The organism is Carnobacterium divergens (assembly GCF_900258435.1).
GTDB classification, from domain to species: Bacteria; Bacillota; Bacilli; order Lactobacillales; family Carnobacteriaceae; genus Carnobacterium; species Carnobacterium divergens_A.
The window spans coordinates 679,382-737,052 of sequence record NZ_LT992558.1; the positions used below are offsets into that span (position 1 = coordinate 679,382).

A 57,671-nucleotide genomic window follows, 5' to 3' on the forward strand; every position below is an offset into this window, starting at 1 on the left:
GACACAACCATTGCTTTAACCCTATTACGTAGCGTCGGAGAGCTTGGAGATTGGGGATATTTTCCAACGCCAGAAGCGCAATGCCTAGGAGAACAGGTTGTCGAGTATGCCCTATCTTTCCACGGCTCAGCGAATGCCGTTCAGACATATCATGAAGCAATGACGTTCCAAGTTCCGTTTAGTACGTATCAAACGGATCGTCATCAAGGGTCATTGCCGCTAACCCATTGTTTTGCGGATTTAGAAGGCGAAAAAGTTGCCTTAACGGCCTTTAAACGAAATGAAGCTACTTCTGAAATCGTTACACGAGTGTATAATTTAACAAATGAGCAAACAACGTTTAACTTAACGATTCCTAATCAAATTCCTCATGTTTGTAATTTAATTGAAGAAATATCTGATGCTAAGCCGACAAAAGTAGTAGCTCCTTATGAAATTATTAGCTATCGTTGGCAAAAAGGCAATTAAACACGAGTGAAAAAACACTATTTTCTATAGTGTTTTTTCGCTATAAATTGCGAATTTAATAGAATCATGTAAAATAAAAGAAACGAATTCTTTAGGAGGAACGTAGATGGCAATTTTAGCTTTTGACTTAGGCGGAACGGCAGTGAAATACGGAATTTGGGAAAACAATCAGTTGCAAGAAATCAGCAGTTTTAGTACCCCAACTTCTTTTGATGAATTAGAAGAAAAAATGAAAGCGGTTTTAAAAGAGCTTGAATTAAAATATGAAATAGCGGGTATTGGGATTAGTGCACCAGGCACAGTAGACACTCAAAAAGGTGAAATTGGGGGAATCAGCGCCATTCCTTATATTCATCGTTTTCCCATCAAAGCCCATTTTGAGCACAGCTTTAAGCGACCTGTGACAATTGAAAATGACGCCAACTGCGCTGCCCTAGCTGAAATGTGGCAAGGCGCTGGTAAGGGAAAGAAAAATGTATTGTTTGTTGTCATTGGTACAGGAATTGGCGGAGCAGTAATCATGGAAGGGAAGTTGCAAAAGGGGAAACATCTTTATGGCGGTGAATTTGGTTTAATGATTTTGGATCGTGGAGAAAGCTTTAGCGAGCTAGGAACAGCAGCCAATATGGCGAAACGTTATTCAGAAAAAAAAGGAACACTCTATACAGGGGAAGAGGTTTTTGAAAGAGCCAATCAAGGAGAAGAAGATGCCTTGGAAGCTGTTCATGAATTTTATCACTATTTAACAGTCGGGCTGTATAATTTACAATTCACAGTAGATCCAGAATTGATTATTATTGGTGGCGGAATTTCAAAAAAAGAAGAGCTTTATCCTGAAATCAACCAGCGAATGGAAGTCTTATTAGCTAAAAATGAGCTGAAAGACTTTGTCCCTCAAGTGGTCCCTTGTGTGTATCGAAATGATGCGAATTTGGTAGGGGCAGTTGCGGTATTTAGTGAGCGTTATCCGAGTTTAAACTAAAAAAACATTGAGCTAATTCAATTAGCTCAATGTTTTTTTAGTTGGATTCAGAAATTGAGAAAGGAACTTCTTTAGTTGAATAGTCATGGTAAGTTGGCGCTAGTCCTAATGTAAAATGAAGGCTTGCTCCCTCTAGTAAGGTTTGATGAGTTAAAAATAGAGGGCGATGGTCTTGTTGATTCACTTTCAAATTGGCAACAAAATTTGCTTGGGGAACGTTATTGTCTGTTTCAATCGTCAAAGCCTTTCCATTTGGCAAGTGTATCTTAACTGAATCAAACAATGGAATGCCAAGGACATATTCCCCACTACCTGGCGTTACTGGATAAAAGCCAAGAGCACTAAAGACAAACCAACCAGACATGCTCCCATTATCTTCATCCCCTGGAAAGCCATCAAAACCGCTATTAAACAAGCGTGTCATGAGTTGTTTCACTACAACTTGAGTGGAAGCAGGTTGCCCTACATAATTAAACAAGTAAGGCAAATGGAAGCTAGGTTGATTTGAAAGAGCCAACTGACCATAATCAACAGCGGCCATTTCACTCATTTCATGAATTTCAAAACCATAGCCAAGCACATCAAATTCAGGCGGTTGGTTGCACAAATCAGTTATTTTTTTGAAGAAGGCTTCTTTTGAGCCATAAAGCTTGATTAAACCTGCAAAATCCTGGTAGACAGCAAAACTATTTTGCCATGCGCTGCCTTCTGCGTAATCAAGACCCCAGTTCAGATCGTTAAAATGTGGTCTGAATTCCCCTTTTGTATTTTTCGCCCGCATCAAGCCAGAAGCAGGATCAAATAAATTTTGATAATTTAAAGCATTTGAGCGGTACGTTTTAGCCAACTCGGTTTTTCCTAATAAATCAGCTACTTGGCTAATACAAAAATCACTATACGCATAATCCAAGGTGTGGTTCACACTTTCATGATGATCCAGTGGAACGTAGCCATATTTCAGGTAATCGGTTGTCCCTCTTCGACCATAATTTGGATCGTTACTTTGAGTCGTAGCAGCATGGAGCATGGCAGATAAAAATTCTTCTAGTTGAACTTGATTAACGAGACCTTTCACTGCAGCGTCAGCAATAACAGCATCTACCAAGGTTCCTGGCATCAGTCCGCGTTCATCAGGTGAAAGCCATTTAGGTAAGTAGCCTGTTTCGCGATAGGAAGTGAGCAAACCCTCCAAAATTTCTTGATATTCAGTAGGAGCAATCAAAGAATAGAGAGGGTAGACGGTTTTGTAAGTATCCCAAAAACCATTATTTGTGTACAAAATACCATTAGCGACTTTTTTAGTAGTTGTATTGTAGTGAATCGGTTGATTATCTAATGTAAGCTCGTAGAATTTTTGTGGAAATAAAAACATTCGGTACAAGCAAGTGTAAAAAGTTTTCACCTGTTCTTGATTGGAGCTTTGAACCTCAATTTTAGATAGATAATGAGTCCAACGATCTGCTGCAAGGGTCTTTAAAGCTGCAAATGAATGTTCAGCTAGTTCACGTTGGTAATTTAATTGAGCCTGCTCAATACTGATATAAGAAGTGGCTAATTTAATAGATACCTGTTGATTCGACAATGTCAAAAAGCGAAGAATAAAAGCTTGATCTTGCCCGTTTAATTCAGTAGCTGAGATAAAGTCATCGCCATTAAAGTAGCCCGTTTTAGCTAAGTCAATAGAAGCATCAAAAGTCATTGTGAAGTAGAGTTTAAAATGTTCATCTAAACAACCTGAGAAATTTGAAATAAAACCGGTTAACGTCGAAGTTTCAACATCAAGTTGATAAGAGGATTTGCCAGGTGCTTGTAAAATAAAGCCAGGATCATCTTTTTGTGGATAGGTTAGTTTTAAACTGGCGCCGCGTTCAGTAGGGGTCAATTCAGTTGTAATTTGATAGCGCTGTTGCTTTATTTTTAAATAGTGAGGTTGAAAAATAGCTTCTTCAGGTCGATAGGAGCTTTGATAGCTAAACACATCTCCTTTTAAATAGGTTCCTGTAACCGGTGTCATTAAGATATGTGCAAAATCGCCCATCCAAGGACTTGGTTGATGGCTAATTCGAATTCCTTGAAAGGTGCGGTGAAGTGGATTGAAAAACCAACTAGATTCATGATTGGTTTGCGGAACATAATGATTCATTCCAAAAGGCAAACTTGTGTAAGGTAAGGTATTTCCATTTGAAAAACTGTGACTGTTATGAGTACCTTGTCGTGTGTCAATAGACTCTAGCATAATAAAACCTCTCTTTTTGTTTTATTTGATATATCAATACAACTATTTTAACATATCTATAAAAGGTTTGTAAGGTGTTTGTTAAATGTTGTATTTCTTTTTAATGATATATCATTAAAAAGGGCTGAACTAAAATTTTTTTTAATAATTTTTCGGTAAAAATAAAGTTGAAAAGATGATTGTTATTATTTTTATATTTGGTATAATCAAGCTTAGATTTCAGGAATGCTATTATCAATAAAACAAATCGAAATGGTTTCAAGGAAAGTTTCAAATTCACAAAGCAAGTCAAAATTCAATTAAAAGAGGATCAGAAAAATGGAAGTAAATCATGACAGAAGAAGTCATATGAACAAAGTAACACTAGGTGGAATTTTAGTTGCGTTAGGTGTTGTTTATGGCGATATCGGAACGTCACCACTTTATGTAATGAAAGCTATTGTAAAAGGAAATGGTGGTTTAGCTAATATTTCCGAAAACTTTATTTTAGGTTCAGTTTCACTCGTATTTTGGACGATTACCATTTTAACAACCATTAAATACGTCTTAATTACGTTACGGGCAGATAACCATGGTGAAGGTGGGATTTTCTCCTTATATACTTTAGTTCGAAAGCAAGCCAAATGGCTCATCGTTCCAGCTATGATTGGGGGCGCCACGCTCTTAGCAGACGGAATGCTCACCCCGGCGGTAACAGTAACGTCAGCCATTGAAGGATTAAAAGAGATACCGGTCTTTAGTTCGTTCTTTGGTGAAAACCAACATATAATTATCGTAATTGTAATTACGATTATCAGTGCCTTATTTTTAATTCAACGTTTTGGATCGGAAACTGTTGGGAAAATGTTTGGACCAATTATGATGGTTTGGTTTACAACCTTAGCTATTTTTGGGATTGTGAATATTACAAGAGACGTGACGTTGTTTAGAGCATTGTCCCCACACTATGCAATCGCAGTTCTTTTTAGCGATGAAAATAAAATGGGATTTTTCATTTTAGGTGGTGTTTTCCTAGCAACAACAGGTGCAGAAGCGTTGTATTCTGATTTGGGACATGCGGGAAGAAAAAACATTTACGCAACATGGGGCTTTGTAAAATTAAGTCTAGTTTTAAATTATTTTGGTCAAGCTGCATGGTTATTAGATGCCAAAAATGATCCTCGATTATTAGCAATGAAAGATATGAACCCTTTCTTTCAAATGATGCCAAAACAATTCTTGATTTATGGTGTCGTAATCGCTACATTAGCCGCAATCATAGCCTCACAAGCCTTGATTTCTGGTTCGTATACACTTGTTTCAGAAGCCATTAAATTGAATCTATTGCCACGTCTTCACAGTCGCTACCCATCAAGTTCAAAAGGACAAGTTTACATTTCAACAGTCAATACAATCCTTTGGGCAGTGTGCGTAGGAGTGGTGTTATTCTTTAGAAGTTCTGATCGAATGGAGGCCGCCTATGGTTTAGCCATTACGGTCACTATGTTGATGACGACTATTTTATTGTACAATTATTTGATTAAAATTCATTGTCCAAAATGGGTTGCAATGGGAATGTTGCTTTTCTTTGGCGCTTTTGAATTTTCATTCTTCCTATCAAGTGCCGTTAAATTTATGCATGGTGGTTTTGTGACGGTGATTATAGCACTGGCTATTCTGTTTGTGATGTTTATCTGCATTCGCAGCTACAAAATTAAAATGCGCTTGTTGGAAAATGTTCCATTAGCAGATTATGAAGATCAGTTGGTGCAATTAACTCATGACGCAGATCGGACAAAATATGCAACAAACTTAGTTTATTTAACCAACTGTGCCAAACCCGGACAAGTAGAATCTAAAATTATGTATTCTATCTTAGATAAACGACCAAAACGCGCAGATGTGTATTGGTTTGTAAATGTGGTTGTAACAGACGAACCCTATACTGCAGAGTACACCGTAGACAACATTGGTGGAACGGATTATATGATTAAAATTCAGCTGAAATTAGGGTTTAGAGTCAATCAAAAACTCAATGTATTCTTACGACAAATCGTAACAGAATTAGTTGAAAGTGGCGAAGTAGACATTCAATCAAGAAACTATACAACCATTCCAGGACGTAAAGTCGGCGATTTTCGCTTTATCTTGATTCAAGAACAACTTTCCATGGAAACAGAATTAAACAGCTTTGAAACCTTTATAATGCAAGCGAAACTTATGCTGAAACGTCATACAGTTGAACCCGAAAAATGGTTTGGCTTAAATGCAAGTGACGTTGAAATCGAATACGTGCCACTATTCTTAGGGAAGCGGAAAGATTTAGTGTTAAAACGAGTAGCGAAGTAACGTGACATATAAAGCTATAAAAGACGATACAACCTTTAAATAGATGGTTGTATCGTTTTTTTTTCACATAATAAATCAGCTAAAAAAATGGTTGCGTTTTCAAAAAACATATGCTAACATAAAGACAATTAAGAACAGGCATGTGACTGGTAATGCAGGCAGGACCTAAATAAAGTATTTTTCAAAAAAGAGTTTCATTTTGATGAATGCAGTATTTAGATTCTGCCTGTTTTTTTGCGTAGTGTTTGGCCAATACTACGTAACTACTTATAAAGGAGAAATTGTGATGAACTATAAAGAAACTGCTGTATCGATTCTATCGCTAATTGGCGGAAAAGAAAATGTATCACACCTTGAGCATTGCTCGACTCGATTACGTTTTACGTTAAAAGATAATACTAAAATAGAAACTGAAAAACTTGAAAAAATTGATGGCGTCATTGGAGTTCGTCAAAATGTTCAATGTCAAGTCATTATCGGCAATGATGTTGTTGAAGTTTACGATGAAATGAAAGCTTTGTTAGGAGAACTATCAGAATCAGGCAGTTCAACTGAAAAACAAAAATGGGGAGCCGTAATATTAGATTTTATTATTTCTATTTTTCAGCCCCTTATTCCAGCCATTGCTGGTGGAGGTATTTTAAAATCATTATTGTTGCTTGCTTCTGTTACTGGAGTAATGAGCGATCAAAGCCAGACCTACCAAATTCTTAACTTAATCGGAGGTGCACCGCTTTATTTTTTACCTATTTTGGTTGCTATGACAACGGCAAATAAATTAAAAGTAAACCAGCTAGTTGCCGTATCAGCTGTAGGGGCACTGATTTTGCCAGAACTGTCTACTTTATTGACAGAAGGAGCTACTTTTTTAGGCTTTGGTATAACGAATATTGCCTATGCTTCTCAAGTGTTTCCAGCAATTTTAACGGTATTATTTTATGCGCAGGTAGAAAAACTAGTTACCAACTATTCACCAAAGCCCATTCGAATTTTCTTTGTTCCAATGATGAGTTTATTGATTACAGTACCAGTCGCACTACTTGTTTTAGGCCCATTAGGTTATAATGTTGGGACTGTTTTTTCTACAGCAATCATTTGGCTTTATTCTCGCTTGGGTTGGGTTGCTACAGGAGTATTGGCAGCAGGCTTGCCTTTTATGGTAGTGACGGGTATGCACAAAGCCATGATTCCATATGCTGTTTCTTCAATAAGTGAAATTGGAGCGGAACTCCTTTACTTACCTGCTTCATTAGCTCATAACATTGCGGAATCTGGGGCCTGTTTTGCTGTAAGTATTAAAACAAAAGATCAAAAGCTACGTTCTACCGCGATATCTGCAGCAATTTCAGCACTCTTTGGGATTACAGAACCAGCTTTATATGGCGTAACCATTTTAAATAAACGTGTGTTGTATAGTGTGATGTTTGCAAGTTTAGTCGGAGGTAGTTTTGCAGGGATTATGGCCATTAAAGCTTTTGCATTGGTAGGACCTGGTTTAGCTAGCATTACGATGTTTGTCGATAAAGTAAATCCAATGAACTTAATTTGGGCATTTGTCACAGTAGGTATTTCCTTTGTAATTGGATTTATAGCTGTACTAGTTAGCTACAAAGATGAGGTTGAATTAGAAAAAGCTGATGAGGTCAACGAAGCTTCTAACACAGACGCTGAACAATTAATCAGTCCAGTCGCAGGACAAATTATTTCTTTGAGTGAAGTCAAAGACGATGTCTTTTCAAGTGGGTTAATGGGAGATGGACTTGCGATCATTCCAGACGATAATGTATTGATTGCACCAGAAGACGGTGAAATTACCATGGTATTTGAAACAAAACATGCTTTAGGATTTAAAACAACTAATGGAGCAGAAATTCTATTTCACATTGGTCTAAATACCGTACAATTAGGTGGAGAAGGATTTGAAGCATTTGTACAAGTGGGGGATAAGGTCGTGAAAGGACAAAAATTGATTGAATTCAATCTGGAAAAAATTAAATCAGCTGGATTTGATCCAACGATTGTCTGTGTTGTAACAAATAAGGAAGCCTACACGGTTAAAACGTCTCATCAATCTGAGATGGTTACGAACCAGACGGATGTCTTATCCATTGTACCAATTATATAACAGAAAAAACGTGAAAATAGGAGGATATTATGAAAATTAAAAACACATTTCCAAAGAATTTTTTATGGGGTGGCGCAATTGCTGCCAATCAAGTAGAGGGGGGCTGGAATGTTGATGGAAAGGGCTTATCTGTAGCGGATATTGCTAGTTACAAACCACATGTAGATAATAAAGATTATGCAGCTCATATGGATATTTCCACTTCAACAATTGAATCAGCGATGGCTGATAAAACAGACAAATGGTACCCAAAACGTCGAGGAATTGACTTTTATCATCGCTACAAAGAGGATTTGGCATTGTTTAGCGAACTAGGATTTAAAACTTTACGTTTGTCTATCGCGTGGACACGTCTCTTTCCAACAGGTGAAGAAGAACAACCAAACGAAAAAGGAATCGCCTTTTATCGTAGTGTATTTAAAGAGATGCAACGCCTAGGAATCAAACCAATTGTTACGCTGTCCCACTACGAGATGCCATTATCTCTTAGTTTAAAGTACAATGGATGGGTCAATCGTCGAGTGATAGATGATTTTGTTCGTTTTGCAACCGTTTGTTTCGAAGAATTTGGTGAATACGTTGATTACTGGTTGACGTTTAATGAAATTGATAGTATTCATCGTCATCCATTTACAACAGCTGGGATTGTGCCAGACAAGTGTCAACCTGGAAAAGAAGAGCAAGAAATCTATCAAGCATTGCATCATCAATTTGTTGCAAGTGCATTAGTAACAAAAATAGCGCATGAAATTAATCAAGAAAACAAAGTAGGCTGTATGTTGACTAAGTTAATGACCTATCCACTAACTTGTGATCCTCTTGATGTTGAACTTACATTAAAGAAAAATTTAGAAAATAATTTTTATACGGATGTTCAAGTGAAGGGAGAATATCCTAAAATGATTGAAGTTGCTTTAAAAAATAAAGGAATTAACATTAAAATAACTCCAGAAGAACGACAAATTTTGAGAGAAAATACGGTTGATTTTCTTTCGTTCAGTTATTATATGTCGATGGCAGAGTCTGGAGATCCTAAAGCGGAAAGAACTCCTGGTAATACTGTTTTAGGTGTTAAAAATCCATATCTACCATCAACAGACTGGGGATGGCAAATTGATCCCAAAGGACTAAAAATTGCCTTGATTGAATTATACGATCGCTATCAGCTACCGTTGATGATTGTAGAAAACGGAATGGGATCTGTTGATACGGTTGAAGAGGGACATATTCACGATCCCTATCGAATTGCTTATTTTAAAGCACATTTTCAACAAATGAAAGAAGCTATTGATGAGGGGGTCGATTTGATAGGATACACGAGTTGGGCGCCGATTGATTTAGTCAGCGCAGGAACATCTCAAATGTCAAAACGTTACGGATTCATCTATGTTGATGCAGATGATGAAGGAAATGGCACATACAATCGCTCTAAAAAAGATTCCTTTGACTGGTATCAAGAGGTTATTGCCACAAATGGTGGAAGTTTAGAGGAGTAGTAGACAAGGAGAGGATCTGGATGATCTTAGTAAAAAAAGTATTGAATTCAAGTGTAGTTCTTGTGGAAAAAGAAGGACAAGAAATGATTGCTCTAGGGAAAGGAATCGGTTACGGTAAAAAAAGGGGCGATTTTATTTCCGATTCAGTAGTTGACCAAATTTTCTTGCCAATAGAAGAGCAGAAGTCTTCACAATTTGCTGAACTAGTTGATGAAATTCCAATGAAATTTTTTGAAATCACGAAAGAAATTGTTTCGATTGCAGAAGAAGAGTTAGCTGTATCACTGAATACAAGTATTTATTTAACCCTTTCCGATCACTTGCATTTTGCAGTTGAACGTAGTGAGAAGGGATTAAATACTTCGAATCGATTGTATTGGGAAATTAAAAATTACTATCCAAAAGAGCTTCATATTGGTGAGATTGCTTTAAACAAAATGAAAACGAGCTATCAAATTGAGCTACCAATTGAAGAAGCTTCAAATATTGCTTTTCATTTAATTAATGCTCAATCCGACAACCACGAGGACAAAGATGGGTTAAAAAAAGCTAAATTGGTTGGAACAATCGTTAACATGGTCCGCTATTCACTACGACAAGAAATTGATACAAATTCAGTACATTATACACGTTTTATCACCCATGTCCGCTTTTTTGTTGATCGTTTTTTTTCCGATGGTCTGCTTCAAGAAAAGGAAGATGAATTGTACCGTCAAATGTGGTCTTTATATCCAGGTGCAATGGAAATTGCAACAAAAGTTAAAAATTATATCGATCAAAGCTACCATACACAAATACCGGAAAATGAATTGGTTTACCTTGGTGTTCATATTAATCGTTTGATGAATCATTCTGCGATTGAAAATGATTAGTGTCTGATTAAATGATTCAACAAGTCTTGATTTGAAGTCAAGGCTTGTTTTTTTTAGCAAAGAAGATAAGAATAGCGATGACAACTAGTCTTGCTCAAAATAGTTAAAGACATTTTAACGAAATAAAGTTTTTTATTGACTAATGCCATCGACTCTCCTATTCTAAAGATACTACATAAAACGAAGGGAGAGACTATGAAAGCAAAAGGTCCGTTGTATATCGAAGTTGCTGAAAATATCAAATCTGCTATTTTAAATGGGGTTTACCCTGTTGGCACGCAAATCCCTACTGAAAATGAACTAGAACAAACCTTTAATGTTAGTAAAATCACGGTTCGTAAAGCGATTGAAATTTTATCGAATGAAGGCTACGTGGAAAAGAAAAGTGGCAAAGGGACAACTGTATTAAGTGATCGATTATTTAATAAACTGTCTAAAGCAGCCTCATTTTCTAGTATGATTGAAGCATCCGGTCACCATTTAACCAAAGAAATTTTAGCCGTAGAAAAAGTGAAACTAACCGTCGATCAAACAGAGCTAACCCAAATTTTTGGCAAACAAGCCTTTAAATTGACACGTTTTTATCGTTTAGATGAGGAACCGTATATTTACTTTGAACATTACTTGCCAACTTTAGGAAATGAAAAAAACCTGATTCAAATGGAACAAATTTCTTTGTATAAATGGTTAGCTAGTCACCAAAAGGTGGTTGCTCGATTTCAAGATAGCTTTTCAGTGGAGGAAGTAAGCCAAGAAATTAAAACCTTGTTAGCCACCGATCAAAGCCACTTATTAAAACGAAAGCGAACTTCATATAGTCAAACAGGAGAAATCATTGAAATTTCGTATGCACTTTATGACACAATCAAGTATCCTTATTTGATTGAATATGAAATTTAATCCCTAATAAGGACGAAAAACAGCACAAAAAGCCGCGGCTTAGTGCTGTTTTTTTTGTTCTTCATTTATTTAAAAAGAAAAGTCATGCAAGAAGTTAAAAAGAAAATAAAAAAACTGCACTTATTCAAGTGCAATCATCTACTATTGTATTTCAGCATAGATACCGATATATTTGGAATGTAAAGGGTTTCAATAAAGTGCTGAAGAAAGAAAGGATTGAGCAAGATGCAGCTATCAAAACGACAAATCAAAATAATCTTAGCCTTATTGGATTTAGAAAACGCCATTACAACCAAAGAATTAGCGGAACAGTTTCAAATGAGTATTCGCACAATCAAGTATGATTTAGACGCAATCAAAACATGGTTTACAAAAAAAGACAGTTTATTGTGTACACAGCGAAACAAAGGAATCTGGCTAGACGTGACAGATTCCAAAAGAATCGAATTAAAAAATGAACTGTTGCAAGTTGAGCGTTATGAATTGTATCCAGATCAAGAAATTAGAATACATCAAATGATTACGATTCTATGCTTGCAAACCACTTATTTAACCACCCAACAGCTTGCAGATGATTTAAAAGTCAGTAAAAGCACCATTGTAGCAGATTTAGAAAAATTAGAACAGGTCTTAATGAGCTATCAATTGCAATTGATTCGAAAGAACTATTTTGGTTACACCATCGTAGGAGCAGAAAATCAGATTCGGCTGTTGCTAGAATTTATTATTCAAAAAGGAATTACGGATTACGATATTTACAATATTATGAACGTGATCACCAATCCCACTGAAGAAAGCAATCATCAGTTGAAATTAGCCATTCATAGCCAAATGCAACAGATCTACCAAGTGACCTTATTTGAAATCTCAAAAATCGTGAATCAAGAAGTGTTAGAGCAGTTCAATTATAGCGAAATTTTATCGATTATTTTACGCGTAACCATTGCGACTGCCAGAATGAATATCAATCACACCATTGAAAGCTATAAAATATTGCCCAATCAAGGACTATTGGAAACGAAAAAAGAATTGCCATTCTTATTGATGCGACAAGTTTTTAGTTCCTATGAATTTCCAATATTGGAAGATGAGTACATTTATATCTTTAGTGATGTTTTAATGGCTTATGAAGAACACAATATAGCCGATTTAACGAGACAGATGATTGCATTTGTCAGCGAAAAAGAAGAGGTTGCATTCAATGGAGACCAGCAATTATTTACCAATTTATTCGCCCATTTATCATTGAAGCTGCATAAAAAATACTTGTTTGTAAATGAGTACAATCCCTTTACAGAAGATATTAAGCAACGGTATCCTTCCTTATTTCAAACGATTAGTGATGCTTGTCAAAAAGAAATTTCTAAATCCGTATCGATTATTAACGATTCTTTTATTTCGTACATTGCCTTGCATTTTCTCGTGTCATTTGAAAAATTAACGATCAATCAGACGATTGTGAGAATCGTTTACATTTGTTCTACCGGTTTAGGAGTGACGAGTCTCATTCAACAACGAATTATGGAAGAAGTTCCAAACGTTGAGATTGCTAGCTTTGCTTCTGTTTTAAAAGTAAAAGAAGTCCTTCAAGAAGTAGAGCCCGATTTAGTTGTGAGTATTTTTCCATTAGAAGATATACAACTGCCCTTCGTTAAAGTCAATCCCATCCCAACTAAATCAGATATCGCAACCATTCGTAAAATGGTAGAAGGAATTTTACAAGGAAATTCAAACAAAACAACGACAAAATTTTTGGCAAGTAAAGGAAAACCAAGTCAAAACGGAATTGAAGAAGAAAGCAGAGAATTAATTTTAATGGGATTTCTGGTATATGAGGAACTAATAAAATTATTTAATCAACGTATCCAAGAAGAATACGAAGCAGCCTTTTTACTACATGTCTATATGATGGTTCATCGAATTTATTTTCAATCGCAATATGAAAATGAAGGCAATGTAGCACCAGATTCATTACTTAATTATCAAGAAGAAGTTGCTGAAATTGAAAGCATTATGGCAAAAAATAAGTTGCCAATTAACAAAGCTGAAATCACAGCTTTATTACAATACCTAACCATTTAGGAGGAATAGATTTTGGGAAATCAAGTGACACAAGCGGTTGAAGAAATCATTTTAGCAAGTCACGACTCTGTTGCAACAAGAAAAATAATAGATTTTACGTTAGCAAAATTACGCACATTTGAAATTGTACCAACGGAAGTTCAATTGGTTGTATTAGCGAATCATTTAGGCGAAATGATTCGTCGTTCACAAACGAACGAACGAATGATGCGTGTTGATCCGTTGATGTTTAGCGAGGTTTCTAAGGAGGCACTGGCCCTTTCTCAAGCAGTCGTAAAAGAAGTTGGAAATTTAGCTGTTGATGAAAAATATGTTTTATCGATTCATTTTGAAACAGCAAGACAAAATAAATTGAATTAACTAAATGAAATACAAACAATAATACTAGGAGGCAACAATTATGATAACAGTAGTCATTGCAGATCGATTAGGAAAAGGACAAAATGTCGCAAAAGGAGTAGAAGCAGCAGGAGGAAAAGCTGTTGTAGTACCAGGAATGGGGGCTGATATGCGTTTGGGTGACGTGATGCAACAAGAGCAAGCCGATTTAGGTATTTCATTTTGTGGCAGTGGAGGCGCTGGCGCGTTAACAGCAGCAACGAAATATGGCTATCCAGAACGACATGGCATGCGCTCAGTCGAAGAGGGAATCACGGCAATCAATGATGGAAAAACTGTTTTAGGCTTTGGTTTCATGGACCAAGAAGAATTAGGGAAACGGATTGTTGAAACGTATTTAAAAAAAATTGGATCCTAATAGAATAAAAAACACAAGAGGAGGAGATCCATTTGTCAGAAGTCAGATGCAAAAAAAGACAGGTGATTCGAGTAGAGGGAACGGGTAAAGAAAAAACACAAGCTTTTGCAAGTGCCTTAAATAGCATTCATACAAAAGTATTAAAGGAAAGCAATGAAGTTGTGCTACGTATTGAACCGCTAGATGTTCAGGTTCTTGTTGCAGAAGAAGAAACTTTTATAGAAAAATTTCTATTCTTGTTCTTACCCAGGACAAGAGTTACTTACCGTGTCGTTTTAAATGTTGAGATTGAAGTAACCTTAATCGAAATGGAGAAAGTAACCTTTGTCCAAAAAAAGATTTCTGATCCAAATGGTGTCTCCAATCCTTTTCGTAAAAAGAAATTGATTCAAAAGGAGGAGAGTTAGATGACGATTATTATTATTTTGTTGAAATCATTGTTTATCGGAGGCTTGGTGGGATTTGCAGCTGGAGCTGGGGCAGCACGCATGTTCCATGCCCCGACAACACAAGGCCTAGGCGCCTTTAGAACGCTAGGTGAGATGAATGCTTGTGAAGGGGATGCAGCGAGTCATTTCTCATTTGGACTAGGTTTTTTCTTTAATGCTTGGGCATCAACGGTTGGAGCAGGTGCGTTTACGCAAGATATTACCCACCGCGTCATTCCCAACTGGGCAACGGCTGCTTTGATGGTTAAAAATAAAAACGTAGCAGAAACAATGCATGATCCTAAAAAAATGAGTATTGCTGGCGGCGTGATTGGAATGATTTTAGTGGCATTCTTAAATACAACCGCTTCAGCAATTCCAGAAGCGTTACAAGTAACGGCAGTAGCGGTTTTAGTACCAGCAGCCAATCTATTAATCAACACGGTCATGCCAGTACTATTTTGGCTAGCTGCCATTGATGCTGGAAAACGTTCCGGTTTATGGGGAACGATCTTTGGTGGCTTATCTGCAATGGTTATGGGAAATGCAACACCAGGCGTAGTCCTTGGGATTCTAATTGGCAAAGGCGTGGATGAAATTGGTTGGAATCGTGTGACTAAGAGCATGATGGTAGCAGTTATTTTACTCTTTATTTTAAGTGGTTTCTTTAGAGGCTTTGATTTACAAATGTTAGAAAGCTTTAGAGTACAAATTCCACAATGGTTAGAAAACACTCACGGTATCTTTAATATCGGCAAATAATAAAAGAAGGTGGGAATAATAGATGAATGAACGAATTGAAAAACCGAATTTTTGGTTTGCGGATTGGTCGTTTCCAATCTTTGTTGGGCTTTTAGCGGCAGGTATTTTTGCCGGAACACATATGTATTTTGTATACGGCGTTGGAGCATTTAACGAGGTCGCAATTGTGGCAATGTTAAAAGCGGGAATGGATGGAGGTTCCTATGGCGCAGCTGCAGCTTTTGGTGCTAGTTTCTTATTTGCTCGCATATTAGAAGGGTCATTAGTCGGTATCTTAGATCTAGGGGGAGCGATTTTAACCGGAATTGGAATCGGTGTGCCAGCGATTTTGCTTAGTATGGGAATTGTTGCCCCAATTGAAAATTTTGCATTAGCGTTATTAACAGGTTTAATTTGTGGATTGGCAACCGGAGGAATTATTGTATTGATTCGTAAGTTTACTATCAATCAATCAAATTCAACTTTTGGAGCAGATGTCATGATGGGAGCAGGAAATGCCTCAGGTCGATTTTTAGGTCCCTTGATTATTTTAAGCGCATGTGGCGCATCGATTCCAATTGGAATTGGTGCAACAATTGGCGCAGTCATTTTTTATCTTTGGAAAAAACCCATTGCAGGAGGAGCCATTTTAGGAGCAATGATTTTAGGAGCGATTTTCCCTATTGCTTTAGGAAGTTAGTTTTAAGAAGGTGGGAGGGATGAATCTAAAAAACAATTCAAGAAATCGTTTACATCTAAAGATTATAATGTTATATTGTTTTTGTAAAACATTATAATCTTTATTTGGGAGGAACGTATGGATAAACTTGTTGAGTTATTAGAATCAAAAGTACTACCAGTAGCAACAAAAATTGGATCACAACGTCATATGACGGCGATTAGAAAAGGGATTATTGCAACGCTACCCTTAACAATTGTCGGATCATTTTTCACGATTTTGCTTAATATTCCAATTGATTCCGTTGCAGCCATCATTGAACCTTATAAATCTATTTTAGATGTTCCATTTCGATTTACAGTTGGAATCCTGTCTTTATATGCTACCTTTGGGATCTCCTCTTCATTAGCCAAAAGCTATAAAATGGATAGTATGACCAGTGGATTACTGGCAGTTTTAGCCTTCTTAATTTCCACTGTGGTACCCACGCAAGTCTTAGATCCAGTCGATAAAGTAATTGAAGCGGGTCGTTATATTAATATCGCATCGCTAAGCTCGGCATCGTTATTTGGTGCCATTGTAACATCAATTATTTCAGTTGAGATCTATCGCTTTATGAAAGAAAAGAATATTACCATTAAAATGCCAGAAGGTGTTCCGCCTGAGGTTTCCAATTCATTTGTCGCTTTATTGCCAACAGCAGTCATTATTCTGTTCTTTTGGACGATTCGTTATGTTTTAGGTTTTGATATTAGTAGCTTCTTAAGTACAATCTTGATGCCCTTGAAAGGCGTATTAGCTGGGAATAGTTTATTTGGTGGACTTTTAACGGTCTTTCTAATTACTTTCTTCTGGGTTTTGGGAATTCACGGGCCAGCAATTATGGGACCAGTGATTCGTCCTTTCTGGGATATTTCAATTGCAGAAAATATGGATGCTTTTCAAGCTGGAACAAATGCCCATCAATTGCCTAATATCTTTACAGAACAATTCTTACAATGGTTTGTCTGGATTGGTGGAGCAGGAGCGACGCTTTCGTTAGTCGTTTTATTCCTCTTTTCAAAATCAGAATATTTACGTAGCTTAGGAAAATTGTCACTTTTACCAGGATTATTCAATATCAATGAACCGATTATTTTTGGTGCACCCATTGTAATGAATCCAATTTTAGGTTTGCCATTTATTCTTGCTCCGTTAGTTACAACAACATTATCTTATATTTTAACAGTGACCAATGTCGTCCCAATGATGACAGCAAGGTTGCCATTTACAGTTATTTCACCGATTGCAGCTTGGATTAGTACGAACTGGAGTATTATGGCGGGAATTTTAGTTATTATTAATTTCTTTATTTCCTTAGCTATCTATTATCCATTCTTTAAAGTTTTTGAAAAACAACAATTAGCTCGTGAACGAGAAGCAGCTGAAATGAACTAAATTTAAGAAAAGGAATGGGGGAAAGTCTGTTGGCTTTCTTCCTTGGTGAGAAAAATGCAACTAATTTATTTTATTGGATTTGTCGTTTATTTTATCGGGTGTCAATATCTTGTAGAAAAAGAAAAAATCCCTAAAGAAATAATGGATTGTTCTGCACTGAAATTAATTTTAGGTGGTATTTTAGTAATTGTTTTAAGCATGGTGATGGGTGTTGTATTATCGATTGCCGTTCCACTAGTGGTAGCAATGACCATGTTAGTGGCAAGTATTATTGCTGGAAAATACCGTAAAGTATTTAATGAAATGGAAAGAGGCGGGAAAATATGAAGAGACGTTTAGGTGTATCCATATACCCAGATCATAGTGATGTAACAGCAGATGAAGCCTATTTAAAAAAGGCAGCAGAGTATGGATTTTCAAGAATTTTTATGAGTATGTTAGAAGTAACGGAAGGAAAAGAGGCTGTTGCAACTAAATTCACTCATATTATACATTTTGCGAAAGAACTGGGGTACGAAGTTATTTTAGATATTGCCCCATCTATTTTTGATGAACTCGCTATTTCCTATGATGATTTAAGCTTTTTCCATCAGCTAGGAGCAGACGGTTTACGGTTAGATGTTGGTTTTGATGGAAACAAAGAAGCGATGATTTCTTTCAATCCATACGAAATGATTATTGAATTAAATATGAGTAATGATGTAGCCTACCTAGATAACATCTTAAGTTATCAAGCCAATAAACCAATGTTGTATGGATGCCATAATTTTTATCCACAAAATGGAACGGCATTGCCATTTGATTTCTTTATGAAATGCAACGAACGTTTTAAAAACCAAGGATTAAGAACAGCAGCTTTTGTAAATTCTCAAGTAGGAAAGATGGGTCCTTGGGACATTAATGATGGATTGCCAACAGTCGAAATGCATCGTTTTCTTCCCGTTGAAGTTCAAGCAAAGCATCTATTTGCTACGAATAGGATTGATGACGTGATTATAGGCAATGCGTATGCATCAGACGATGAATTAAACGCTTTATCACAAATAAATCCTTATCAAGTGACCTTTGATATTGAGTTTGTGGCAGACGTTAATCCTGTGGAAAAAGAAATCGTTAAAACAATGCAACATTACCGCCGAGGGGATATTACGGATCAAGTGATCCGTTCCACAGAAGTACGCAAAAAATTTAAAAATCATGAAAATAAACCACATGATCATTTACAGATGTTCCAAAAAGGCGACATCGTGATTGGCAATGATCAATTTGGCAAATACAAAAATGAACTACAAGTGGTTTTAGAGCCTCATCAGGATGAGCGTAAAAATTTAGTTGGACACATTATCCCTGAAGAGCACATCTTGTTGGACTTTATCTACCCATGGAGTAAGTTTAAATTCAACGAAAAGTGAGGCGCAACATGGTAGATTTATACATTAAAAATGGAAAGAGTGTTACAGGAAAATCAATTGAAGTTGCCATTGAAGCTGGGAAAATTACTGCGGTTGCAGAAAAACTATCGGTGACAGCTAAAAAAGTGTTAGATTTAAAACATCAATCCGTTGTATCTGCTGGTTGGATTGATGACCATGTGCATTGCTATGAAAAAATGACCTTGTATTATGATTCCCCCGATGCCATTGGAATTCCCAAAGGCGTAACGACGGTAATCGACGCAGGAACAACTGGTGCAGAAAATATTGGAGACTTTTATCAATTAGCAAAAAAGGCCAAAACCAATGTCTATGCACTGGTGAATATTTCAAAATGGGGCATTGTTGAGCAAGATGAACTAGCTGATTTGAAAAAAATCAAAGAAGAATTGATTCACGAAGCGTTGCAACAATATCCTGATTTTATCGTGGGAATCAAAGCAAGAATGAGCAAGACTGTAGTTGGAGAAAATGATGTTGTCCCACTAGAGTTGGCTAAAAATATCCAAAAGAAAAATGAAAATTTACCTTTAATGGTACACATCGGATCGGCACCACCTACCTTAGATGAAACGTTAGCTTTAATGGAAAAAGGCGATCTATTAACCCACTGTTTCAATGGAAAAGAAAATGGGATTTTAGACAGTGAGGGACGGATTAAACCTTTTGTTTGGGATGCATACCGTCGTGGCATTCTTTTTGATATTGGACACGGAACAGATAGCTTTAATTTTCATGTGGCTCAAGTGGCTAAAGAAGCGGGGCTAACGCCTCAAACGGTTAGTACCGATATTTACCATCGAAATCGTGAAACAGGTCCAGTCTACGATTTAGCGACAACGCTTGAAAAAATGCGCACTTTAGGATATACCTTAGAAGAGCTAATGCCGATGGTAACAATAAATCCAGCCCGTGCTTTCCATTTAGCAACTAAAGGCGAATTGAAGCCTGATTTTGATGCGGATATAACCATTTTTAATGTGGTAGCGGGTGAAAAAAAATTAACTGACTCAAATGGTGGAACAAGAAAAACCAATGAATTGATTCAGCCAATCTACACAATCGTTAATGGCGAAGTTTATCCAGTAGGAGGAAACTGAAATGAATAGTTACGAAAAATACAATCTAAAAGAGGTTATTAATGCAAGTGGAAAAATGACCATCTTAGGAGTTTCGAAGGTTAGTGATGAAGTTCTTGCAGCGCAACAATTTGGAGGACAGCATTTTTTTGAGATGGCGGACTTAACGATTCAAACGGGAAAACACATTGCGAATTTGCTAGGCGCAGAAGATGGAATCGTTGTTTCTTCAGCTTCAGCAGGAATTGCCCAATCGGTAGCTGGAGTAATTGGAGAAGGAAATTCGTATCATGTGTACCATCCGTTTAGAAATCAGATTACTAAACGTGAGATTATTCTACCGAAAGGTCATAACGTTGACTATGGAACACCTGTAGAAGTGATGGTTGAATTAGGCGGCGGGCAAGTCGTTGAAGCGGGCTACGCAAATATGTGCTCAGCTGAACACTTAGAAATGATGATTACGCCAAATACTGCGGCGATTCTCTATATTAAGAGCCATCATACTGTGCAAAAAAGTATGGTGACGGTTGACGAGGCGGCAGCTGTAGCCAAACGGCATAAACTGCCACTGATTGTGGATGCAGCAGCAGAAGAGGATTTAGTGAAATACCGTGAAGCAGGCGCTGATTTAGTCATTTATAGTGGTGCTAAAGCCTTAGGTGGCCCAAGTTCTGGACTAGTGATTGGAAAAGCGAGCTTTATTGAGTGGGTTCGTCTGCAAGGAAAAGGCATTGGTCGTGCCATGAAAATTGGAAAAGAAAATATTCTCGGCCTAACCACAGCAATTGAAGAATATGTACGAGATGGTAGCGAGTCAGGAACATCTATGAGAGCTCGTTTAGAACCTTTTATTAAAGCGTTGAATCAACTGCCTCATCTTCAGGCCAGCGTGGAACAAGACGGAGCAGGACGTGAGATTTACCGAGCGAAGGTTCAAATTAAAGATTCTGCTTCACTGAGTGCAATAGAAGTGATTAAAAAGTTAAAAGAGGGACAGATTGCGATTTATACAAGAGAATACCGCGGGAATAATGGCATTATTGAATTTGATATTCGTGCTGTAAACGAGAAAGAAATGCAACAAATCGTGACTCGTTTGGCAGAAATTTTAAAATAAATGACTTAAAATGAAAGAAGGAACCCCATTATGAAAAAAACACCCAATTATTTAGAAGACCGTATTTGTTTAAATGTCTTAGCCAACTCTGTTGAAAACGCCATGGACTGTTATAAAGCAGCGGATGGGCATATCGTGCTAGGAGTTTTATCAAAAAATTATGACAGTGATGAGGCAGCAATTGCCGATATGGAACGCTACCAAGCTGCAACTAACAATGCCTTATCAGTTGGTTTAGGGGCAGGAGATCCGAATCAAAGCCAAATGGTGAGTCGCATCTCAGGAACCTTACAACCGCAACATGTAAATCAAGTATTCACAGGCGTTGGAACAAGTCGCGCTTTATTAAATCAATCAGAAACAATTGTCAACGGACTGATTTCACCCACTGGAAAAGTAGGTTTAGTGAATATTGCGACAGGGCCACTAAGTAGTCAAATGCCTGCTGGAGAAGTGACAATTGAAACGGCAATTGCATTGTTAAAAGATATGGGAGGCAGTTCCATCAAATTTTTCCCAATGAAAGGCTTGCAACATATTGAAGAATACAAAGCTGTAGCCAAAGCATGCGCTGAACATGACTTTTATTTAGAGCCAACAGGTGGGATTGATCTTGAAAACTTTGAAGAAATTGTTCAAATCGCTATTGATGCAGGCGTAAAAAAAGTTATTCCTCATGTCTACAGTTCAATTATTGATGCTACAACAGGTGATACACGCCCCGAAGATGTGAAGACGTTACTAGAAATGATGAAAAAAACACTCGCGTAATCCATTTTAGAAAAAGGAGCTACCTATGAAAATTTTAGCATTTGGCGAAGTAATGATGCGTTTGACGCCACCTCAGTATAAATTGATTCAACAAACAGATAATGTAGATCTAAGCTTTACCGGAACAGGAGTCAATATTTTGAGTAGTTTAGCTCATTTTGGGTACGAGACATCAATGTTAACCATCTTACCAGACAATCAAGTAGGAAGAGCAGCAGCAGGTGCCATTCGAAGCCTAGGTATCAAAGATGAATTCGTTCGTTATCAAGGCGATCATATGGGGCTTTACTTTTTAGAGATGGGCTTTGGCAATCGGCCTTCGGAAGTGACGTATTTAAATCGTTTAGCTAGCTCCTTTGGTGAAAGTACCCTTATCGATTATGATTTAGCAACAGCGGTCGCTAACAGTGAGGTGATCCATATTTGCGGTATTGCGTTAATGTTGTCAGAAGGGACTAGACAAGCAGCTTTTAAATTGGCTGAATTGGCACATCAGGCGGGTAAAAAAGTTTGTTTTGATTTCAATTACCGGCCAAGTTTAAATAAACACAATAGTCACGAATGGGTAAAACAACAATTTGAGGCAATTCTACCCTATTGTGACATTGTGATTGGGGGTATAAGAGATTTAACAGAGTTGATGGATTTTAAAATTCCAACAGAACTGGAAGGTTCCATTGAACAGTTAGCCTATGTTAGCCAAATGTTTGTCAAACAGTATCAATTAACGTACTTTGCAGGAACCATTCGTCAAAAAGAAACTACTCCATCCATTCGAGGTTTTGTAACAAGCAACCAAGCATTCGCCCTGAGCCAGCCAATGGAATTACAGATTTATGACCGTATCGGAACTGGGGATGCCTATGCTGCAGGGATTATTACAGGAATGATTGAGAAATGGGACAATCAAAAAATGGTTCAATTTGCAATCAATAATGCTGTTCTAGCTCATACGACCTTCGGGGATAGCCCTTTAATGAGAAGAGAGCAGGTAGAAGCGTTTAGTCAAGGCAACCAGGGTGATGTGATTCGTTAATAGAAAATTTTAAACGAAAAAAGCAATGTCTTCCGGATAAGGAAAGAGTTGCTTTTTTTTTTAAGTATAAAAATGAAGATAAAAGATATAAATGGCAAGTTATTAACAAAAATTAAAAAAAATTGTGGATAATAAATCAGGTTACCCACAGAAAAATGTGGATAAGTAAGAATACCTGTTATTAAAACTGTTAAATCAATTTTTAAAATCAATTTAGTTGTACACATTTGTAAGAGTTGTGCACAACGTCTGTGTATAAAACGACTTTATTTCCAAAGTTATCCACAACTGTGTGAATAACTTTCCAAAAGTGTAAAAATATGAGGAAAATAGAGTATTTAAGATTAAGGAAATAAATTTTAAAAGGAAGTAATTAATCTAAATGAATTAACTGTTACATTAGTCGATTTTGATGCGGTCAAATTAGAAAAACAGATGGATTAATGATTAAGCTCTATGCAGATTTTTAAAATAAAAAGTGACACACGAAACATGCGGCACTTTTTATTTTATCAGATAAATAAAGAGATTAACGTAGAAAATTTTCAAAACTACTTGAATTTTTCTTTTTTTTTCAAAATTTGAATAATTGAAAGAACTATTATCTCCCCATCTGCAGTAATTGGAAGTAGATTAAAAATATTTACTAAACAGGAGAGTTTTAATATTAAAGTGTAATAATTTAATGGAATCATCAAACCTACTATCGATAATACAATTGCGGGTATACTAGCTATCATTAAGTTATCAATAGGTCTATTTCTGTTCGTATATGAAATTTTAAATGCTATCGGATTAATTTTCACTAATTGTGGATCATACTGTAGAAAAATAGCCACAAAAAAATGTAAACTTTCATGAACTAAAAGAACTGAATAAAATGAAGATAGACAAATCAATAGTAGAAAGATAATCACCCTTCATCACCTTTGTTAATCTTCCATTGTTTTAAGCTATATCCGATTAGTAGAACGAAAATTGTAAAAGTGATATAAACGATTAATGTTTGTATTGTTAATCCAAATGTAGTAGAAATTGAATCATCAGATATTTTATTATTAATCGTAATTCCAAATAGTGTGGTTACATAGCTAGAGCTATTTCGACTCAAATGAAATAATTTCCATAATGTGTTAATGACGAGCAGAGCGAAAAAAGTAATGCTTCCAATGCCCAAATATTTAGAGAATACTTTCATAGCGCACCTTCTTTATAATTGTATAGTGAATTGTTAAAATAAAAATCATGACGACATACCCAAAATAAATACTACTCACTAGAATAGTAACTAAAACACAGACTATTACTAGTATAATAAGTGAACTAGATTCATTAAGGCTACCCTTGGATTTTGGAAATAAGTATCCAAGAACAATGGCTGTAGCTGATAATGAAATGGATATTACTAATTGTTCCCAGTTTTTATGAGATAATAAAACGAGTGTAATTAAAGGGCCGGATAAAAATACAATATTTTTCATTTGTTCAAACCATTCATCTACTACGGTTATTCTTAAAAGGCTGTACTGTATTCTAAAGTCAGCAGTAGTATCCGCATAATTTAATAGAAGTACACCTGAAAAAGACAGGAATGATGGTAAAACCGAGAATGTTGTTCGATATCCATTTTGGAAAAATACTATTCCGATGGTTATCAAAGCAAAAATTATTATTGTAAGATTTGCTTTATATCTTAAAATAGGCCCTGTAAAAAAAGGAAGTTTAATAAACTTTAAAGAATTATTTATTCTATCTGATGACGGCACCTTTATTAATAAGAATAGCATTATCAATAATACAAACGTGTTTAAAATCGCGGCAATTAAAATTAAGTTGGAAACAGTCAATTTTATACCTGCTAACATCATTTCAAAAGGGTATCTTAAATTAAAAAAGTAAATGACTGAACCAATAAGAAAAAAGCAATCAAGTAAAAAATCAGATGCTTTTTGAATTCTATTTGGTAGGATATCTGTCACTATTTTAAGAAATTCAATTATAATAATTGTATTTAAAAAGAAAATATGTTGAGATAAGAAAAAAATAACATATTCTAACGGTTGTGTTGTAACTAACTGGATAGCGGGTGTTGCAATCAGCATAACTAGCTCATAGATTAGAAACATAATAGAGAATTTAAAAAACAAATAGGCTATTTTCACATCATTTTTTTTGAAGGGAAGCGACTTCACAAAGAATAAGGAAGTTTTGTCTAAATCGAGTGTACTATTGATAAAAATTGAGATAATAACAGCAAGAGTGAGTGAATTACTAAAAAAACTAAAAAAAGTTATTTTTTGACCTTGAAGTAGCAAATCTTGCTCAATACTGTTACTATCAGGAATGATTCGTACTAACTCTTTCATGTTATAGAGAAAATAAGCTAAATATGCTGATAGTAAACCAAAAATAATAATTAGCCGAATACTTTTTTGTTTTAATAGGGGTCTGTTTAATAAGCCATTAAGAGAATTATTCAGGAATAATTCAATTAGTAAAGTTATATTTTTGAATGAATTTGACTTTTTCATTAATACCCTCCACGCTTAATACAGTCTTTTCTAAATCGTTAGAAGTTCCTGTAAAAGGTTTCATCTTACCATTAGACAGTAATAAAATATTCTCGGAATACTTGTCGATAATTAATTTGCTATGAGAAACTAAAACAATTCCAGTTTTTAAAGAGAGCTTATTGAATAATTCTAGAGAGATTAGTGTTGTTTCAAAATCAAGCCCATTAAATACTTCATCTCCAAGAATATATTCAGTGTTAGCTAAAGCAGCTGCAATTATTTGGATTTTCTTTTTCATACCTAGAGAGTAAGATTCAATAAGTTTGTTTCTATCTTGCTCCAAATCAAAGAGCTTTAAAAATTTACTGATACCAGCAATATTTGATTTAGGATAGCGGGATAATACAAAATTTAAATATTCATATCCAGTCATAAAACTGGGTAAGTAAAAATCAGATGGAATATAAAAAATTTGTTCTTTGAATTTTTCTGATTCATTTGAAAATCCGTTTATTTCGATATGTCCACTGGTTATCTTTTTTAATCCTGTAATACATTCTAACAGAGTTGTTTTTCCACTACCGTTTACTCCTACAATAATACTCACCTTTTTTTGAGGTAGTATTATTGTTATATCATCGAGGATAAGGTCTTTAAATTTTTTTGATAAATTTTGAATTTCTATCATAATAATAATATGTGAAGCCCCTTTTCGGAGAAGAGGCCTCACTACAACGATTTTATTTCTTGCAATTAAATGTGACATGCACAAAATCTGGAACTCCCAATTTAATTCCACCGGCAAAAGATCCACCTTGCCAAGTGCAATATATTGCGTATCCAATTGTACCAATCACGGCAATAAGTATAACAACCGCCCAGACCCATTTTACAACTATAGTATTAGAATATTTTGTTTCTAAAGCGCTTAAATAATTATTAGCAAGTAATAACATGTTGTTTCCTCCTTTCTTGTATCAATTTAAATGATTATTATATATAATATATATCATAATGTATTATACAATATATATTTGTTGAATGAAAGCTTTTTTTTAGAGGGGGAGAAATATGAAAAAAAAATATTTTAGAATTTTTTTTACAGTTTTATCTTTGTTTGTATTCGTTTCGATAAGTTTTCCAGTATACAATAAAATTTCCAAAAAGGTATCATTTAATAAATATGATGATACTGTAAAGAATTTCCATTTAGTCTCAGATAAAAGGTTAGAGAACTACAATAATCTTTATGATGGAGATTATTTACTATATTTCGGTAGAAGAACATGTAGCTTCTGCCGAGAGTTTGTTCCTGAATTAGAATTAGAAGGTAAAAAACGAGGCATTCCAATATACTATGTTAATACTGAAGATGCTGAAACTAATAGTAGCATATCCAAACTACGCAATACGTTAAATATACAATATGTTCCATCTGTAGTATTTATTTCTACTGATAGGGTAATTATTTTTAAAGAAGATTTACAAAGTTTTGAAGCATTTTTAAATCAAATGAAGAAGTGAAGTTAGTTACTTATTTTAAATTCAAGAATAGGAAAAAAACAGACAACCACTAAGCAAAATGCTTTTGGATGTCTGTTTAATCTTATCGAATTTGACCTTCTCCAAAGATAATGTATTTTGAAGATGTTAGTTCATTTAAACCCATTGGGCCTCGAGCATGAAGTTTTTGTGTGCTAATTCCGATTTCAGCACCAAAACCAAATTCAAAACCATCCGTAAAACGAGTAGAAGCATTAATGTAAACAGCCGCCGAATCAACCTCACGGTGGAATTGTTGACCATTAAAATAATTACTTGTCACAATCGATTCAGAATGTTTTGTGCTGTATTGATTGATATGTTGGATGGCTTCGTCAATAGAATCCACAACTTTGACAGCTAAAATAAAGTCAAGAAATTCAGTTTCCCAATCCTCTTCAGTTGCTTCAACAGCCGTTTTGAAAATAGCCAAAGCTGAAGAATCTGCTCGTAATTCTACTTGATAAGGAGCTAAGGCTTCTTCAATGACAGGGAGAAAGGTATATGCTACATTTCTATGAATCAATAAGGTTTCAGCAGAATTACAGACAGATGGACGAGAACATTTAGCATTTACGATAATATCCGTCGCCATTTTTAAATCGGCAGATTCATCAATGTAGACATGGCAATTTCCAGTTCCTGTTTCAATAACAGGAACCGTAGCATGCTCTAAAACGGTTTGAATTAATGTGGCTCCGCCACGAGGAATCAGTACATCTAAATAACGATTTAACTGCATCAATTGGCGTGCAGTTTCTCTTGAAGTATCGGTAATTAATTGAATCGCATCTTTTGGAAAGCCAGCTTGTTCTAACGCTGTTTGTAAAATAAGTACAATTGCACGGTTAGAATGGATTGCTTCTTTTCCACCACGCAAAATGACTGCATTTCCAGATTTAAAACAAAGAGCTGCAGCATCAGCCGTTACATTTGGACGAGATTCATAAATAATGCCAATCACACCCAAAGGAACCTGTTGTTTGCCAATGGTTAAATTAGCGTCATTTTTCCACATTTCACTGACATGGCCAATTGGATCCGGTAATTCCGCGACATCTAAAAGTCCTTGTGCCATTGCTTGAATACGGTTTTTATCAAGTTTTAAGCGGTCCAACATGACTTCAGTAACGCCATTATTTTTTGCAGCATTTAAGTCTTGTTCGTTGGCTTTTATAATCGTAGCATCATGAGCAATTAAAGCAGCGCTCATTTGTTTTAAAGCATTATTTTTTAATAGCGTATCTGCTTGGGCCAAAAAAGTGGCAGATTTTTTGGCTGCTTTACCCATCGTTATTAAATCACTCATTTAGTCCACCTCTTTCAAAGCTCTGAAATGCGTTCCAATTTGTTCCCCATTCATAATATCAAAAATAATCGTTGGATCTGCACCATTTGCTAAAATCATTTGTCCATTTTGTTCTAAAACATGGTGGGCGGCTTTCAATTTTGTTGCCATCCCACCTGTTCCAAATTCCGACCCATTTCCACCTGCTAATGTTACCAATTCAGGTGTAATCGCATGGATGTCAGAAAATAATGTGGCAGCAGGATTAGTTGTGGGATTGTCATTGTAAAAACCATCAATATCAGACAGCATAATCAGTAAATCTGCAGTGACCAGTTCGCTCACAATCGCAGAAAGTCGGTCATTATCGCCAAATTTTGTTAAATGATCTAGTTCTTCTACCGCTACAGTGTCGTTCTCATTAACAACAGGAATGATTCCTTGTTTTAATAACTGCTGGAAGGTATTAATCACATTGTTTCGACTTTTAGGATAGTCAATAATATCTCTTGTTAATAGCAATTGGCCAACAATTTGTCCATAATTTCCAAAGAACTGGCTATATAAATTCATTAATTCGCTTTGGCCAACGGCAGCAATAGCTTGTTGTTCAGGAATGGTCGCTGGGCGTTTAGTTATATTCAAACGATGGCATCCTACGCCAATAGCACCAGACGAAACCAAGATGACTTCTTTGCCTTGATTTTTTAAATCCGTCAGCACGAAAGCTAATTTTTCAATACGTTGTAAATTCAGTTTGCCATTTGGGTACATCAAGGTGCTTGTGCCAACTTTGATTACGATTCGTTTCATTTTATTTAATGAAGAACGAGTTGCTGCTTTCATAAGTCATCCTCCAATTTTCTAGTTAAAAGTAGTCTGAGAAGTAAGGCTCACCTTGTGGAATAAGTTGTTCTAAACTACGTAATGTTTTTTTATCTGTACTTAATCGTTCTAATTTTGCTAAATAAGAAGGTCTGCGATACCCCATCAACATGGTTGTCAAGGTTTGAATATCAATGTGAACTGGATTGCCAATGGCTTTATCTGTAACAGCTAAGGTGCCGTCTGGAGAAAATTGAAGTCCAAAAACCCCGGTATTCCACTCTAACATCGGATCTTCTACAACAAAATGGAAGTCTTCAACAGTCACAGTTTCAAAAGGATATTCTTTCAAAAATTCAGCAACGTCAACAATTCGCGCCATAAAATAAGGCTGGATCGTTTCAATAATTTCGCTATCCTCCAGAATAAACGCAATCGGCTCATTTTTATAGATATTGCCGCATACTTCGTCAACCATTGAAAAATGAGCCGTAACAAAATTCCATAAACCTTTTCTTGCTTCTTGATTTAGATAAATCATTTCTTTCATATGGAAGACATCTTCTGCTATCCAATAAAAAAGATAGCCAGTCGGTTCTTGTTTTTCATTATAATAAACAGCCGCAATATGCTCTTCTTCATTTTCCCAACGCCAATATTCATCCCAAGCCAATTCATCACGAATCATTGCGCCATGATTGACTCTTGAAAAGGTATCATAGACAGCGATTACGTCAGGATGGTTGATATCTAAGCGTTCGACAAAACCGTTCACTGGGACAGCTTTTGGTAGCTGTGTGTCTTTGATTGTAAATGTCATTTTATCTGACATAATTTCCCAGCCTTTTCGGCGATAATAAGGAATGGAGTAGGGGAACAAGTAAGAAATCCATTGGCCTTTTTCACGCATGCGTTTTAAGCTTTCTTTCATTAAATGATGCATCAGACCTAAATTTGCATACTCTGGATAAGTTCCAACTCCTGTTAGACCACCCATTTTTACGATTTTCCCTCGAATGTTTACTTCGCAAGGATAGACAGCTAATTGCGAAATCAGTTTTTCATCATCAAACCAACCTAACACATCGGCTTGACGCAATACCGGTCGTTTAGCCCGTTCTAATTCATCTTCTTCATAGCCCACTTCTTGAAGATCTTGATTGGTCACCTGAAAAACATAGCGTAACAACTCATTAAATTGTGACAGGTGTTCCATTTCTACAGGTTTCATTTCAAATTGTTTGCCATGATCATCTTGTATCATAAGTATCCCTCGCTCTAATTTTTATTTCAATAAATAGAAATAAATGAATAGTTCTATTTTATCAGTTTCTAACAGGAAAGACTATCTTTTAAGGAAAACTTATCTAAAAAACACTCTTATACATAAGTTCTGCATAAGAGTGTTGAAATCATTTTTTATTTTAGAAACTTTTCCCCATTTTTCTAAGCACAGCTTTTTGAATCTCAATTACGACTAATGGCACGATGGATAAACCAACGGCTAGGAACCAGTGAGCGGCACTTAGCGACACAAGTGAGAAGATACTTGCGAAGGCTGGTACCAATGCTACTAATAGAATTAGTGAAATCGAAAGCATTGCAGACCAGAATAAAATAGGATTGGACATAAAGCCAATTTTGAAAATCGATTCTTTACTACGTGCATTGAAAATGTGGATAACAGAAGACCAGCCAAGAATGATAAAGGCCATTGTTTGCCCAACTTGGTGATTTGCTGTAATCGTTTGGTTGATATCTACAAAGGAACCAACATAAAACCCAATCAACGTAATAATCGTAAAGATAATCGATTGTACACCAATTTTTTGAGCTAAGCCACCACTAAAGATACTAGCGCCTTTTTTAGTAGGGGTTTGTTCCATAATATCGGCATCAGCTTTTTCTCTACTTAAAGAGAAACCAGGAATTCCATCAGCTACAACATTGATTAATAATAGTTGAATCGAGATCACTGGAACACCCCAACCCATACTAACCGCAATTAGCATAACGAAAATCTCTGAAATATTACAACTTAATAGGAAGTAAACAGCTTTTCGAATGTTTTCATACACACGACGACCTTCTTCAACTGCATGAACAATCGTTGCGAAGTTATCATCCGTTAAAACCATATCCGCCGCACTTTTCGCTACTTCGGTTCCAGCAATTCCCATCGCAGTTCCAACATCAGCTGCTTTTAAAGCAGGAGCATCATTGACACCGTCTCCAGTCATGGCAACAACTTCGCCGTTTGCTTGCCAGGCTTTAACGATTCGAATTTTGTCTTCTGGTGAAACACGGGCATACACTGCATAATCGCGAACCGAATTTTTTAACTCTTCATCAGATAGTTGCGCTAATGTTGCTCCCGTAATTGATTTATCACCGTCTTCTAAAATACCAATCTCTTTAGCAATAGCTTTAGCAGTGACAATGTGGTCTCCGGTAATCATGACTGTCTTAATGCCGGCAGCTTTAGCGGCACGAACGGCTTCTTTACTTTCTTTACGTGGAGGATCAATCATCCCAACGATTCCGGCAAAAGTTAAATTTGTTTCAAGTTCTGCTTGAGTTAAATCAGAAGGAAGCTCTTCGTAATATTTGTATCCCACAGCGATAACTCTAAGAGCTTTTTCAGCAAAAGAATCATGAATTTGTTGCGCTTTTAATTTTAACTCGTTAGAAAAATCAGCAGGGATTCGATCGAATGCACCTTTTGTAATTGAAATATAGCCATTTTCCCATTCGTGAAGGGTAGTCATTAACTTACGCTCGGAGTCAAAAGGAATTTCGTGTATTCTAGGATGACGTTTCTCAAGTTCATCTTTTTGTTGACCACGATCTTGTAGCAAGCGAATAATCGCAGATTCAGTAGGGTCCCCACTTAAAACTTCTTCGCCATCTCGTTCCTCAATCGTAGCATTTGTTGCTAAACTAATCATTTCTAATAAATTATTTTCTTCTTCTTGATAATCAGCATCCGCTTTGATAGGTTCGTGATTTACTGCCCAAAGCTCTTTAATAGTCATTTTATTTTGTGTTAACGTCCCTGTTTTATCTGAACAAATAACAGAAGCGCTCCCTAACGTTTCAACAGAAGGAATGTTTCGAATAATCGCATTTCGTTTAACCATATTTTGAACACCGTAGGCAAGAGTAATCGTCACAATAACCGGTAACGTTTCAGGAACGGCAGCAACTGCTAAGGATACAGCAGTCATCAACATCTCGGCAAGGGCTTCGCCATGTAAGTAACCAATTACGAAAATAAAAACTCCGGCAAGTAAGGCAATCACACTTAGCGTTTTTCCTAAATTATGAAGACGATGCTGTAAAGGTGTTTTAGCTTTTTTAGTTGTGCTCAATAACTCAGCAATTTTTCCCATTTCAGTATCCATGCCCGTTGCAACTACCACAGCAGTTCCACGACCATTTGTAATTAAACAACCTGAGAAAACCATATTGAAGTGATCCCCCAAAGCAGCGTCGGCTGCAACAAGAGCTTTTTCATCTTTATCAACAGGTAAACTTTCACCAGTCAAGGCAGATTCTTCCACGCTTAAACCAGAAGACGTCAATAATCTAGCATCGGCTGGAATCGACTCACCCGCTTCTAAAATTAAAATGTCACCAGGAACAAGCTCCCAAGCTTCAACTTTTTCAATTTGACCGTTTCTTAAAACAGTTGCTTGTGGGGAATTTAAGCTCTTAAGAGAATCTAAGGCTTTTTCTGCATTATTCTCTTGTTTGATACTTAAAATTACATTCAAAACCACAATTGCAATAATAACGATTGGTTCAGCAAAATCTTCTGGATGTAATGTTAAGGTCAAATAAAAGGAGATTGCCGCGGCAATAAGTAAAATAATGGTGGTAATTTCTTTTAGTTGATCCAGTACTTTTATGAAAAGAGAGTCTTTTTTTTCTTCTTTAAATTGATTTGGCCCCGTTTCATTTCGAATCGCTTCTACTTGTTCTAGGGTCAAGCCCTTTTTTTCGTTGACGTTTAATTTTTTTAAGACAGACTGTATTGAATCAGTTCTTAAATCCATAAATCATCCTCCTTTGAGTCTATTTTATTAAAAATACAAGCAAGTAGTCGCTTGCTTTATAATCTAACTTTAACAAAAAAAGAATTTAATTACAAGTAATACCTCATTAAAACTTTCCTTATTAAAGAAATAAATCGTTTGATATCTGTCACATTTAAATTAAATTAATCAAATAGAGATTGCTAGAATAGGCATTTTGGTATATATTATTAAAGACTATCCATTGTGATATAGGTAACGAATGACAAATTAAAAAATGTGAGAAAAGTGAGGTAAGAGGATGAAACCGTCAATTTACGGATTAACAAATGCAGAATTAATAGAGTGGTTTTTAGAACACGATCAAAAGAAATTTAGAGCAACACAAGTTTGGGATTGGTTATATGTAAAACGTGTGCGTCAATTTTCTGAAATGACGAATCTTTCAAAAGCAACCATTCAATTATTGGAAGAAAATTTTATTATGCAGCCATTGGAACAAAAAATTGTTCAAGAATCAAATGACGGAACAATTAAATACCTGTTTGAATTATCAGATGGGTTGTTGATTGAGACGGTATTAATGCGCCATGAATACGGCTTATCTGTTTGTGTAACAACTCAAGTAGGCTGCAATATCGGTTGTACCTTCTGTGCAAGTGGTCTTTTGAAAAAACAACGTGATTTAACGGCTGGTGAAATTGTTTCGCAGATTATGCAAGTACAACATTATTTAGATGACAAAGAAGAAAACGACCGCGTGAGTCATATTGTTGTAATGGGAATTGGCGAGCCTTTCGACAATTATGACAATGTGATGAGTTTCTTGAAAATCGTTAATGACAATGAAGGGTTAGCAATTGGCGCTCGTCATATTACAGTTTCGACGAGTGGACTAGCACCAAAAATCAAAGAGTTTGCTGAAAACGGCTTGCAAGTAAACCTAGCAATCTCATTACATGCGCCAAACAATGAAATCAGAACAAGCATTATGCGTATCAATCGCAACTTCCCGATTGAAAAATTAATGGAAGCCGTCGATTATTATTTAGAAAAAACAAATCGTCGCATTACCTTTGAATACATTATGTTGCGAGGCGTAAATGACCAAAAAGAACAAGCTTTGGAACTAGCAGCACTCCTTGCGAATAAACGTCATTTAGCCTATGTAAATTTGATTCCATACAATTCAGTATCCGAACACGATCAGTACAGCCGCAGTAAAAAAGCAGACGTACTAGCCTTTCACGATACGTTGAAGAAAAAAGGGATTAATTCAGTTGTTCGTAAAGAACAAGGAAGCGATATCGATGCTGCTTGTGGACAACTAAGAAGCAAGCAATTAAAGTCTAAAGAATAGTTCAATAGTATAAGAAAGTTCCTTCAATTATTTTTTGAAGGGATTTTTTTAATGCCACGATTTGAAATTTAGCAACAAATGAAGTACAATAGCGGTGTAAGATCAATTCATGAAAGGTAAAGGTATTTAAGGCGATGAAAATATAATTCACTGTTTCTTAGTTAACTGAATTCTTAAAGTAACTTCAAAGGCAAAATAATGAAGGGTTATTTGGAATTTTTGCAACTAATCTGAGAGTGGATTTTATCAACATACAAGCCAAAATACCCGTTTAGTTCTTTCACTAGAATCGGTCTATTTATTTTGTATGCAAGTAAACCATCACCTCTTCAGATTTGAAGGAGGTTTTTTTATGTTAGTAGAAATAAAAGCAATCAAAAAATCAGTTGGAGGTCGTGTCTTAGTTGAGATTGACAACTGGCAAATTGAGGATGGCGACCGCATCGGAATTGTCGGCGCCAATGGTTCAGGTAAGACAACCTTATTAAATTTATTAAGCAATAAAGAAGTTCCTGATAGGGGATCCATTCGTTCGTTTAGTCCGATTGGATATTTGGAACAACTACCAGATGCTGTTGCAGGCGCTACCGTAAGTGGTGGAGAAGAAACTAAACGCAAGCTACAAAAAGCGTTTGAACTTGGAAGCGGCATTTTGCTAGCAGATGAACCAACAAGCCATCTTGATAAGGACAACCGTCTTTATTTAGAAAAAGCAATCAAGCAATTTAACGGTGCCGTCCTTGTGGTTTCCCACGATCGAACCTTTTTAAACCAAGTTTGTACGAAAATAGTAGAACTTGAAAGAGGAAAAACGTACTTTTACGAAGGAAACTATGACGACTATTTAAACCAGAAAGAGCTTAAACAACATACAGAGCAAGCAGAATATCACCAATACGAAAAAGAAAAAAAGCGTTTAAAACAAGTGGCCAGAGAAACGGAAACAAGAGCATCAAAAATTCGAAAAGCTCCTAAACGAATGGGGAATTCGGAGGCAAGACTCCATAAAATGGGGGATCAAAAAGCTAAGAAAAAATTAGGTCAGTTAGCAAAAAATGCGGAAAAACGACTGGATCAATTAGATGTCAAACAAGCGCCAACCGAGCTTGCGAACATTAAAATCAAATTGGCTAAAGGCAAGACCTTACACGCACCTATTTTACTATCGGCAACAAAGCTAACTAAAAAAATTGACGAACGCATCCTTTTAAATCAAATTCATTTTTCGTTAGTCAATCACTCAAAAACAGCTTTAATCGGGGGAAATGGCGTAGGAAAAACAACCTTACTCAAACTGATTATAGAAAATTCACCGGAAATTCAAAAAGTGAAAAACCTTTCAATTGGTTACTTTAGTCAAAAGCTAGAGTTATTGGAGGAAGAAAGTACGATTTTAGAAAATGTAATGAAGGAAAGCGTTCATGACGAGACTTTTGTTCGGATGCTATTAGCAAGACTATTATTTAGAAAGCAAGATGTCTATAAAGAAGTCCATTTACTAAGTGGTGGTGAAAAAAATAAGGTTTCATTGGCGAAGCTTCTTGTAAGTGATGCCAATTTACTACTATTAGATGAACCTACCAACTATTTAGACATTCCTTCATTAAAAGCCGTTGAGGAAGCTTTAATGGCCTATGAAGGAACGCTTCTTTTTGTCTCACATGATGAAACTTTCAACCAGAAGATAGCAACTCATTACTGGGAAATCAAACAGCAAAAACTGACTATGTGGGAAGCTGAAAAGAACAAAGAAACCTCTGATAAAAAAATTCCAGTAAAGCAATCAGCAGATGAAAAACTAGTATTAGAAACCCAATTAACGGCAATTATTGGGAAATTATCAAATCCAAATCCAAAAGAAGACCGACAAAAATTGGAAAATGAGTATCAAACACTATTGAAAAAATTAAAAGAATAGATAGAAGAAACGATTCGTAGCCTGATTTTACGAATCGTTTTTCTATAAAAAAAAGTATTGAATAAATTGGATAAAAATAAATTAAAAAATTTATTAAGAGAACGGTTGCAAAAACTAAAATCACATGGTATATTGAGAATATAACAGACAGGGTTGTTACTGGTCATGCAGGCAAAACCTAAATTGATTCGAAATCATATCTATCCACTTTGAGGGATAACTAGATTTGGAATGAGTTTAGGTTTTTCTTTTTACTCTAGGATTAAAGGTGGGGGAGAAATGATAATTGAAAAAATCTTAAACAACAATGTCGTTCTAACCTTGACTGCTGATGAAAAAGAAATGGTCGTAATGGGAAGAGGTTTGGCCTTCAATAAGAGGGTGGGGGATGAGATCGATCCCACATTGATTGAAAAAACCTTTGTTACAGAAGGAAAAGAAGTGACCGAACAATTAGCCGAGCTATTTAAAGAAATCCCATTAGATGAAATTGAAGTCGCAAATGAAATTATTCAATTGGCTCAAAAAGAATTAGATGTCAAACTAAGTACCAATATCCATTTGACATTAACCGACCATATCCATTTTGCTATCACTAGAAGCAAAGAAGGACTAGACCTCAAAAATCCCTTAATTTGGGAAATCAAAAAGTTCTATAAAAAAGAATACCAAATTGGGTTAAATGCGATTGATAGAATTCAAGAAAAATTAGGTGTAACGTTGAATCCTGATGAAGCCGGTTCCATTGCATTACACATTGTAAATGCAAGACAAGGCGATCAAGATATGAATCAAACGTTTCAAATGACAAAGATCGTTCAAGATATCTTAAACATTGTTCGCATGCATTATGGGTTAGTTTTCGATGAAAATTCCTTAAACTATACCCGGTTTATAACCCATTTACAGTATTTTGCTCAGCGAATGATTGCAGGTGAGACCCATGAATCAGGAGATGATTTTTTATACGAACAAGTACAAATCAAATACCCAAAAGCATTTGATTGTACAGTGAAAATCAACAGTTACTTGAAGAGCGCTCATCAAAAAGAGATGTCGATGGATGAACAGGTTTACTTGACCATTCATATTCACCGAGTAGCAGATAATTAAATAAGAATACATCGATGATGGATTGTTACTGATAAAGCAGGCAAAACCTAAGTTGATAGTGAAGCATTCTCCTTGTAGAGAATAACGCTCACTATTGATTTGGGTTTTTTATTTTTCCAAAAATGCTTTGTCGAAAAAATAGAAGAACATACAAAGGAGAACGAGAACATGGATAACAAACAAATAGCACAAGATGTATTAGTGTTAGTAGGTGGCGAAGAAAATGTAAATTCAGTTGTACATTGTGCGACTCGCTTACGTTTCAAATTAAAAGACACAAAAAAAGCCAATCGTACTGGCCTAGAAGCACATGAAGGTGTGATTACTGTAGTCGAAAGCGGCGGTCAATACCAAGTCGTGATTGGGAGCAACGTCAACGAAGTTTATAAAGATCTAATGGCTATTTCGAATTTGGATCAATCGACAGGTGAAAAAGAAGAGTCTGGCGAAAAAGGCTCATTTTTAAGTACATTAATTGATATTATTTCGGGTATTTTCACTCCATTCTTAGGTGCAATGGCTGGAGCCGGGGTTCTAAAAGGATTTCTATCATTAGCAACTGTAATGGGTTGGCTTTCAGCGACATCTGGAACCTATATTGTTCTGTTTGCTGCAGCCGATGGTATTTTTAATTTCTTACCATTCTTCCTAGCCTTTACCGCAGCTAAAAAATTCAATACCAATCAATTTGTTGCAGTAGGACTTGCGGCAGCCTTGATGCACCCAATGATGGATGCAGCGACCGCAGCTGGAAATGCGATTACCTTCTTTGGCATTCCAATCACATTGATGTCTTATGCATCAACCGTTATTCCAATTATTCTAGCAGTTTGGATTCAAAGCTACGTTGAACGTTTCTTTACAAAAGTTGTTCCTGAGTTTATCAAAATTATCCTTGTACCACTTCTAGTATTACTTGTAATGGTTCCGTTAACATTTATTGCAATTGGCCCATTAGGCGGATTTATTGGAGATGGTCTAGGGTATGTTTACAGTATGATTTATGGTCTAAGTCCAATGGTTGCGGGTGCATTTATGGGTGGTTTCTGGCAAGTGCTAGTAATCTTTGGAATGCATTGGGGATTTGTACCAATCATGATGACCAACTTATCACAAGTGGGGTACGATACAATGGTGCCAATGCTATTGCCAGCAGTTTTAGCTCAAGGTGGAGCAGCCTTAGGCGTATTCTTAAAAACAAAAGATACAAAAATGAAAGCTTTAGCAGGTTCATCAACGTTAACAGCCTTCTTTGGAATTACTGAACCAACGGTTTATGGAGTAACGTTGAAATTAAAAAAACCATTTATTTATGGTTGTATCAGTGGAGCAATTGGTGGAGCGATTATCGGGTTTGCAGGGGTTAAAAACTTTGCATTTGGTTTAGTAAGTATTTTAAGTTTACCTTCATTTATTAGTACAGATTCAGCGATTGTTTCAAATGTCATGGTTGCGATTATTGGAACAGCCATTGCCTTTGTCTTAGCATTAGTGTTAACGTTAATTTTAGGATTTGATGATGTTATCCCAACTGTTACTGCGGCTACAACTACTGCAACAACTGAAGGATTAAATAATGACACGGATCCATCAACCTATATTGAAAAAGAAGTAATTGAAAGTCCATTAACAGGACGTGCGGTTTTACTGAAAGATGTCGCGGACGAAGCATTTGCAAGTGGCGCATTAGGAAAAGGAATGGCAATTGAGCCAACAGTTGGTGAGTTAACTTCTCCTGTTACAGGTGTTGTGACCATTGTTTTCCCAACAGGACACGCTATTGGCATCACTTCTGATGATGGCACTGAAATTTTAATGCATATTGGGATGGATACGGTTCAAATGAATGGCGATGGGTTTACCACTCATGTCAAACAAGGAGAGCATGTAACGGTAGGTCAACCACTTGTTTCATTTGATATTGAAAAAATAAAAGCAGCTGGTTTTCCAGTAATTACACCAATTGTAGTGACAAACTCTGCAGACTTTTTAGATGTATTAACAACAGAAAAAACAGAACTGAAGGGGAAAGATTACTTGATGACGGTAGTCATTTAGTGAGGAAATAAGCGATGGTACCATCGCTTATTTTTTTTGGATTAGTCGCAATGGCATCATTTATTTAAAAAACATGTTAAAATAAATAAGAATACACACGATAAATGAAAATGTGACGATAAGGAGAATACCGTATGAATAAATTAAAAGAATCAAGACTCTTTTTTTGGACAATTGAATTATTGGCCTTTGCAACACTTATTTTTGTCAGCACTAAAATAGGATTTTTATTTGCACCAATTGGCACTTTTGTTTCAACTCTGTTTGCGCCAGTTTTAGTTGCAGGATTTTTATATTATATTATGAACCCTCTAATCCAACTTTTGGAGAAGCGTTTGAAAATAAAACGCATTTGGGGGATTTTATTAGTCTTTATTGTATTGATTGTCCTATTTGTTTTATTAGTCGTTAATTTGATTCCCAATTTATTAGAACAGTTAACGCAACTGATTCAAAATTTTCCAGCTATGATGAAAGAAGGGCAAAAGCAGTTTAATTTATTAGTGGAACGGCCAGAGCTTAAAAATATTGACCTTCAAAAATATTTAAATGAATTAAATTTATCGACTTCAAAATTTATCACGGGAGCATTTTCTGGCGTGACGGATAGCTTATTGTCGATTGTTGGAGTTGTTTCAAGTGTGACCATCGTAGTTATCACAGTTCCTATCGTTTTATTTTATATGTTTAAAGATGGAGCGAAATTTCCAAAAGCCGTTCAACGATTTGTTCCATTAAAATATAAAGAAGAAGTAGGCAGTCTCTTGACAGATGTGGATCGTACACTTTCTTCTTTTATTAGCGGACAAGCAATTGTTTGTTTATATGTTGCAGTTTGTACATCGTTAGGCTACTGGGCAATTGGTTTACCCTACGCATTATTGTTAGGTGTTATTGCTGGTGCGATGGATATTATTCCTTATTTAGGACCTTGGTTGGGTGTCACTCCTGCGATTTTAATCGCCTTTACTCGTTCACCTTTTGAAGCCTTACTTGTTGCAATTATTGTGATTGTGACGCAAATAGGGGAATCGAATATCGTTTATCCGTTGGTAATGGGGAAATCTCTTGATATGCATCCTTTGACCATTGTTTTTATCCTGTTAGTTGCGGGTAATTTAGCTGGTTTAATAGGAATGATTTTAGGAATCCCTTTGTATGCAGTATTAAAAATTGTGTTACATCATCTATATGGAATGATAGATGATCGTAGAGAGATTCCATTAAATCGAGAAGAAATCGATGAAGTTTAATCTTTAAACGAGAGGGGAAATAGTGTGTATAAAATTGGTGAATTTTCTAAATTATCTGCTATCAGTGTTCGAATGCTACGGCATTATAACCAATTAAATCTATTGAATCCACAAGTAATTGATACAGAATCGGGCTATCGTTATTACAGTAGTAAACAGCTTAAAAAGGTAAATAAAATTCAACGATTAAAAGAGCTAGGGTTTAGTTTATCAGAAATCAAAGAAATGCTTTCAACTGAAAATTCAATTCAAGAATATTTTGAAAAGCGAGAAAAAGAAGTAGAGAGTGAATTAGAAAAATTAGTGAATCAAAAGAAAATGCTTCAACGTTCAATCCATGACTTGAAGTACAAAAAAGAACCATTAAATTACCATGTCCAGTTGAAATATTTTCCAGAACAACAGGTAGTTTCACTAAAATCGAATTTGCCAAGTTATCAAGAAGAAGGAAAGCTATGGGGCCTTTTATACGAAGAACTTGCTAAAGAAAAAGTGAACCTACAACAACTGGGTCAGCACAAAGCTATTTTTCATGATAAGGAATACAAAGAAAAAGACGTCGATGTGGAAATTCAAGCAAGTTTTAAAGGAGAAATAACCCTTCACTCTAAAGTAGTTCAGATCAAAAAAGAACCAACTGTAAAGGCAGCAACTGTTGTAATGAATGGCAGTTACCATCAAGTTTCTTATGTAACGGAAAGCATTGCTTGTTGGATAGAGGATCATCAATATAAAATTGAAGGTAAGATGTTTACTATTTATCATGTATCACCAGCACAAGAAGAAGAGGTTGAAAAATGGGTGACAGAAATTTGTTTTCCAATTATTTAACTAAAATTGTTCAACTTTAGTTGGATGTAGAGACCTATAAAAAAGAAGTAAATCTATTTGTTAAAAATTAGATTTACTTTTTTTTAGTTGTACATAAAACTATACAAGAATATTCAATTTAAATGAGATCGCAATCACCAACTCTAAAGTTAGTAATGGGTATTGTTGAATTAGTTAGTTTTTTATAATTGTTATTTTTATTAGTATAATTTAAATTATTAGTTTTTTTATGCTTTTTTTTTCACAAAAACAACTATTTTAGTTAACTAATACACAGTTGAAATCTGTTTAAGGTTGTTTTTGAAGGGTTTTTTACATATTTTTTTTTGGTCTGAATAAAATGAAGAAAAATTGAATAAATAAGTTTTTTTTAGAAAACGCTATCGAAAACAGATTTTTTTATTCTTTGATGTTTTTTTATAGATAAGTGTTTTTATTTGATTTTATTTATAATTGTGTTATTTTTGATTTTAGTGAGAATTAAATCGTTTGGTTTAATCTTATTTTAATTTTAAGTGGTTCGTAATAGGGGGGCATAAAAAAACAGATTTAAAAGTACTGAAGTTTATGAAATGCTTTTTAGGATTAAATCTGCATATTGTTAAAAAGAGGGGGAGAGAAAATGAGCAGTCAAAAGAATCAATCAAAAAAATCAAAAACGAATAAGAAAGTTTTTCAAAAGGCAGTCATTGTTTCTGCAGCGTCAGTGTTACTAGCTTCACCCATTACTCCATTATTTCAAGATGGGCATTTTATTGGCTTCCAAGAACAAACAGCTCAAGCAGCCTTAGCGGATGTAAGTATTTTAAATAATACGCAACTTGTTTCTAACAATGGAACCAATCTTAGTCCAAATGGTGCTGGGAATTATGATTTAGACTTAACTTATAGTGGAGATGCCTTAGCAAGTGTTGGTTTAGGAACTCCAAAAGTAGTTGTATTTGCTTTGCCAACTGAGTTACAAGGCAAGGTAGTTGGTGGAGCGACTGTTGCAATTGATGCTAAATTATTGCCAATTACACCAGCTCAATTACCAGGGTTGCCTTTATTAATTGGAACAGCAGAGACAGCCCTAACAACTTTAGATAATGCTGCTAACCTTGCAGGTCAAGGAACGGCGTTAGATCCAGTTATTGCGGCTTTTCAAGCAATTAAAACAGCTCAGAATTTTGGGAATTATCAAGAAACTTTACCTGGAGTTGTGTCACCTGATGGCAAATATATCAGTGTTAATTTTACAGATGGGTTAGGAAATTACGTAAAACAATTACTCAAAGGGTTATTTGACGCCCTACACAACGCAATTAATGCTGTTGCATTTACAGGCATAGCCGGTGTAACTTTAAATCCTCTTTTAGCAACTTTGAAAAATGCGTTGAATCCAATTTTCACAGTGGTCGATGGATTGCTTAATTTAACAGGTGAAGGTTTAAACAATTTAATCAGTGCTAGTTTATTAGCCGGAACTTCTTACAACGTTAAATTTGCAGTATCCCCACCAGGCACAGCTCAATCTAAAATTACAGCTGGGGCGATTAATACTTCTCTTATTTCAGCCGGAATTTTAGGTGATATTCAATCTGAAGGTGCAAGTGTAACCTTAAATTTTGCCAACCCAGCTTGGACAGCATACACAATCACCCCGCCAACTATTAACCCCGTTCATGTTGGAGATACAAGTTTAACTGGAACTGTAGCGTTAACTTCACCAATTCCGGCAGGCAGTACATTTAGTACTGTTGTGACATTACCAGATGGGTCAACAGCAACTGCTGTAGTAAATCCAGATGGTAGCTTTACAGTACCATTTGGCAGTTACATCCCTAAATCAAATGATAGTTTATCCACAGTGATTGAAGGAATCAATGGTGGCGTTACAAAAACAAGTACGCCAGTAACTACTACCGTCTTAGCAAATACAAGCCCAGGTTGGGATACCTATGTAGTAGCGCCTCCAGTAATTGATGCTGTTCATGCAGGCGATACTGAAATAACCGGTAAAACAACTTTGACAACACCAATTCCAACGGGAACCACTTTTACAACTATTATTACTTTAGCAAATGGCACCGAAGTCACAGCAACGATTAACCCAGATGGCACCTTTACCGTACCACTAGGAGCCAATGCAGTTACTGAAGGTGAAAGCTTATCTAGTATTGTTCAAGGAGCAAATGCAGGAGAAACAAAAAATAGCACGCCTGTTTTAACAACCGTCTTAGCAGCCTTACCAGATCCAGCATGGGCAGGTTACGTGATTGCATCCCCCGTTGTTGAACCTGTTTCAGTAGGAGATACAGAAATTACAGGAAAAGTAACTTTAACGACGCCAATTCCAAACGGTTCAACATTCACTGCTATCGTGACCTTAAAAGACGGCACAAAAGTGACTGCAACAGTGAATCCAGATGGCACCTTTACTGTTCCTTTAGGTAGTAACATCTTAACGGCAGGAGATATTCTTTCTACAATTATTCAAGGTGTGAACGGTGGAGTAATTAAAACTAGCACACCTGTTGAAACAACAGTTCTAGCAGAAGGTTGGAAAGACTATGTAGTTTCTACCCCTGTTGTGAATCCTGTTTATGTAGGCGATACAACTGTAACAGGAACCGTTGCATTAGCAACGCCAATCCCAGCTGGAACAACCTTTGAAGCCATTGTGACTTTACCAGATGGAACAAAAGTAACTGCAACAGTGAATCCAGATGGCACCTTTACAGCGCCTTTAGGCAGCTACATTCCTAAAGAAGGCGACACGATTTCAACAATTGTGGAGGCAACAAATAATGGGGAAACGAAAGACAGTACCCCAGTTGTCACAACAATTAAACCAGTATCAGAAAGTCCAGCATGGTTAAACTATGTAGTGGCAGCACCGGTATTAAACCCAATTCATGTGGGAGACACCACCTTAACTGGTAATGTTACATTGAATACCCCTATTCCAGAAGGAACTACTTTCTCAACAGTCGTTACTTTACCAGATAATACTAAATTAAATGCGATTATCGCGCCAAATGGTAGTATCACAGTTGCACTGAATGGATATGTTCCTAAATTAGGTGACACATTATCAACCATTGTAGAAGCAAAAAATGGAACAGCAACAAAAGACAGCACCCCAGTTGTTAGTGTCGTTCAAGCAACCTTACCAGATCCAGCCTGGGCAGGTTATACAGTGGCAGCTCCAGTTATTGATTCAATTCATGCAGGAGATACAGAAATTACAGGAAAGGTTACATTAACAGCTCCAATTCCACCAGGTTCAAGCTTTGCAACATTAGTAACATTACCAAATGGAAATGTCGTTCAAGCACCAGTGAATCCAGATGGTACTTTTACAGTAGCATTAGGAAGCAATACAGTAGCTGAAGGAGACATCTTATCAACAATTGTTCAAGGAAGCAATGGAGGAGTAATCAAAAATAGTACGGTAGTAGAAAGTACTGTTTTAGCTCCAATAGTTGATCCAGCCTGGGCAGGTTACGTGATTGCCTCCCCTGTTGTTGAACCTATTTCAGTAGGAGATACAGAAATTACAGGGAAAGTAACTTTAACAACGCCAATTCCAAACGGTTCAACATTCACTGCTATCGTGACTTTAAAAGACGGTACAAAAGTGACTGCAACAGTGAATCCAGACGGTACCTTTACTGTTCCTTTAGGTAGTAACACCTTAACGGCAGGAGATATTCTTTCTACAACCATACAAGGTGTCAACGGTGGAGTAATTAAAACTAGCACGCCAGTTGAAACAACAGTACTAGCAGAAGGTTGGAAAGACTACGTGGTTTCTACGCCAGTTGTAAATCCAATTTATGTAGGCGATACAGCCGTAACAGGAACTGTTGCGTTAGCAACACCAATTCCAGCAGGAACAACTTTTGAAGCCATTGTGACTTTACCAGATGGAACAAAAGTAACCGCAACAGTGAATCCAGATGGAACGTTTACAGCACCTTTAGGTAGTTACACACCTAAAGAAGGCGACACGATTTCAACGATTATTGAAGCAACAAATAATGGAGAAACGAAAGACAGTACCCCAGTTGTCACAACAATTAAACCAGTATCAGAAAGTCCAGCATGGTTAAATTATGTAGTGGCAGCACCAATGATTAATCCCATTCATGTGGGCGATACAACCATTACTGGAACGGTTCTATTGAACACGCCAATTCCAGCAGGAACAACATTTTCAACTATTATAACATTAACAAGTGGTACAAAAGTCACAGCAACGATTAACCCAGATGGCACCTTTACAGCTGCATTAGGCAATAACACTGTAGCTGAAGGAGATATTCTTTCCAGCATCGTGGAAGCAGTAAATGGAACAGCTACAAAAAATAGCACGCCTGTTTTAACAACCGTCTTAGCAGCCTTACCAGATCCAGCATGGGCAGGTTACGTGATTGCATCCCCTGTTGTTGAGACAGTTTCGGTTGGTGACACATCAATCAAAGGGAAAGTAACCTTAACGACGCCAATTCCAAACGGTTCAACATTCACTGCTATCGTGACTTTAAAAGACGGTACAAAAGTGACTGCAACAGTGAATCCAGATGGCACCTTTACTGTTCCTTTAGGCAGTAATACCTTAACGGCAGGAGATATTCTTTCTACAACTATACAAGGTGTCAACGGTGGAGTAATTAAAACTAGCACACCTGTTGAAACAACAGTCTTAGCTGCTGGTTGGAAAGATTATGTAGTTTCTACCCCTGTTGTGAATCCTGTTTATGTAGGCGATACAACTGTAACAGGAACCGTTGCGTTAGCAACGCCAATCCCAGCGGGAACAACCTTTGAAGCCATCGTGACTTTACCAGATGGAACAAAAGTAACCGCAACAGTGAATCCAGATGGCACCTTTACAGCGCCTTTAGGTAGCTACATTCCTAAAGAAGGCGACACGATTTCAACAATTGTGGAAGCAACAAATAATGGAGAAACGAAAGACAGTACCCCAGTTGTCACAACGATTAAACCAGTGTCAGAAAGTCCAACATGGTTAAATTATGTAGTGGCAGCCCCAGTTTTAAATCCAGTTCATGTGGGAGACACCACCTTAACTGATAAGGTTACATTGAATACACCAATTCCATTAGGAACGACATTTTCAACAATTGTGACTTTACCAGACAATACAAAACTTAATGCTGTAGTTGCTCCAGATGGCAGTATCACAGTTGCGTTGAATGGATACATTCCTAAATTAGGCGACTCATTATCAACGGTTGTACAAGCAGCAAATGGAACAGCAACAAAAGACAGCACACCCGTTGTTAGTGTCGTTCAAGCAACTTTACCAGATCCAGCCTGGGCAGGTTATACTGTATCACCTCCAGTCATTGATTCAGTTCATGTAGGTGACACAGAAATTACGGGATCAGTAAACCTAACTAAACCAATTCCAAACGGTTCAAGCTTTACAACATTAGTAACATTACCAAATGGAAATGTCGTTCAAGCACCAGTCAATCCAGATGGTACCTTTACAGTAGCGTTAGGAAGCAATCTAGTAGCTGAAGGAGATGTTGTATCAACAATCGTTCAAGGAATCAATGGCGGAGTTACAAAAGATAGCCCAGTCGTTGAGACAACTGTCTTAGCAGCGCTTCCAGATCCAGCATGGGGAGCCTATGTTATCGCATCACCGGTTGTTGAACCTGTTTCAGTAGGAGATACAGCAATTACAGGAAAAGTAACATTAACAACACCAATTCCAAACGGTTCAACATTTACTGCTATCGTGACCTTAAAAGACGGCACAAAAGTGACTGCAACAGTGAATCCAGACGGCACCTTTACTGTTCCTTTAGGCAGTAATACCTTAACAGCAGGAGATATTCTGTCTACAATTATTCAAGGTGTCAACGGTGGGGCAATTAAAACTAGCACGCCAGTTGAAACAACAGTACTAGCAGAAGGTTGGAAAGACTACGTGGTTTCTACGCCGATTGTAAATCCAATTTATGTAGGCGATACAACTGTAACAGGAACAGTAGCATTAGCAACGCCAATCCCAGCCGGAACAACCTTTGAAGCCATCGTGACTTTACCAGATGGAACAAAAGTAACCTCAACAGTGAATCCAGATGGTACCTTTACAGCGCCTTTAGGCAGCTACATTCCTAAAGAAGGCGACACGATTTCAACAATTGTGGAAGCAACAAATAATGGAGAAACGAAAGACAGTATACCAGTTGTCACAACGATTAAACCAGCTTCAGAAAGTCCAGCATGGTTAAATTATGTAGTGGCAGCACCCGTATTAAATCCAGTTCATGCAGGTGACACAACGCTCACTGGAAATGTCACTTTGAACACACCGATTCCAGCAGGTACAACATTTAAAGTGGTTGTAACCTTACCAGATGGCAATAAAGTGAATGCCGTTGTAGGAATAGATGGAAACATCTCTGTTTCATTAGGAAGTTACACAGCAGTAGCTGGCGATACACTTTCAAGCGTTGTGGAAGCAACAAATGGAACAGCAACTAAATTAAGTACTCCAGTTACAAGTATTGTGCAAACAGCCTTGCCAGATCCAGCATGGGCAACCTATACTGTGGCACCACCTGTAGTAAGTCCAGTTCACGAAGGCGATACAACAATTACAGGAAAAGTAACATTAACAACGCCAATTCCAAATGGTTCAAGCTTTACAGCGTTAGTGACATTGCCAAATGGAACAGTTATTCAAGCACAAGTGAATCCAGACGGTACCTTTACGGTTGCTTTAGGAGACAATATTCTTAAAGAAGGCGACTCGTTATCAACAATCGTACAAGGAATCAACGGAGGAGTTACAAAAGATAGTACACCAGTAATTTCTATCGTTGAACCATCCGCTTCAGAAACAGAATGGAATAACTATGTGATTGCAGCTCCAACAATCAATCAAGTTCACGAGGAAGATGCAACTCTAACAGGATCAGAATTATTCTCAGCACCAGTTCCAGCAGGTGCAACCTTTGTAGCTATCGTGACCTTAGCCGATGGTTCAACAATTGAGGTACCAGTTAGTACGACAGACGGCGTTATTAGTATTCCGTTTGGTGCTAAGAAAGTGAAGAAAAATGACATTCTTTCAATCGTTATCCGTGGAACTAAAGCAGGGGTGACAAAAGAAAGCTTGCCAACCTCAACAACTGTCCTAGCATCAGCGTGGGAAGACTATGTGGTTTCTAGCCCAGTCATTGACCCAATCCATGCAGGGGATAAAACCATTACTGGTTCAGTAACATTGAATCAACCAGTTCCAGCAGACACAAGCTTTACAGCGATTGTGACTTTACCAGATGGAACAGTTATTACCGCTCCAGTTGATTCAAATGGCCATATCTCAGTTGATTTAGGCGACAATGAGTTAACTTCAGGAGAGGTAACGATTGTTGTGGAAGCAACACATGGTGGGGAAACGAAAGAAAGTACACCAGTAACGTCAACTATTTTGCCAAATGAAGCATGGGATACGTATGTTATTACGAAACCAGTTATTAATGCAATTCACGTTGGCGATAAATTTGTAACAGGTAAAGTGACTCTAAATACACCAATTCCAGCAGGAACCGTATTTACAGCGATTATTACCTTACCAGATGGTTCAATAATTGAAGGCAGTGTTGCAGAAGATGGAACATTCAAAGCAGCTCTTACTCCAATCACTAGAGCAATTTTAAGCAATTACGTTCTAAAAGTTGGAGACCAAGTAACAGCGCTTATCAAAGGCGTTAATGGTGGAGAGGTTAAAGAAGGACCATCCGCATCAACAATTGTTTTAGCAGTCGATACAAACAATCCAGGTACCCCTGTCACTCCAGGAAAACCAGGTTCTGGAAATGGAACTGGCACAACTCCGGGGAATACAGGAACAGCCAATGGAGGCAAGTATACAACGACTAAAGCAAACGGAAAAGGATCAAAAGGCTATCAAAATAATGATAACTACCCACAAACTGGGGAACAAAATAATTCATTGTTTAGTTACCTTGGATTCTTAACACTTGGTTCAGCAGCATTGTTGTTCTTAAGAAAAAAATTCGCTAAAAAATAAGCGTTAATATCCATGAACCTCTCTAAGAATGAACCTTCTTAGAGAGGTTTTTTATGTCAAGGATAAAAAAAGTCTATTATGGATATAAAATGTATTTCACATGAAGAAGTGAGTTAAAACAACGATTTTTTTAATATTTTTCACAAACTTTGATAGAAAACAGCACGAATAAACAGAATTTGTGCTATAATAACAGTACTAACTATCGGGGAGGCATAAAGTTTGAATACATTACTTGAAGGAAAAAAAATAGTTATTATGGGTGTTGTAAATAAATCGAGTATTGCATGGGGTTGCGTAGAGGCAATGAGAGATTGTGGTGCTTTTATCATTTATACCTATCAAAACGACCGAGTGAAACGTCAACTAGAAAAATTGGTAGGAGCAGATGCGCCTATGGTGGAGTGTGATGTTGCAACAGATGAGGATGTTGAAAAAGCATTCAATGAAATTTCAACAAAATATGGCACGATTGATGGACTTGTGCATTCAATTGCTTTCGCAAGAAAAGAAGAATTAGAAGGAAGCTTATTAGATGCAAGTCGTGAAGGTTTTAGCATTGCACATGATGTTAGTGCCTTTTCATTAATTGCCGTTTCAAAATATGCAAGTAAAATCATGAATCGTGGTGGAAGTATTGCTACTATGACCTATATTGGTTCTCATCGCGCAGTTCCTAATTATAATGTAATGGGTGTTGCAAAAGCCTCATTAGAATCTATTGTAAAATATTTAGCAGTCGATTTAGCTTCACAAGATATTCGAATTAACGCGATTTCAGCTGGAGCAATCAAAACGCTAGCATCATCAGGAATCAAAGGTTTCCAACAATTGCTAGATTCAGCAAGTGAAAGAACACCTTCTGATAAACCGGTAACAACAAGAGAAGTTGGAAATACAGCAGCCTTTCTAATGAGTGATTTATCAACAGGGGTTAATGGAGACACCATTTATGTAGACAAAGGAACTCATCTTTCATAATACGATCTAAGTAAAACAGGGAAGAAATAATCTTCCCTGTTTTTTTAGATAGTACCGTTTGGAGTGACTATTTTAGAGTTGACAGTAAAGAATAGGGGCGCCTACTCAGAAAAAAGTAAATTAGAAATTATGGAGCACATTGAAGACATTATCTTACTTATTAAATCAAAAGATCAAAACACATTTTATAAGTAGAGTTCAAATAATAGTTCTTGAATAAAAATATACAATTCTTTCCAAAGTGAAACGTTATATATATCTTCTAAAAAAAAGGTGTTTCCCTCTTTTTTTTCATATTCTATGCTGTCTGAGATTATAATGTCAGCATGCTCAATGCAGGATGTAAAGATAAGAGATTCATCGTTGAAAACGTGCCGTAATTTTCCTTTGATGAAACTATTTCCTATGGGAGTTTTAGAGTATTGAACAAAAACTGACAAATAATCTTTATAATATGAAATATAGAGTGAATAATGTAAGACACCAATTATTTGTAGTGTTGTTTTAGGAAGAGAAAAAGTGAAAGCAGGATATGCTTCTACAAAGGTGTAAATGTAATTTTTTAAATCGATTGAAAAATTAGAAGTCTCGTAAATCAAATTGTTATGATTTAAAGGGTTCATCTTAATGATGTCATCTTGAGAGTATGAATAATTGTATGAAAATTCGTGGTACAAGACAGTGTAATACATAAATAGGGGAAGAATATTTTCTACATCTTTTTTTAAATAATTATTAATAAAAGCAGTATTAAGCTTTTTGTAAAAAATTGTAACCGGGTGATTTTTTTTTAGAAAAGTATTTCCTATTTTTATTTTTTCCTCCATAGTATCAATTTCAGAATCTAAGAACCTCATAATTAAATTAAAAGACTTACGTTCATTATGTTCAAGTTCGTTATTATTAATAGTAGGAATATTGATTGGAAAATGTTTGAGTGCATAGGTAATATCATGGACATCCAATAAGGATTGTAAAATAGAGGAGCTAAGAGTTTTAAAAAAAGGCTGATAGTTCCCTTTATTTAATCGAACATAAAGAATAGCAAGGTAAAAATCAACACTAGATTGAGTGGATAATGGTTTATTTAATAAATAACGATCTCGATACAACGAAAAGGTGTTTTTTATAAGATTATGAGGAACATATGATAGTGGCCAATTCAAGTTTTGAGTTCCGTGAAATAATAAATACCAATACATAAATCGTATATTTTGTTCGTCGCCATTCACTTCAATAAGATTATCATTTATCTGGATAGTTAATTGATAAAAGGCTAAAGCTTTATTTAGTTGAACAATCAACTTGTAGCATCTGTTATTCGATATGAATAGAACTGAACTTAGTTTATTTAATGATAGCGACTTATTATTAAAAAGTTCTACTAGTATTTGAAATGACAAGGAATTAGATAGAAAGTAATATAGATATTTATGATAAATAATTGTGAGATTAATTTTTGTAGAGGATTCTAAATAGAAGTCGAATAGACTATCTTGATTAATCTTGCATATGCTAGAATCCAGTGACGAATCTAGGAATGTATTTATTTCAACAATGCTTCGTTTGATACTCGCTCTGGATAAATCGAAAGTCACCATCAATTCTTGGATGTTCGTTTTTTTTTTATTTCCAATATATTGTAATAATTTCAATTTTGTATAATCTTGTTTTTTTAAGAATGAATGAATCATAGATATCTCCTCCAATACGATTATTGAATATGCTATAATGTAAAAATTATTTAATTGCTTTGATTTAGTTCATGGCAATAAGCATACTAAAAATAACATGTTTCAACCTATAAGCATTTTCAAAAAGAAGTTATAATACTTTTATTAGAAGAAAGTTCTCTATGCTAAAGAGTATGGCGATTAATTATTATAATAGAGTTTTAAACAGTAGTTATTGTTGAAATTATTAATAACTGTTGAAAGGAGAAATTATGATTGATATAAATTGGCTAGACGCTATTAATTACGATATATATTTTGAAAATGAATCTGGCAATACATTTCTTCGAAATGTGATTGTACCATTTGAATTTTTAGAAAGAGATATCGAAACATATTTTTGTAATCATTTTAAAGAAGGAACCATTAAAATAATTTCCATTAAAAAAGTGAATTATGTATGGCTATCAAAAAGTCATTACAAAATAAATTAAAATAGTCAAATTTGTATTTGAATGGACATCGAAAACTAAAACAAAAAAAGCATCGTTTATTGAATTTGTGTAAAATAAATTTAGTAGAAGATGTTTTTTAACCATAGTAAAAAAATGATGGAATGGATTGAATTTTACGGAAGGGATAAAACCATTAAAGGATTTTTTAGGGCTTTTATAAAAAATAAAAATCTATGATTTGTTACAAAAAAACAATAAAATGTTTCTATCTTTCTAGAGCTCACTTCGCTATGCTAAAGTTGGTAAATTAAGATTTGCGGATTGAAATTAAAACAAGGGAGAGTTGGATAGTGAAAAATAAAAAAAGATGGATTCGTAACGTTAGAAATGTAAGCGTTTTATTTTTGTTGGCTAGTAATTTTTCAAATGCACTCATTGCAAGAGGAGAAGAAAATACTCCAATTTCCACGTTATCAAGTGGTCAAGTAAATGAAATCCCTGAAATAAAAGAAGCACCAACCGCTTCACACTTTTTCCCAGAAGAATTAAAAAAATGGAATCCGACTACAGATGCGGATACTATTCATAACGTCTCAAAAGTCCCTTTAGCTAAGCGCATTAAAAGTGAACAAACCAATAAAGATCAAAGTTTAGATGCTAAAGTTGTATCATTAGCAATTGCCAATCGTAACACTAGTGGAACCCCATCACAAGGCAGTTCAGATAAAGCGGTCTATAATTTTACTCACTGGCAGTACATTGATACGATGGTGGCCTGGGCAGGATCAGCAGGAGAAGGAATCATTGTCCCACCTAGTGGCGATTTGACAGATTCTGCTCACCGAAATGGCGTGCCTGTTTTAGGAACAGTCTTCTTTCCACCAACAGCTTATGGAGGCAAACCAGAATGGGTAGATCAATTTGTTCAAAAAGCAGCAGACGGCAGCTTTCCAATGGCAGACAAATTACTTGAATTAGCTGATTACTATGGATTTGACGGTTGGTTTATCAATCAAGAAACAGCAAGCAATCCAACAACAGCAAAAGCAATGAAAGAATTTCTAGCGTATCTACAAGCACATAAAAAACCAGAAATGGATATTATGTGGTATGATTCAATGCTAGAAAATGGCAGTATTTCATGGCAAGGTGCCTTAAACGATCGCAATAAAATGTATTTTCAAAATAACGATAAAAAAGTTTCAGATAATATGTTTTTAGATTTCAACTGGCAATATTCACCAAGTAAGCTAGTTAGTTCTGCCAAAAAAGCGACGGAGCTTACCCGCTCACCCTATGATTTATTTGCCGGAATTGATGTTCAAGCACAAGGATTTAATACAGCAACTAAGCCAAGCTCAATCGTAGTCAACGGTAAACCATTAGTGTCCTTAGGTTTATATTGCCCAGACTGGACACTACGAGATGGCGCTAATTATGATATTCCTACCTACTGGAAGAACGAAGAGAAGTTTTGGGTCAATTCAGCAGGAGATCCTCGTGATACAAGTATGAAGTCTAATGAATGGCAAGGTATTTCACGCTATTACGTGGAGAAATCACCTGTTACAAGTTTGCCTTTTACGACGAATTTTAATGTAGGAAACGGAGATCGTTTTTATCAAAATGGCAATCTAAGTAAGGAAGGAACCTTTAACAATCGCAGTATTCAAGATGTAATGCCAACCTATCGTTGGATTTTGGACAACAAAGGAAATCAATTAAAAGCGGATATTGATTATAGCGACGCTTTCAATGGCGGTTCATCGATTGCTTTAACAGGTTCAACCATTCCGCAAGGTGAAACAACGATGAAGCTATATAAAAGTGAATTGCTCCTAACGGGAAAGGAAGTTGCAAAAATCGTTTCAAAAGGTCCAGCAGAAATGACCTTGAAACTGAATTTTAAAAATGAGACAGCACCTGTAACAATCAAAGGAACTACGAACGCAATTGGAACATGGAGGGAAACTCGTTTTGAGTTGAATCGTTTCCAAAATAAAACGATTGACACAATCTCTTTAACGATAAACGGAACGACAGAAGCAAGCACTAAAATTAATTTAGGGCAATTTGCTATTCTAGATGAAACCCCATTAGTAGTGAGTCCTGTAGAAAATGCAACGATTGTAGGACAATCAATTGAAGAAGATCTTTATGCAAACCTACGACTAAAATGGGATTCAAAAGGTGACGCTACTTCAATGTACAATGTTTACCGTATAAATGAGCAAGGTGAAAGACAGTTTGAAGGATCAACAGCAAATACGGCCTATTATGTAACGAAACAAAAACGTCCTAGTACAAATCAATTGAATTATATTATTGTGCCGGTAGATAAGAATCAACTGGAGCATCTAGCACAAGCAAGTCAAGTATCCTTTGCCTTTAAAGACTTACAGGCACCGCAAGCTAATTTTACAGCAAATAAATCATTTGTAAAAGTTGGTGAAAAAGTAACTTTGACGAGTACTTCTTCTTTGTCAGCAGAAAAATTAGACTGGACAATTGAAGGAGGAACTCCTGACAAGAGTAACGAAAAACAAGTCGAAACAACGTTTAGTAAAGCTGGAAAATATACGATTCAGTTATCAGCAAGCAACCAAGCAGGAAGTACGACCGCAACAAAGGAAAATTATATCACGGTTTACGACGATAGCTTTACTGAACCGTTAGTTAATTTGTCTTTAACAGCTATTAATGCAACAGCTTCAGGCTTTACATCTACTAATGAATCGCCAAAGCAAGCATTAGATGGCAAGCTTCAAACGAAATGGTGTGATAACGGAAACGATCACCCGTGGATGATGGTTGATCTAGGAAAACTTACGTCCATTATCGGATTTAAGACGGCCCATGCTGAAGCTGGTGGTGAAAATCCAGAATGGAATAGTAGAGATTATGAGATACTTGTTAGCCAAGACAACCAAAATTGGACTCAAGTAATTCAGCGTGAAAAAAATACTGCTGGGGTAACAGAAGACTCAATTCCGTTAACAGAGGCAAGATATGTAAAACTACAGCTAAATAAAGCAGAACAAACTGGTAAAGTAGCTAGAATTTATGAATTTGAAATTTTAGGTTTTCAAAAAACAGGAATTGACGTTCTAAACAATTAAGCGACCCAATCAATCTGCGATTCTATAGAATTTACCAAAAAAAAAACAATAAAAGCGACTTGATCTAAGAAATAAACATTCTTAAATCAAGTCGCTTTTTTATTCTTTTTTATCACTAAATTTCTTAGCCTCTTCTTGTTCTTTTTCTTTAATTTTATTTTGTTTCGTTTTGTTGACGGTTGCATCAAAAACATTTTTACTTTTTAGCTCTTGAAAATTTTCACGATTTTGGTAACCACCAGCATCCTTCGTCGACATAAAATCCCTCCTAATTAACTTGTATTGCAAAACTTAGGTAAAGATAAGCTACGCTAAGTATACAACTTCTATCGAAAGAAAAATAACGATATGAACGTAGAAATAAACTATCAAAAATGTAAGGTCAAATAGAAGAAATGTCACCACAATAAAAGGAAGAAGACCTAAGCTATATGGTATTCTTAATATCTAATAAAATAACATTTTTTTGAAAAGTGGAGGAGTTATAAGAATGTCAGGAACTACATTAAAGTTTATAATGGCCATTTTAATGGTTTTAGATCATATTGGGTATTTTGTTCCCCCAGAAGTTGGAGGGATATTTCATGTCTTAACACGATGTGTAGGTGTTTTCTTTTGTTATATGGCAGTAGAGGGATTTCATTATACAAGGAATCGTAAAAGTTATTTGTTACGTTTAACAGGAATGGCCATTTTTATGGAAATCGGCAATCGAGTAATCAATTGGCTCATTCATGATCCAGCGATTGCAGTTCACAACAATATTTTTCTTACGCTAGCAGCAGGAATTGCTATGATTTATTTATTTAGCCTAGTAACGAAACAATCGTCAGGTTTAAAAAAGAGTTTCTTGATTTTAGCGAGTATCTTTGTATTTGGTCTTGGCATTACCTTTACTGAAGGAGGCATAGTAGAACTGCCGTTTATGCTAATTACCTACTTATGTCGCAATAAACCTAAAGTACGAAATATTCTTTATTTAGTGATGTCAGTAGTATTGTTTAGTATGAGTTTTGTTAGTTATCCAACGTTATCTGAGACTCTAAGTATGCTAGCTTATAATTCAGACTTTATGTTCATTACAGTGTTGCCGTTTATATACTTATACAATGGCAAACGTGGAATGAACAATGTGTTTTCAAAATACTTTTTTTATTTTTTCTACCCCATTCATCTATGGTTGATTGCAGTGCTTTCAGCGAACTTGTTGTAGAAATATAAGTGAAATGTTATAGTTAAAAGTACAGATAAATAATAAGGGACGTGTTTACATGGGTTGTTTAGGAAATGCTATTTGGTTTGTTTTCGGTGGATTAGTTTCTGGTTTAGGTTGGATTTTAGCGGGATGTTTATGGTCAATTACTATCATAGGTATTCCAATTGGCAAACAGTGCTTTAAATTAGCAGGATTAACCTTCTTTCCATTTGGAAAAGAAGTTGTTTACGGCGGAAATTCTTTTTCATTAGTAGTGAATATTATTTGGTTGATTATAAGTGGTTTACCATTAGCATTTGCTCATGTAGTTAGTGGTGTAATTTTATGTATTACCATTGTAGGGATTCCTTTTGGGATGCAAAGTTTTAAACTAGCTAAGTTAGCATTAATGCCATTTGGCGCACAAGTTGTTTACCGTTATTAAAAAAAGCTTGGGACATAAGTCTCAAGATAA

At 36.0% G+C, this 57,671-nt stretch carries 43 protein-coding genes and 1 pseudogene (1 of these 44 cut by a window edge); 33 read left to right on the forward strand and 11 right to left on the reverse strand.

The window, feature by feature from the left end; translation table 11 throughout:
• Together CDIMF43_RS03665 and CDIMF43_RS03670 are read left to right on the forward strand one after the other, a co-directional pair.
• Nucleotides 1-468, forward strand: partial view of an alpha-mannosidase gene (locus CDIMF43_RS03665; RefSeq protein WP_109842328.1) — the end only. It extends 2,220 nt beyond the left edge of the window; only the last 468 of its 2,688 coding nucleotides appear in the window; its start codon lies beyond the left edge, outside the window; the stop codon is at nucleotides 466-468.
• 106 nt (nucleotides 469-574) lie between these two features.
• Nucleotides 575-1,450, forward strand: coding sequence for an ROK family protein (locus tag CDIMF43_RS03670; RefSeq protein WP_109841212.1), 876 nt, complete (start codon nucleotides 575-577; stop codon nucleotides 1,448-1,450).
• Between the two features lie 37 nt (nucleotides 1,451-1,487).
• Here the strand turns inward: CDIMF43_RS03670 and CDIMF43_RS03675 are convergent, their stop codons facing one another.
• On the reverse strand, nucleotides 1,488-3,689 hold the full coding sequence (locus CDIMF43_RS03675) for a GH92 family glycosyl hydrolase (RefSeq protein WP_199198182.1): 2,202 nt from the start codon (nucleotides 3,687-3,689) through the stop codon (nucleotides 1,488-1,490).
• A gap of 315 nt (nucleotides 3,690-4,004) precedes the next feature.
• Here CDIMF43_RS03675 and CDIMF43_RS03680 point away from each other — a divergent pair, with 315 nt between their 5' ends.
• The 18 genes from CDIMF43_RS03680 to CDIMF43_RS03765 all read left to right on the forward strand — a co-directional run bounded on the left by CDIMF43_RS03680 (nucleotide 4,005) and on the right by CDIMF43_RS03765 (nucleotide 22,970).
• Nucleotides 4,005-6,014, forward strand: a complete 2,010-nt coding sequence (locus CDIMF43_RS03680; protein WP_109841214.1) for a KUP/HAK/KT family potassium transporter — start codon at nucleotides 4,005-4,007, stop codon at nucleotides 6,012-6,014.
• 286 nt (nucleotides 6,015-6,300) lie between these two features.
• The gene (locus tag CDIMF43_RS03685; protein WP_109841215.1) at nucleotides 6,301-8,139 is read left to right on the forward strand and encodes a beta-glucoside-specific PTS transporter subunit IIABC; all 1,839 of its coding nucleotides are present in this window, start codon (nucleotides 6,301-6,303) and stop codon (nucleotides 8,137-8,139) included.
• Nucleotides 8,140-8,168: 29 nt separating this feature from the next.
• Nucleotides 8,169-9,635, forward strand: coding sequence for a glycoside hydrolase family 1 protein (locus CDIMF43_RS03690; RefSeq protein ID WP_109841216.1), 1,467 nt, complete (start codon nucleotides 8,169-8,171; stop codon nucleotides 9,633-9,635).
• Between the two features lie 20 nt (nucleotides 9,636-9,655).
• Nucleotides 9,656-10,507 (forward strand): PRD domain-containing protein, encoded by an 852-nt coding sequence (locus tag CDIMF43_RS03695; RefSeq protein WP_074402263.1) that lies wholly within the window; start codon nucleotides 9,656-9,658, stop codon nucleotides 10,505-10,507.
• A gap of 195 nt (nucleotides 10,508-10,702) precedes the next feature.
• Complete coding sequence (locus CDIMF43_RS03700) at nucleotides 10,703-11,407, forward strand: GntR family transcriptional regulator (protein ID WP_074402264.1); 705 nt, start codon at nucleotides 10,703-10,705, stop codon at nucleotides 11,405-11,407.
• A 225-nt stretch (nucleotides 11,408-11,632) separates the two neighbouring features.
• Nucleotides 11,633-13,489, forward strand: a complete 1,857-nt coding sequence (locus CDIMF43_RS03705) for a BglG family transcription antiterminator (RefSeq protein WP_109841217.1) — start codon at nucleotides 11,633-11,635, stop codon at nucleotides 13,487-13,489.
• A gap of 12 nt (nucleotides 13,490-13,501) precedes the next feature.
• The gene (locus CDIMF43_RS03710) at nucleotides 13,502-13,849 is read left to right on the forward strand and encodes a transcriptional regulator (RefSeq protein WP_152878136.1); all 348 of its coding nucleotides are present in this window, start codon (nucleotides 13,502-13,504) and stop codon (nucleotides 13,847-13,849) included.
• A gap of 40 nt (nucleotides 13,850-13,889) precedes the next feature.
• Entirely contained in the window at nucleotides 13,890-14,246 is a 357-nt protein-coding gene (locus CDIMF43_RS03715; RefSeq protein WP_074402267.1) for a glycine-rich SFCGS family protein, read from the forward strand.
• Nucleotides 14,247-14,278: 32 nt separating this feature from the next.
• Complete coding sequence (locus CDIMF43_RS03720; protein ID WP_109841219.1) at nucleotides 14,279-14,653, forward strand: DUF4312 family protein; 375 nt, start codon at nucleotides 14,279-14,281, stop codon at nucleotides 14,651-14,653.
• Complete coding sequence (locus CDIMF43_RS03725; RefSeq protein WP_074402269.1) at nucleotides 14,654-15,436, forward strand: DUF4311 domain-containing protein; 783 nt, start codon at nucleotides 14,654-14,656, stop codon at nucleotides 15,434-15,436.
• A 22-nt stretch (nucleotides 15,437-15,458) separates the two neighbouring features.
• Complete coding sequence (locus tag CDIMF43_RS03730; RefSeq protein ID WP_074402270.1) at nucleotides 15,459-16,115, forward strand: DUF4310 family protein; 657 nt, start codon at nucleotides 15,459-15,461, stop codon at nucleotides 16,113-16,115.
• A 117-nt stretch (nucleotides 16,116-16,232) separates the two neighbouring features.
• Entirely contained in the window at nucleotides 16,233-17,531 is a 1,299-nt protein-coding gene (locus CDIMF43_RS03735; protein WP_034571781.1) for a PTS sugar transporter subunit IIC, read from the forward strand.
• A 54-nt stretch (nucleotides 17,532-17,585) separates the two neighbouring features.
• A complete protein-coding gene (locus tag CDIMF43_RS03740) occupies nucleotides 17,586-17,858 on the forward strand; it encodes a hypothetical protein (RefSeq protein WP_109841220.1) in 273 nt (90 codons plus the stop codon).
• Nucleotides 17,855-18,943, forward strand: a complete 1,089-nt coding sequence (locus CDIMF43_RS03745; protein ID WP_109841221.1) for a DUF871 domain-containing protein — start codon at nucleotides 17,855-17,857, stop codon at nucleotides 18,941-18,943. The genes CDIMF43_RS03740 and CDIMF43_RS03745 overlap by 4 nt, the downstream gene beginning before the upstream one ends.
• Before the next feature lie 8 nt (nucleotides 18,944-18,951).
• Nucleotides 18,952-20,064 carry an amidohydrolase/deacetylase family metallohydrolase gene (locus CDIMF43_RS03750; RefSeq protein ID WP_109841222.1) on the forward strand — a complete coding sequence of 371 codons (1,113 nt, stop codon included), beginning with the start codon at nucleotides 18,952-18,954 and terminating at the stop codon, nucleotides 20,062-20,064.
• Between the two features lies 1 nt (nucleotide 20,065).
• Nucleotides 20,066-21,163: a DgaE family pyridoxal phosphate-dependent ammonia lyase gene (locus CDIMF43_RS03755; RefSeq protein WP_109841223.1), complete on the forward strand. Its 1,098-nt coding sequence runs from the start codon at nucleotides 20,066-20,068 to the stop codon at nucleotides 21,161-21,163.
• A 30-nt stretch (nucleotides 21,164-21,193) separates the two neighbouring features.
• The gene (gene dagF, locus CDIMF43_RS03760) at nucleotides 21,194-21,934 is read left to right on the forward strand and encodes a 2-dehydro-3-deoxy-phosphogluconate aldolase (RefSeq protein WP_109841224.1); all 741 of its coding nucleotides are present in this window, start codon (nucleotides 21,194-21,196) and stop codon (nucleotides 21,932-21,934) included.
• Nucleotides 21,935-21,959: 25 nt separating this feature from the next.
• Entirely contained in the window at nucleotides 21,960-22,970 is a 1,011-nt protein-coding gene (locus CDIMF43_RS03765; RefSeq protein WP_109841225.1) for a sugar kinase, read from the forward strand.
• A gap of 1,181 nt (nucleotides 22,971-24,151) precedes the next feature.
• Here CDIMF43_RS03765 and CDIMF43_RS03780 read toward each other — a convergent pair.
• From CDIMF43_RS03780 to CDIMF43_RS03790, 3 genes are read right to left on the reverse strand one after another with little or no spacing between them, the layout of a single operon-like run.
• Nucleotides 24,152-25,501, reverse strand: a complete 1,350-nt coding sequence (locus CDIMF43_RS03780) for a hypothetical protein (RefSeq protein WP_109841227.1) — start codon at nucleotides 25,499-25,501, stop codon at nucleotides 24,152-24,154.
• On the reverse strand, nucleotides 25,458-26,249 hold the full coding sequence (locus CDIMF43_RS03785) for an ATP-binding cassette domain-containing protein (RefSeq protein ID WP_233218288.1): 792 nt from the start codon (nucleotides 26,247-26,249) through the stop codon (nucleotides 25,458-25,460). The genes CDIMF43_RS03780 and CDIMF43_RS03785 overlap by 44 nt, the downstream gene beginning before the upstream one ends.
• A complete protein-coding gene (locus CDIMF43_RS03790) occupies nucleotides 26,224-26,439 on the reverse strand; it encodes a hypothetical protein (RefSeq protein ID WP_109841228.1) in 216 nt (71 codons plus the stop codon). The genes CDIMF43_RS03785 and CDIMF43_RS03790 overlap by 26 nt, the downstream gene beginning before the upstream one ends.
• A 115-nt stretch (nucleotides 26,440-26,554) precedes the next feature.
• On the opposite strand from CDIMF43_RS03790, the gene CDIMF43_RS03795 reads away from it, so the two are divergent.
• On the forward strand, nucleotides 26,555-27,007 hold the full coding sequence (locus tag CDIMF43_RS03795; protein WP_109841229.1) for a TlpA family protein disulfide reductase: 453 nt from the start codon (nucleotides 26,555-26,557) through the stop codon (nucleotides 27,005-27,007).
• Nucleotides 27,008-27,089: 82 nt separating this feature from the next.
• Here the strand turns inward: CDIMF43_RS03795 and CDIMF43_RS03800 are convergent, their stop codons facing one another.
• The 4 genes from CDIMF43_RS03800 to CDIMF43_RS03815 all read right to left on the reverse strand — a co-directional run bounded on the left by CDIMF43_RS03800 (nucleotide 27,090) and on the right by CDIMF43_RS03815 (nucleotide 33,196).
• Nucleotides 27,090-28,334 carry a glutamate-5-semialdehyde dehydrogenase gene (locus tag CDIMF43_RS03800; protein ID WP_109841230.1) on the reverse strand — a complete coding sequence of 415 codons (1,245 nt, stop codon included), beginning with the start codon at nucleotides 28,332-28,334 and terminating at the stop codon, nucleotides 27,090-27,092.
• Nucleotides 28,335-29,159: a glutamate 5-kinase gene (gene proB, locus CDIMF43_RS03805; RefSeq protein ID WP_074402278.1), complete on the reverse strand. Its 825-nt coding sequence runs from the start codon at nucleotides 29,157-29,159 to the stop codon at nucleotides 28,335-28,337.
• Between the two features lie 22 nt (nucleotides 29,160-29,181).
• Nucleotides 29,182-30,402 carry a GNAT family N-acetyltransferase gene (locus tag CDIMF43_RS03810; protein WP_109841231.1) on the reverse strand — a complete coding sequence of 407 codons (1,221 nt, stop codon included), beginning with the start codon at nucleotides 30,400-30,402 and terminating at the stop codon, nucleotides 29,182-29,184.
• Nucleotides 30,403-30,562: 160 nt separating this feature from the next.
• Entirely contained in the window at nucleotides 30,563-33,196 is a 2,634-nt protein-coding gene (locus tag CDIMF43_RS03815; RefSeq protein ID WP_109841232.1) for a cation-translocating P-type ATPase, read from the reverse strand.
• Nucleotides 33,197-33,476: 280 nt separating this feature from the next.
• Between CDIMF43_RS03815 and rlmN the strand changes: the two genes are divergently transcribed.
• The 8 genes from rlmN (at nucleotide 33,477) to fabI (ending at nucleotide 50,754) form a co-directional block, all read left to right on the forward strand.
• Nucleotides 33,477-34,535 (forward strand): dual-specificity RNA methyltransferase RlmN, encoded by a 1,059-nt coding sequence (gene rlmN, locus CDIMF43_RS03820; protein WP_034571755.1) that lies wholly within the window; start codon nucleotides 33,477-33,479, stop codon nucleotides 34,533-34,535.
• Nucleotides 34,536-34,887: 352 nt separating this feature from the next.
• Complete coding sequence (gene abc-f / locus CDIMF43_RS03825; protein ID WP_109841233.1) at nucleotides 34,888-36,453, forward strand: ribosomal protection-like ABC-F family protein; 1,566 nt, start codon at nucleotides 34,888-34,890, stop codon at nucleotides 36,451-36,453.
• Nucleotides 36,454-36,732: 279 nt separating this feature from the next.
• A complete protein-coding gene (licT, locus tag CDIMF43_RS03830; protein ID WP_074402294.1) occupies nucleotides 36,733-37,566 on the forward strand; it encodes a BglG family transcription antiterminator LicT in 834 nt (277 codons plus the stop codon).
• Nucleotides 37,567-37,734: 168 nt separating this feature from the next.
• Nucleotides 37,735-39,624 (forward strand): beta-glucoside-specific PTS transporter subunit IIABC, encoded by a 1,890-nt coding sequence (locus tag CDIMF43_RS03835; protein WP_109841234.1) that lies wholly within the window; start codon nucleotides 37,735-37,737, stop codon nucleotides 39,622-39,624.
• Nucleotides 39,625-39,758: 134 nt separating this feature from the next.
• On the forward strand, nucleotides 39,759-40,877 hold the full coding sequence (locus CDIMF43_RS03840; protein ID WP_074402296.1) for an AI-2E family transporter: 1,119 nt from the start codon (nucleotides 39,759-39,761) through the stop codon (nucleotides 40,875-40,877).
• A 24-nt stretch (nucleotides 40,878-40,901) separates the two neighbouring features.
• Nucleotides 40,902-41,708 carry a MerR family transcriptional regulator gene (locus CDIMF43_RS03845; RefSeq protein ID WP_109841235.1) on the forward strand — a complete coding sequence of 269 codons (807 nt, stop codon included), beginning with the start codon at nucleotides 40,902-40,904 and terminating at the stop codon, nucleotides 41,706-41,708.
• Nucleotides 41,709-42,330: 622 nt separating this feature from the next.
• Nucleotides 42,331-49,773, forward strand: a complete 7,443-nt coding sequence (locus CDIMF43_RS03850; protein ID WP_109841236.1) for an adhesive domain-containing protein — start codon at nucleotides 42,331-42,333, stop codon at nucleotides 49,771-49,773.
• Between the two features lie 222 nt (nucleotides 49,774-49,995).
• Nucleotides 49,996-50,754, forward strand: a complete 759-nt coding sequence (fabI, locus tag CDIMF43_RS03855; RefSeq protein WP_034571738.1) for an enoyl-ACP reductase FabI — start codon at nucleotides 49,996-49,998, stop codon at nucleotides 50,752-50,754.
• Nucleotides 50,755-50,939: 185 nt separating this feature from the next.
• On the opposite strand, the gene CDIMF43_RS03860 is transcribed toward fabI, so the two are convergent.
• The gene (locus tag CDIMF43_RS03860; RefSeq protein ID WP_414734972.1) at nucleotides 50,940-52,058 is read right to left on the reverse strand and encodes a hypothetical protein; all 1,119 of its coding nucleotides are present in this window, start codon (nucleotides 52,056-52,058) and stop codon (nucleotides 50,940-50,942) included.
• A gap of 234 nt (nucleotides 52,059-52,292) precedes the next feature.
• Nucleotides 52,293-52,448: pseudogene (locus tag CDIMF43_RS13950) on the reverse strand (helix-turn-helix domain-containing protein); the annotation flags it as partial.
• 251 nt (nucleotides 52,449-52,699) lie between these two features.
• Here CDIMF43_RS13950 and CDIMF43_RS03865 point away from each other — a divergent pair.
• The gene (locus CDIMF43_RS03865) at nucleotides 52,700-52,921 is read left to right on the forward strand and encodes a hypothetical protein (protein ID WP_109841238.1); all 222 of its coding nucleotides are present in this window, start codon (nucleotides 52,700-52,702) and stop codon (nucleotides 52,919-52,921) included.
• A 311-nt stretch (nucleotides 52,922-53,232) separates the two neighbouring features.
• The gene (locus tag CDIMF43_RS03870) at nucleotides 53,233-56,001 is read left to right on the forward strand and encodes an endo-beta-N-acetylglucosaminidase (RefSeq protein WP_109841239.1); all 2,769 of its coding nucleotides are present in this window, start codon (nucleotides 53,233-53,235) and stop codon (nucleotides 55,999-56,001) included.
• Nucleotides 56,002-56,100: 99 nt separating this feature from the next.
• Here CDIMF43_RS03870 and CDIMF43_RS13585 read toward each other — a convergent pair whose 3' ends face one another.
• A complete protein-coding gene (locus CDIMF43_RS13585; RefSeq protein WP_162532905.1) occupies nucleotides 56,101-56,259 on the reverse strand; it encodes a hypothetical protein in 159 nt (52 codons plus the stop codon).
• Between the two features lie 232 nt (nucleotides 56,260-56,491).
• On the opposite strand from CDIMF43_RS13585, the gene CDIMF43_RS03875 reads away from it, so the two are divergent.
• Both CDIMF43_RS03875 and CDIMF43_RS03880 read left to right on the forward strand, forming a co-directional pair.
• The gene (locus CDIMF43_RS03875) at nucleotides 56,492-57,214 is read left to right on the forward strand and encodes a TraX family protein (protein WP_109841240.1); all 723 of its coding nucleotides are present in this window, start codon (nucleotides 56,492-56,494) and stop codon (nucleotides 57,212-57,214) included.
• 58 nt (nucleotides 57,215-57,272) lie between these two features.
• Complete coding sequence (locus CDIMF43_RS03880) at nucleotides 57,273-57,641, forward strand: YccF domain-containing protein (RefSeq protein ID WP_074402305.1); 369 nt, start codon at nucleotides 57,273-57,275, stop codon at nucleotides 57,639-57,641.
• Nucleotides 57,642-57,671 lie beyond the last annotated feature (30 nt).

What these genes read in the sequence shown, in the direction of transcription:
- CDIMF43_RS03780 (WP_109841227.1), bottom strand. Translation starts at nt 25,501, where the DNA reads ATGAAAAAGTCAAATTCATTCAAAAATATAACTTTACTAATTGAATTA.
- CDIMF43_RS03865 (WP_109841238.1), top strand. Translation starts at nt 52,700, where the DNA reads ATGATTGATATAAATTGGCTAGACGCTATTAATTACGATATATATTTT.
- dagF (WP_109841224.1), top strand. Translation starts at nt 21,194, where the DNA reads ATGAAAAAAACACCCAATTATTTAGAAGACCGTATTTGTTTAAATGTC.
- CDIMF43_RS13585 (WP_162532905.1), bottom strand. Translation starts at nt 56,259, where the DNA reads ATGTCGACGAAGGATGCTGGTGGTTACCAAAATCGTGAAAATTTTCAA.
- CDIMF43_RS03695 (WP_074402263.1), top strand. Translation starts at nt 9,656, where the DNA reads ATGATCTTAGTAAAAAAAGTATTGAATTCAAGTGTAGTTCTTGTGGAA.
- licT (WP_074402294.1), top strand. Translation starts at nt 36,733, where the DNA reads ATGATAATTGAAAAAATCTTAAACAACAATGTCGTTCTAACCTTGACT.
- CDIMF43_RS03810 (WP_109841231.1), bottom strand. Translation starts at nt 30,402, where the DNA reads ATGATACAAGATGATCATGGCAAACAATTTGAAATGAAACCTGTAGAA.
- CDIMF43_RS03680 (WP_109841214.1), top strand. Translation starts at nt 4,005, where the DNA reads ATGGAAGTAAATCATGACAGAAGAAGTCATATGAACAAAGTAACACTA.
- CDIMF43_RS03735 (WP_034571781.1), top strand. Translation starts at nt 16,233, where the DNA reads ATGGATAAACTTGTTGAGTTATTAGAATCAAAAGTACTACCAGTAGCA.
- CDIMF43_RS03875 (WP_109841240.1), top strand. Translation starts at nt 56,492, where the DNA reads ATGTCAGGAACTACATTAAAGTTTATAATGGCCATTTTAATGGTTTTA.
- CDIMF43_RS03840 (WP_074402296.1), top strand. Translation starts at nt 39,759, where the DNA reads ATGAATAAATTAAAAGAATCAAGACTCTTTTTTTGGACAATTGAATTA.
- CDIMF43_RS03745 (WP_109841221.1), top strand. Translation starts at nt 17,855, where the DNA reads ATGAAGAGACGTTTAGGTGTATCCATATACCCAGATCATAGTGATGTA.
- CDIMF43_RS03705 (WP_109841217.1), top strand. Translation starts at nt 11,633, where the DNA reads ATGCAGCTATCAAAACGACAAATCAAAATAATCTTAGCCTTATTGGAT.
- CDIMF43_RS03785 (WP_233218288.1), bottom strand. Translation starts at nt 26,249, where the DNA reads ATGTCACATTTAATTGCAAGAAATAAAATCGTTGTAGTGAGGCCTCTT.
- abc-f (WP_109841233.1), top strand. Translation starts at nt 34,888, where the DNA reads ATGTTAGTAGAAATAAAAGCAATCAAAAAATCAGTTGGAGGTCGTGTC.
- proB (WP_074402278.1), bottom strand. Translation starts at nt 29,159, where the DNA reads ATGAAAGCAGCAACTCGTTCTTCATTAAATAAAATGAAACGAATCGTA.
- CDIMF43_RS03755 (WP_109841223.1), top strand. Translation starts at nt 20,066, where the DNA reads ATGAATAGTTACGAAAAATACAATCTAAAAGAGGTTATTAATGCAAGT.
- CDIMF43_RS03740 (WP_109841220.1), top strand. Translation starts at nt 17,586, where the DNA reads ATGCAACTAATTTATTTTATTGGATTTGTCGTTTATTTTATCGGGTGT.
- CDIMF43_RS03800 (WP_109841230.1), bottom strand. Translation starts at nt 28,334, where the DNA reads ATGAGTGATTTAATAACGATGGGTAAAGCAGCCAAAAAATCTGCCACT.
- CDIMF43_RS03685 (WP_109841215.1), top strand. Translation starts at nt 6,301, where the DNA reads ATGAACTATAAAGAAACTGCTGTATCGATTCTATCGCTAATTGGCGGA.
- CDIMF43_RS03725 (WP_074402269.1), top strand. Translation starts at nt 14,654, where the DNA reads ATGACGATTATTATTATTTTGTTGAAATCATTGTTTATCGGAGGCTTG.
- CDIMF43_RS03730 (WP_074402270.1), top strand. Translation starts at nt 15,459, where the DNA reads ATGAATGAACGAATTGAAAAACCGAATTTTTGGTTTGCGGATTGGTCG.
- CDIMF43_RS03815 (WP_109841232.1), bottom strand. Translation starts at nt 33,196, where the DNA reads ATGGATTTAAGAACTGATTCAATACAGTCTGTCTTAAAAAAATTAAAC.
- CDIMF43_RS03880 (WP_074402305.1), top strand. Translation starts at nt 57,273, where the DNA reads ATGGGTTGTTTAGGAAATGCTATTTGGTTTGTTTTCGGTGGATTAGTT.
- CDIMF43_RS03765 (WP_109841225.1), top strand. Translation starts at nt 21,960, where the DNA reads ATGAAAATTTTAGCATTTGGCGAAGTAATGATGCGTTTGACGCCACCT.
- CDIMF43_RS03750 (WP_109841222.1), top strand. Translation starts at nt 18,952, where the DNA reads ATGGTAGATTTATACATTAAAAATGGAAAGAGTGTTACAGGAAAATCA.
- CDIMF43_RS03690 (WP_109841216.1), top strand. Translation starts at nt 8,169, where the DNA reads ATGAAAATTAAAAACACATTTCCAAAGAATTTTTTATGGGGTGGCGCA.
- CDIMF43_RS03835 (WP_109841234.1), top strand. Translation starts at nt 37,735, where the DNA reads ATGGATAACAAACAAATAGCACAAGATGTATTAGTGTTAGTAGGTGGC.
- CDIMF43_RS03715 (WP_074402267.1), top strand. Translation starts at nt 13,890, where the DNA reads ATGATAACAGTAGTCATTGCAGATCGATTAGGAAAAGGACAAAATGTC.
- rlmN (WP_034571755.1), top strand. Translation starts at nt 33,477, where the DNA reads ATGAAACCGTCAATTTACGGATTAACAAATGCAGAATTAATAGAGTGG.
- CDIMF43_RS03700 (WP_074402264.1), top strand. Translation starts at nt 10,703, where the DNA reads ATGAAAGCAAAAGGTCCGTTGTATATCGAAGTTGCTGAAAATATCAAA.
- CDIMF43_RS03795 (WP_109841229.1), top strand. Translation starts at nt 26,555, where the DNA reads ATGAAAAAAAAATATTTTAGAATTTTTTTTACAGTTTTATCTTTGTTT.
- CDIMF43_RS03850 (WP_109841236.1), top strand. Translation starts at nt 42,331, where the DNA reads ATGAGCAGTCAAAAGAATCAATCAAAAAAATCAAAAACGAATAAGAAA.
- CDIMF43_RS03670 (WP_109841212.1), top strand. Translation starts at nt 575, where the DNA reads ATGGCAATTTTAGCTTTTGACTTAGGCGGAACGGCAGTGAAATACGGA.
- CDIMF43_RS03790 (WP_109841228.1), bottom strand. Translation starts at nt 26,439, where the DNA reads ATGTTATTACTTGCTAATAATTATTTAAGCGCTTTAGAAACAAAATAT.